The sequence below is a fragment of the uncultured Phyllobacterium sp. genome (genome assembly GCF_902479695.1).
Lineage (GTDB): Bacteria > Pseudomonadota > Alphaproteobacteria > Rhizobiales > Rhizobiaceae > Phyllobacterium > Phyllobacterium calauticae.
In genome coordinates, this window is sequence record NZ_CABSQF010000027.1 from 1 (window position 1) to 55,858 (window position 55,858).

General features: G+C 58.6%; 62 protein-coding genes and 1 riboswitch (1 of these 63 cut by a window edge). Of the genes, 26 read left to right on the forward strand and 36 right to left on the reverse strand.

Annotated features, from left to right (window positions below):
- From RDL77_RS16220 to mazG, 5 genes are all read left to right on the forward strand, one after another.
- A partial coding sequence (locus RDL77_RS16220) for a hypothetical protein (RefSeq protein ID WP_288193747.1) occupies nt 1-193 on the forward strand: 193 nt, incomplete at its 5' end.
- Nucleotides 194-706: 513 nt separating this feature from the next.
- Nucleotides 707-2,872, forward strand: coding sequence for a hypothetical protein (locus RDL77_RS16225; protein ID WP_288193748.1), 2,166 nt, complete (start codon nt 707-709; stop codon nt 2,870-2,872).
- A 164-nt stretch (nt 2,873-3,036) separates the two neighbouring features.
- Nucleotides 3,037-4,059, forward strand: a complete 1,023-nt coding sequence (locus RDL77_RS16230) for a hypothetical protein (protein ID WP_288193749.1) — start codon at nt 3,037-3,039, stop codon at nt 4,057-4,059.
- 110 nt (nt 4,060-4,169) lie between these two features.
- Nucleotides 4,170-4,406 (forward strand): hypothetical protein, encoded by a 237-nt coding sequence (locus RDL77_RS16235; protein WP_223614948.1) that lies wholly within the window; start codon nt 4,170-4,172, stop codon nt 4,404-4,406.
- A gap of 76 nt (nt 4,407-4,482) precedes the next feature.
- Nucleotides 4,483-5,304 (forward strand): nucleoside triphosphate pyrophosphohydrolase, encoded by an 822-nt coding sequence (mazG, locus tag RDL77_RS16240; protein ID WP_223614949.1) that lies wholly within the window; start codon nt 4,483-4,485, stop codon nt 5,302-5,304.
- Between the two features lie 6 nt (nt 5,305-5,310).
- Here mazG and hflX read toward each other — a convergent pair whose 3' ends face one another.
- The 9 genes from hflX to RDL77_RS16285 all read right to left on the reverse strand — a co-directional run bounded on the left by hflX (nt 5,311) and on the right by RDL77_RS16285 (nt 15,738).
- Entirely contained in the window at nt 5,311-6,723 is a 1,413-nt protein-coding gene (gene hflX / locus RDL77_RS16245) for a GTPase HflX (RefSeq protein WP_308526409.1), read from the reverse strand.
- A gap of 8 nt (nt 6,724-6,731) precedes the next feature.
- On the reverse strand, nt 6,732-6,977 hold the full coding sequence (hfq, locus tag RDL77_RS16250; protein WP_091885912.1) for an RNA chaperone Hfq: 246 nt from the start codon (nt 6,975-6,977) through the stop codon (nt 6,732-6,734).
- Between the two features lie 119 nt (nt 6,978-7,096).
- Nucleotides 7,097-7,963, reverse strand: coding sequence for a D-amino-acid transaminase (locus RDL77_RS16255; protein WP_288193751.1), 867 nt, complete (start codon nt 7,961-7,963; stop codon nt 7,097-7,099).
- Between the two features lie 11 nt (nt 7,964-7,974).
- A complete protein-coding gene (locus RDL77_RS16260) occupies nt 7,975-9,078 on the reverse strand; it encodes a lactonase family protein (protein WP_288193753.1) in 1,104 nt (367 codons plus the stop codon).
- Nucleotides 9,079-9,086: 8 nt separating this feature from the next.
- Nucleotides 9,087-9,311, reverse strand: coding sequence for a hypothetical protein (locus RDL77_RS16265; RefSeq protein ID WP_288193754.1), 225 nt, complete (start codon nt 9,309-9,311; stop codon nt 9,087-9,089).
- A 94-nt stretch (nt 9,312-9,405) separates the two neighbouring features.
- Nucleotides 9,406-10,782, reverse strand: coding sequence for a Trk system potassium transporter TrkA (gene trkA, locus RDL77_RS16270; protein ID WP_288193756.1), 1,377 nt, complete (start codon nt 10,780-10,782; stop codon nt 9,406-9,408).
- Nucleotides 10,783-11,009: 227 nt separating this feature from the next.
- A complete protein-coding gene (locus RDL77_RS16275) occupies nt 11,010-12,371 on the reverse strand; it encodes a sigma-54 dependent transcriptional regulator (RefSeq protein WP_223614954.1) in 1,362 nt (453 codons plus the stop codon).
- The gene (locus tag RDL77_RS16280) at nt 12,361-14,637 is read right to left on the reverse strand and encodes a PAS domain-containing sensor histidine kinase (protein WP_288193758.1); all 2,277 of its coding nucleotides are present in this window, start codon (nt 14,635-14,637) and stop codon (nt 12,361-12,363) included. Before RDL77_RS16280 ends, RDL77_RS16275 begins: the two co-directional genes overlap by 11 nt.
- A gap of 201 nt (nt 14,638-14,838) precedes the next feature.
- Nucleotides 14,839-15,738 carry a LysR family transcriptional regulator gene (locus tag RDL77_RS16285; protein ID WP_188346345.1) on the reverse strand — a complete coding sequence of 300 codons (900 nt, stop codon included), beginning with the start codon at nt 15,736-15,738 and terminating at the stop codon, nt 14,839-14,841.
- Between the two features lie 110 nt (nt 15,739-15,848).
- On the opposite strand from RDL77_RS16285, the gene RDL77_RS16290 reads away from it, so the two are divergent.
- The 4 genes from RDL77_RS16290 to RDL77_RS16305 are packed head-to-tail and all read left to right on the forward strand — an operon-like array spanning nt 15,849 to nt 19,582.
- Nucleotides 15,849-16,931 carry a 4-oxalomesaconate tautomerase gene (locus RDL77_RS16290; protein WP_288193759.1) on the forward strand — a complete coding sequence of 361 codons (1,083 nt, stop codon included), beginning with the start codon at nt 15,849-15,851 and terminating at the stop codon, nt 16,929-16,931.
- A 47-nt stretch (nt 16,932-16,978) separates the two neighbouring features.
- The gene (locus RDL77_RS16295; RefSeq protein WP_223614957.1) at nt 16,979-17,980 is read left to right on the forward strand and encodes an ABC transporter substrate-binding protein; all 1,002 of its coding nucleotides are present in this window, start codon (nt 16,979-16,981) and stop codon (nt 17,978-17,980) included.
- 11 nt (nt 17,981-17,991) lie between these two features.
- On the forward strand, nt 17,992-18,822 hold the full coding sequence (locus RDL77_RS16300; RefSeq protein WP_288193761.1) for an ABC transporter ATP-binding protein: 831 nt from the start codon (nt 17,992-17,994) through the stop codon (nt 18,820-18,822).
- Entirely contained in the window at nt 18,806-19,582 is a 777-nt protein-coding gene (locus RDL77_RS16305; RefSeq protein WP_288193762.1) for an ABC transporter permease, read from the forward strand. The genes RDL77_RS16300 and RDL77_RS16305 overlap by 17 nt, the downstream gene beginning before the upstream one ends.
- A 62-nt stretch (nt 19,583-19,644) precedes the next feature.
- Here RDL77_RS16305 and RDL77_RS16310 read toward each other — a convergent pair whose 3' ends face one another.
- Entirely contained in the window at nt 19,645-20,010 is a 366-nt protein-coding gene (locus RDL77_RS16310) for a nuclear transport factor 2 family protein (protein ID WP_288193763.1), read from the reverse strand.
- Nucleotides 20,011-20,214: 204 nt separating this feature from the next.
- On the opposite strand from RDL77_RS16310, the gene RDL77_RS16315 reads away from it, so the two are divergent.
- The gene (locus RDL77_RS16315) at nt 20,215-20,919 is read left to right on the forward strand and encodes a hypothetical protein (protein ID WP_374042735.1); all 705 of its coding nucleotides are present in this window, start codon (nt 20,215-20,217) and stop codon (nt 20,917-20,919) included.
- Nucleotides 20,920-20,939: 20 nt separating this feature from the next.
- The gene (locus tag RDL77_RS16320) at nt 20,940-21,413 is read left to right on the forward strand and encodes a DUF2127 domain-containing protein (protein WP_223614962.1); all 474 of its coding nucleotides are present in this window, start codon (nt 20,940-20,942) and stop codon (nt 21,411-21,413) included.
- A 36-nt stretch (nt 21,414-21,449) separates the two neighbouring features.
- Here the strand turns inward: RDL77_RS16320 and RDL77_RS16325 are convergent, their stop codons facing one another.
- From RDL77_RS16325 to RDL77_RS16350, 6 genes are all read right to left on the reverse strand, one after another.
- Nucleotides 21,450-21,803, reverse strand: coding sequence for a DUF1428 domain-containing protein (locus RDL77_RS16325; protein ID WP_288193766.1), 354 nt, complete (start codon nt 21,801-21,803; stop codon nt 21,450-21,452).
- A gap of 83 nt (nt 21,804-21,886) precedes the next feature.
- The gene (locus tag RDL77_RS16330; RefSeq protein WP_288193768.1) at nt 21,887-22,348 is read right to left on the reverse strand and encodes an SRPBCC family protein; all 462 of its coding nucleotides are present in this window, start codon (nt 22,346-22,348) and stop codon (nt 21,887-21,889) included.
- Complete coding sequence (locus tag RDL77_RS16335) at nt 22,341-22,658, reverse strand: helix-turn-helix transcriptional regulator (RefSeq protein WP_288193807.1); 318 nt, start codon at nt 22,656-22,658, stop codon at nt 22,341-22,343. The genes RDL77_RS16330 and RDL77_RS16335 overlap by 8 nt, the downstream gene beginning before the upstream one ends.
- Nucleotides 22,659-22,837: 179 nt before the next feature.
- Nucleotides 22,838-23,767 carry a substrate-binding domain-containing protein gene (locus RDL77_RS16340; RefSeq protein ID WP_223615208.1) on the reverse strand — a complete coding sequence of 310 codons (930 nt, stop codon included), beginning with the start codon at nt 23,765-23,767 and terminating at the stop codon, nt 22,838-22,840.
- A gap of 67 nt (nt 23,768-23,834) precedes the next feature.
- Nucleotides 23,835-25,160, reverse strand: coding sequence for an ABC transporter permease (locus RDL77_RS16345; protein ID WP_288193769.1), 1,326 nt, complete (start codon nt 25,158-25,160; stop codon nt 23,835-23,837).
- Nucleotides 25,157-26,713, reverse strand: a complete 1,557-nt coding sequence (locus RDL77_RS16350) for a sugar ABC transporter ATP-binding protein (protein WP_308526410.1) — start codon at nt 26,711-26,713, stop codon at nt 25,157-25,159. Before RDL77_RS16350 ends, RDL77_RS16345 begins: the two co-directional genes overlap by 4 nt.
- A gap of 136 nt (nt 26,714-26,849) precedes the next feature.
- On the opposite strand from RDL77_RS16350, the gene RDL77_RS16355 reads away from it, so the two are divergent.
- Nucleotides 26,850-27,554: a GntR family transcriptional regulator gene (locus RDL77_RS16355; protein ID WP_288193772.1), complete on the forward strand. Its 705-nt coding sequence runs from the start codon at nt 26,850-26,852 to the stop codon at nt 27,552-27,554.
- Nucleotides 27,555-27,575: 21 nt separating this feature from the next.
- Here the strand turns inward: RDL77_RS16355 and RDL77_RS16360 are convergent, their stop codons facing one another.
- Both RDL77_RS16360 and RDL77_RS16365 read right to left on the reverse strand, forming a co-directional pair.
- Entirely contained in the window at nt 27,576-28,151 is a 576-nt protein-coding gene (locus RDL77_RS16360; protein ID WP_288193773.1) for a DUF1349 domain-containing protein, read from the reverse strand.
- A 165-nt stretch (nt 28,152-28,316) separates the two neighbouring features.
- Nucleotides 28,317-28,610: a hypothetical protein gene (locus tag RDL77_RS16365; RefSeq protein WP_223614969.1), complete on the reverse strand. Its 294-nt coding sequence runs from the start codon at nt 28,608-28,610 to the stop codon at nt 28,317-28,319.
- A 285-nt stretch (nt 28,611-28,895) separates the two neighbouring features.
- Between RDL77_RS16365 and RDL77_RS16370 the strand changes: the two genes are divergently transcribed.
- The 4 genes from RDL77_RS16370 to RDL77_RS16385 all read left to right on the forward strand — a co-directional run bounded on the left by RDL77_RS16370 (nt 28,896) and on the right by RDL77_RS16385 (nt 33,318).
- Nucleotides 28,896-29,906, forward strand: coding sequence for an iron ABC transporter substrate-binding protein (locus RDL77_RS16370; RefSeq protein ID WP_288193775.1), 1,011 nt, complete (start codon nt 28,896-28,898; stop codon nt 29,904-29,906).
- A gap of 169 nt (nt 29,907-30,075) precedes the next feature.
- Nucleotides 30,076-31,659, forward strand: coding sequence for an iron ABC transporter permease (locus tag RDL77_RS16375; protein WP_288193776.1), 1,584 nt, complete (start codon nt 30,076-30,078; stop codon nt 31,657-31,659).
- A complete protein-coding gene (locus tag RDL77_RS16380) occupies nt 31,656-32,738 on the forward strand; it encodes an ABC transporter ATP-binding protein (RefSeq protein ID WP_223614972.1) in 1,083 nt (360 codons plus the stop codon). Before RDL77_RS16375 ends, RDL77_RS16380 begins: the two co-directional genes overlap by 4 nt.
- Before the next feature lie 67 nt (nt 32,739-32,805).
- Complete coding sequence (locus RDL77_RS16385; RefSeq protein WP_223614973.1) at nt 32,806-33,318, forward strand: DUF1993 family protein; 513 nt, start codon at nt 32,806-32,808, stop codon at nt 33,316-33,318.
- 11 nt (nt 33,319-33,329) lie between these two features.
- On the opposite strand, the gene RDL77_RS16390 is transcribed toward RDL77_RS16385, so the two are convergent.
- Entirely contained in the window at nt 33,330-33,692 is a 363-nt protein-coding gene (locus RDL77_RS16390) for a DUF6481 family protein (RefSeq protein ID WP_288193778.1), read from the reverse strand.
- 305 nt (nt 33,693-33,997) lie between these two features.
- On the opposite strand from RDL77_RS16390, the gene RDL77_RS16395 reads away from it, so the two are divergent.
- Complete coding sequence (locus RDL77_RS16395; RefSeq protein ID WP_288193780.1) at nt 33,998-34,324, forward strand: hypothetical protein; 327 nt, start codon at nt 33,998-34,000, stop codon at nt 34,322-34,324.
- 6 nt (nt 34,325-34,330) lie between these two features.
- Here RDL77_RS16395 and RDL77_RS16400 read toward each other — a convergent pair whose 3' ends face one another.
- The 9 genes from RDL77_RS16400 to RDL77_RS16440 all read right to left on the reverse strand — a co-directional run bounded on the left by RDL77_RS16400 (nt 34,331) and on the right by RDL77_RS16440 (nt 41,550).
- Complete coding sequence (locus RDL77_RS16400) at nt 34,331-35,269, reverse strand: helix-turn-helix domain-containing GNAT family N-acetyltransferase (RefSeq protein WP_288193781.1); 939 nt, start codon at nt 35,267-35,269, stop codon at nt 34,331-34,333.
- A 126-nt stretch (nt 35,270-35,395) separates the two neighbouring features.
- A complete protein-coding gene (locus tag RDL77_RS16405) occupies nt 35,396-35,602 on the reverse strand; it encodes a molybdopterin-binding protein (protein WP_223614977.1) in 207 nt (68 codons plus the stop codon).
- A gap of 109 nt (nt 35,603-35,711) precedes the next feature.
- Nucleotides 35,712-36,587 (reverse strand): aldo/keto reductase, encoded by an 876-nt coding sequence (locus RDL77_RS16410; RefSeq protein ID WP_288193782.1) that lies wholly within the window; start codon nt 36,585-36,587, stop codon nt 35,712-35,714.
- Between the two features lie 219 nt (nt 36,588-36,806).
- Entirely contained in the window at nt 36,807-38,060 is a 1,254-nt protein-coding gene (locus tag RDL77_RS16415; protein ID WP_288193784.1) for a hypothetical protein, read from the reverse strand.
- Between the two features lie 112 nt (nt 38,061-38,172).
- Nucleotides 38,173-38,670: a hypothetical protein gene (locus RDL77_RS16420; RefSeq protein ID WP_288193785.1), complete on the reverse strand. Its 498-nt coding sequence runs from the start codon at nt 38,668-38,670 to the stop codon at nt 38,173-38,175.
- A gap of 108 nt (nt 38,671-38,778) precedes the next feature.
- Entirely contained in the window at nt 38,779-39,519 is a 741-nt protein-coding gene (locus RDL77_RS16425) for an NAD(P)-dependent oxidoreductase (protein ID WP_288193786.1), read from the reverse strand.
- Nucleotides 39,520-39,611: 92 nt separating this feature from the next.
- Nucleotides 39,612-40,496 (reverse strand): copper homeostasis membrane protein CopD, encoded by an 885-nt coding sequence (gene copD / locus RDL77_RS16430; RefSeq protein WP_288193787.1) that lies wholly within the window; start codon nt 40,494-40,496, stop codon nt 39,612-39,614.
- Nucleotides 40,496-40,867 (reverse strand): copper homeostasis periplasmic binding protein CopC, encoded by a 372-nt coding sequence (gene copC / locus RDL77_RS16435; RefSeq protein WP_288193788.1) that lies wholly within the window; start codon nt 40,865-40,867, stop codon nt 40,496-40,498. The genes copD and copC overlap by 1 nt, the downstream gene beginning before the upstream one ends.
- Nucleotides 40,868-40,953: 86 nt before the next feature.
- Nucleotides 40,954-41,550, reverse strand: coding sequence for a histidine phosphatase family protein (locus tag RDL77_RS16440; protein WP_288193789.1), 597 nt, complete (start codon nt 41,548-41,550; stop codon nt 40,954-40,956).
- 47 nt (nt 41,551-41,597) lie between these two features.
- Nucleotides 41,598-41,749, forward strand: a riboswitch (cobalamin riboswitch).
- Between the two features lie 31 nt (nt 41,750-41,780).
- On the opposite strand from RDL77_RS16440, the gene RDL77_RS16445 reads away from it, so the two are divergent.
- From RDL77_RS16445 to RDL77_RS16460, 4 genes are all read left to right on the forward strand, one after another.
- Complete coding sequence (locus RDL77_RS16445; protein WP_130269314.1) at nt 41,781-41,990, forward strand: CbtB-domain containing protein; 210 nt, start codon at nt 41,781-41,783, stop codon at nt 41,988-41,990.
- Nucleotides 41,991-42,002: 12 nt separating this feature from the next.
- Entirely contained in the window at nt 42,003-42,743 is a 741-nt protein-coding gene (locus tag RDL77_RS16450) for a CbtA family protein (RefSeq protein ID WP_288193791.1), read from the forward strand.
- Nucleotides 42,744-42,807: 64 nt separating this feature from the next.
- Nucleotides 42,808-43,458 carry a hypothetical protein gene (locus RDL77_RS16455; protein ID WP_288193792.1) on the forward strand — a complete coding sequence of 217 codons (651 nt, stop codon included), beginning with the start codon at nt 42,808-42,810 and terminating at the stop codon, nt 43,456-43,458.
- Between the two features lie 163 nt (nt 43,459-43,621).
- Complete coding sequence (locus RDL77_RS16460) at nt 43,622-43,972, forward strand: DMT family protein (RefSeq protein WP_105733139.1); 351 nt, start codon at nt 43,622-43,624, stop codon at nt 43,970-43,972.
- A 2-nt stretch (nt 43,973-43,974) separates the two neighbouring features.
- Here RDL77_RS16460 and RDL77_RS16465 read toward each other — a convergent pair whose 3' ends face one another.
- A complete protein-coding gene (locus tag RDL77_RS16465; protein ID WP_288193793.1) occupies nt 43,975-44,937 on the reverse strand; it encodes a hypothetical protein in 963 nt (320 codons plus the stop codon).
- 228 nt (nt 44,938-45,165) lie between these two features.
- Nucleotides 45,166-46,179 carry a 1-aminocyclopropane-1-carboxylate deaminase gene (locus RDL77_RS16470; RefSeq protein ID WP_288193794.1) on the reverse strand — a complete coding sequence of 338 codons (1,014 nt, stop codon included), beginning with the start codon at nt 46,177-46,179 and terminating at the stop codon, nt 45,166-45,168.
- 159 nt (nt 46,180-46,338) lie between these two features.
- Between RDL77_RS16470 and RDL77_RS16475 the strand changes: the two genes are divergently transcribed.
- Nucleotides 46,339-46,803 carry an Lrp/AsnC family transcriptional regulator gene (locus RDL77_RS16475; protein WP_288193795.1) on the forward strand — a complete coding sequence of 155 codons (465 nt, stop codon included), beginning with the start codon at nt 46,339-46,341 and terminating at the stop codon, nt 46,801-46,803.
- A gap of 23 nt (nt 46,804-46,826) precedes the next feature.
- Here RDL77_RS16475 and ntrC read toward each other — a convergent pair whose 3' ends face one another.
- The 3 genes from ntrC to dusB are packed head-to-tail and all read right to left on the reverse strand — an operon-like array spanning nt 46,827 to nt 50,448.
- Nucleotides 46,827-48,293, reverse strand: a complete 1,467-nt coding sequence (gene ntrC / locus RDL77_RS16480; RefSeq protein ID WP_223614990.1) for a nitrogen regulation protein NR(I) — start codon at nt 48,291-48,293, stop codon at nt 46,827-46,829.
- Between the two features lie 2 nt (nt 48,294-48,295).
- Nucleotides 48,296-49,453 (reverse strand): nitrogen regulation protein NR(II), encoded by a 1,158-nt coding sequence (locus tag RDL77_RS16485; RefSeq protein WP_223614991.1) that lies wholly within the window; start codon nt 49,451-49,453, stop codon nt 48,296-48,298.
- Nucleotides 49,450-50,448: a tRNA dihydrouridine synthase DusB gene (dusB, locus tag RDL77_RS16490; protein WP_288193798.1), complete on the reverse strand. Its 999-nt coding sequence runs from the start codon at nt 50,446-50,448 to the stop codon at nt 49,450-49,452. Before dusB ends, RDL77_RS16485 begins: the two co-directional genes overlap by 4 nt.
- A 192-nt stretch (nt 50,449-50,640) precedes the next feature.
- On the opposite strand from dusB, the gene RDL77_RS16495 reads away from it, so the two are divergent.
- Nucleotides 50,641-51,834 carry a bifunctional 2-C-methyl-D-erythritol 4-phosphate cytidylyltransferase/2-C-methyl-D-erythritol 2,4-cyclodiphosphate synthase gene (locus RDL77_RS16495; protein WP_288193808.1) on the forward strand — a complete coding sequence of 398 codons (1,194 nt, stop codon included), beginning with the start codon at nt 50,641-50,643 and terminating at the stop codon, nt 51,832-51,834.
- A complete protein-coding gene (locus RDL77_RS16500; protein WP_288193799.1) occupies nt 51,831-52,322 on the forward strand; it encodes a CinA family protein in 492 nt (163 codons plus the stop codon). The genes RDL77_RS16495 and RDL77_RS16500 overlap by 4 nt, the downstream gene beginning before the upstream one ends.
- Nucleotides 52,323-52,324: 2 nt before the next feature.
- Here RDL77_RS16500 and RDL77_RS16505 read toward each other — a convergent pair whose 3' ends face one another.
- On the reverse strand, nt 52,325-52,753 hold the full coding sequence (locus RDL77_RS16505; RefSeq protein WP_223614994.1) for a GNAT family N-acetyltransferase: 429 nt from the start codon (nt 52,751-52,753) through the stop codon (nt 52,325-52,327).
- Nucleotides 52,754-53,052: 299 nt separating this feature from the next.
- Between RDL77_RS16505 and RDL77_RS16510 the strand changes: the two genes are divergently transcribed.
- Together RDL77_RS16510 and RDL77_RS16515 are read left to right on the forward strand one after the other, a co-directional pair.
- A complete protein-coding gene (locus RDL77_RS16510) occupies nt 53,053-53,781 on the forward strand; it encodes a bifunctional 2-polyprenyl-6-hydroxyphenol methylase/3-demethylubiquinol 3-O-methyltransferase UbiG (protein WP_288193800.1) in 729 nt (242 codons plus the stop codon).
- 355 nt (nt 53,782-54,136) lie between these two features.
- Nucleotides 54,137-54,766: a DUF1062 domain-containing protein gene (locus RDL77_RS16515; protein ID WP_288193802.1), complete on the forward strand. Its 630-nt coding sequence runs from the start codon at nt 54,137-54,139 to the stop codon at nt 54,764-54,766.
- A gap of 77 nt (nt 54,767-54,843) precedes the next feature.
- On the opposite strand, the gene RDL77_RS16520 is transcribed toward RDL77_RS16515, so the two are convergent.
- On the reverse strand, nt 54,844-55,302 hold the full coding sequence (locus tag RDL77_RS16520) for a type II toxin-antitoxin system RatA family toxin (protein ID WP_105732851.1): 459 nt from the start codon (nt 55,300-55,302) through the stop codon (nt 54,844-54,846).
- Nucleotides 55,303-55,306: 4 nt separating this feature from the next.
- Nucleotides 55,307-55,858: the 3' portion of a lipoyl synthase gene (lipA, locus tag RDL77_RS16525; RefSeq protein WP_130269307.1), read on the reverse strand. It continues 414 nt past the right edge of the window; only the last 552 of its 966 coding nucleotides appear in the window; its start codon lies off the right edge, out of view — the gene reads right to left on this strand; it ends in the stop codon at nt 55,307-55,309.

Below are 55,858 nucleotides of genomic sequence, written 5' to 3' on the forward strand. Positions count from 1 at the left end.
GACCAACAGCGAGGTCATCGCCTATCAAAAGCGCGCACGCAAACCGTCGCGGCGCAACAGCTGGGTCGAGGAACGAAGGGAACGCAGACTACGGGAGCAGGCTGCCACAGATCTATTCACTGTCGCCAGGCAGAGCTGCGATATCGAGGTCTCCGCCCTGCCCGGCGACACACCTCGGCATCTGTCAGGATGACATTTTAACTTTGCACAACAAGCGACATTTCAACCTTGCTGCCACATTGTATGTAGCCGGGTACATTCTATTTTCAACTGCAACAGGTACTAAACCCTCTTTGTTCTCAGGAGGATGCAATGCGCAGCAGTTTCCGTCAGTTGAACATGAATGAACGCCGTATCATAGCGCAGACGCTGCAAGCCAAATCAGGATGACTTCAACAATGATTTCTGCATATTTTTTGCGCTACTGCTGATAAGAGCACAATAATTAGGCTGTTTCTATTTTCGAAGGCGGTGGCGAGGTAGACTGGTCTCACGAGCAGATCCGCAGTTTACGGTTTGGATCGTCACAACATGGATGGTTATTCCCTATGTTATCTCGGATGTTGGCTAATCGCAGCCACGTCGGGATAATTGGCACAAAATTTGCGTATCGAACTGTGGCGAATGGTTTTTTATTTCGCCATTTAGTTAAGCCCGTAATTTCGGGATGAGAACGATATTTCAGCAATTTTTTGCGAGGCATAAAGTGAAAATCAATTTTGAACCGAGGCGCAATCTGCCTTTGCATGTCGATCAACCATCGCGGTTAAGGCGAGCTCTGTTGATGGGCTGCGCTTATTTACCTGCCACGTCTCTGCTAGCCGTATTGAGCGGATGTAACGAAGATAACGGTCTGGCATCTGATAGTGAGACTATCACGGCATCTCCTTCGACGTTTGACCTTCCTTCCGAAGCCGTTGTTGAGGCAGAAGTTCCCCCGTCTACACCATCTCTTTCCATACCGCTTCCCCCTTACGCGACGACAGATGTTCAGCCGTCGCTCCCCGCCCCGTCCACCGAACCGCCGCCAACGACCGTGCCTGTCACGCATATCCCGGAACGGCCCGAGCTCATCGCGCCGCCCGCTGAGTCCGCGCCGGACAAAGGTGTTTCTCCGGAAGCGGGCAAGTCTCAGTCAGCAGCATCCGAGCCTGTGAAACCGCTTGTGGTGCAATCCGCGCCACCGACTGCAGCAATGGCTGTAGCTTCGACCGGCGCCGTTTCACCAACTACCCAAGCAGTTGTGGGAAATACCGTCCTGACGAAAGCGCCTGCGCCCTCGCCAAGCTTATCTGAGCCGGTGAAGCCGCCAGCTCCTCCAGCAGTCAAGCGGACCAGAATGAATGTTGGAATCTACAATTTGGAATATAATTCATTCAAGCAAATTTCCACGCGCAGCAAAGCGATACTCACGACGAAGGGTACGACGACGACAGTAACAATCAACGATCCGAAAGATCCCCAAAAGACAATCACGTTCGAAAGCGCGGACAAATATCTCAAATACGCCTCTGACAACAAGATACCGTCAGCACTCACCCCTGATTCGGTTCGCACTCCCGATCCGAAAGACACGACCAAAACACTTGTCTACGAAGGAATTGAAACCTATCTGAAGCGCGCTTTGGACAACAGGTTTGCGCTCTTCTATCGGGCCATGGTGACGGCTTTCAAAAAGCACCGCCCGACGGAATTTGATGTGAGTTTCTTCACCGCACCAGAATTCTTCTGGAACGTGCCTTGGGGCGATTTTCTGAATGAAGCCGAATTGGTTGTATCGGGTAACTTGTATCTTGATGCCGTGACGCAGAATGCAAGAATACTGATATCGAAGTTTCCGGAAGACAAATATGGCAGGATTGTTCTGCTGCCGGGCACTGTCGCGACTCTGGCGCCGGAACCCAATGCGTTCTTGGCAAGTAACGGCGCATATGCTGGAGGAGTTGGAATCATATATGGCGCGCGCAATCATCTTGTTTGCACGCATAATCTGCCATTGGACGATCCACGTTACCCTCGCCCCGCTTATATGATCTGGCCCAAACGGCTGGTCTCCGCGATAGATTACAAAGATGTGACTGCACCTAATTGCAATAGTGTCATGAAAGATGATAAATCTGTATATGTTAACGGTGACGATCTTAAAGCAAATCCAAGCAATCCCAAGGCATACAATTATATTGAAAAATGCACACTCAGCAAAGATGGTGGCGTCAATATTTCCATTGCATCTGTAAGTTCATCCCTTGCGCAATCATTCGATGCGCAAGGAAAAGTAATTTCGAATAAGTTTCAAAACAACATTATCGAAGAGCTACCATTCGGGATTGATATTTGCCTAGATTACATGTCCGCAAATGTTCAAAGCGACAAATATCGCATGGCACAATTGGACCAGCGATATTTCAAACTGGACTTCGTGATTTCGGCGGGAACTTCTCTATCAACTGCAAATTATGCCGATACGCCATATATCCAGTATGCGATACATAATGAGGGTATTCTGCCGTCCAGTGAGAGCTACCATTATTGGGATTATACAACTGGAAACGCAGTAAAAAGGGATTTATACAGCTCCATATGGGGTATTGAATACGATAAACGAAACAATACCGTCAGCGGTGAACTTTTGACACCTCTCGATGCCAGATCTACATATGACGACATAAGGGGTGTCATTACCGTCGATAAGAGCGTTTCTTTCATTGCTCCTGCGGACGCAGATTCACAGGGGATTCCCAATATTCTTGATGCAATGAATCCCGCCAAAGTTCGCATCTGGTCTCTTGATGTCGATGTTTCCGATACGGTGAAAAACGCGGATGCAGTTGCTGCTGCCAATACCAAATCAGTAGTTCAGTTCATAAAATAATCCCAGGCGATCCTTGGTGAAGGCCTTGCCTTGAAGGCCAGATATACAAGCAGGGGCTGTACAGCCCCTGCTCACATCGCTCGCCAAACCATAACTCCACCGCTAAGCTCATCGTCGAGTCGCACACGTGCCCTGAACTTGTAGACACAAGAAGGATGACCGCCGTGGATTTGAAAACTGTACGCGCACTGAAGACTGAAATCGCAGAACAGATCATTCGACCGCTTGTCACTGAAATTCGCGCCGAACGCCGCATTGTCCGCTCCACCGCAATACGGCGTCTGACCGGCGTCGAAGGCGGTATCGCGCTTGGCATTGCCGCCGGCGATGGAAAGAACGATTACCGGCTCGCCGTCCGCGTCCAGCGCCGTGCGCTCGAAACAAATGCCTATCTGCGCCAGCAGATCGAGGAAGCAGCCCGCAACAAGGCCGACATCACCTATATCGGCACCGTGTTCAAAGGCGGCGCTCTGGCAGCGCCGGCGGTCTTGCCCTGGCATCAGCTGCGCCAGAGGCCGCTGCTGATCGGCGCGTCGGTCGGGCATTATTCGATTACGGCGGGCACGCTTGGCGGCTTTGCGCAGCACACGGCGAGCGGCAAGGCCGTCATTCTGAGCAACAATCATGTGCTGGCCAATGAAAACAAGGCGAAGATCGGCGATGCGATCCTGCAGCCCGCCGCCTATGACGGCGGCAGGAAAAGCAAGGACAAGGTCGGCGAACTGCTGGCTTTCGAGCCGGTTGTATCAGGCGCAAACAACCTGGTCGACGCTGCCATCGCCTCGATCGATGCGGATATCGACTTCGACGCGGTGACCCTGATGGGTGCGGGGAAATTGAAGGGCCTGCGCAAGACCCCGCTCCGTCCCGGCGACAAGGTGTTCAAGATCGGCAGGACAACCGGCGCGACGCAAGGTGTTGTTACGGCAATCGAAGTCGATGACGTGGTGGTCAGCTATGAATTCGGCGACATCGGTTTTGACAGCCAGATCGAGATCCAGACCACAGACAGCGGTCCTTTCAGCTCGGGCGGCGACAGCGGATCGGTGATCATGGACGAAAAGGGCTATGCCTGCGCCCTGCTGTTTGCCGGCAGCGACCAGGGTGGCACCAACGGCAAGGGTGTCACCTTTGCCAATGATCTTTCCATCGTGCTGGAGAAATTGGGGCTGACGATGCCGGTTTGACCCTAGTGGAACGAATTTGACATTCGCATTCCGTTTCACATCACGCGCACCAAGCGAATGTCGGAATCGGACCACTAGCGGGAGTGGTCGGGATGCACTAAATTAAAGCCATGACCACCTCCATCGAACAGGCGCGGCTTGCCAAGCCGAAAGCCAGGGAACTGGCCGGATCATGCGGCACCGTCATTGGTGTCGGCCTGATCCGTATCGGTGACTCCTACGCCATCAAGGTCAATCTGCGCGATCAGGTTCCCGAAACGACCGAGCTTCCGGAAACGGTGGATGGCGTCAGGGTGGTCTATGATGTGATCGGGCCCATATCGCTGCAGGCGGCCGGGAAACGCTGACCGATCCTGTGGACAAGCCACCGGCATTTCAGCTCGGTCATATCAGCCGCCCCGCTCCTGTCTTAGTATATTTCTTATGAAACCATCACGTGACATCACCCGCCTTCTTGAGATCATGCAGGCCCTGCGCACGCCGGTGACCGGCTGTCCGTGGGATCTTGAGCAGGATTTCAAGTCCATCGCCCCCTATACGCTCGAGGAAGCCTTCGAGGTGATCGATGCCATCGAGCGCGATGATATCGACGATCTGCGCGAAGAATTGGGCGATCTGCTCTTGCAGGTGGTGTTTCATGCGCGGATGGCGGAAGAAATGAAGGCATTCGATTTCGGTGACGTGGTCCAGGCGATCACGCACAAGATGATCCGCCGCCATCCCCATGTCTTCGGTGAAGAGGCCGCCCGCGGTGCCGGCATGGCCAAGGGCATGTGGGACAAGATCAAGGCCGAGGAAAAGGCGGAGCGGCGCGAGCGCCGTGCTGCGCTCAATCTGGGCGCCGTGGAGCCGACCGGCTTCCTCGACGACATTCCGCACGGCTTTCCGGCCCTGATGCGCGCACTCAAACTGCAGCAGAAGGCGGCCAAGGTTGGCTTTGACTGGTCGGAAGCCGCGCCCATTCTCGACAAGATCGAGGAAGAAATCGGCGAGTTGAAACAGGCCATTGCCAATGGCGACCGGGAAAATACGGAAGAAGAATATGGCGACCTGCTGTTTGCCATGGTCAATCTCGGCCGCCATTTGAAGCTTGAACCGGAAAGCGCCCTGCGTGGCACCAATGAAAAGTTCCGGTCACGCTTCCACTATATCGAGCGCAAGCTGAACGAGCAGAAACAGACGCTCGACGCGGCGACACTCGATGAAATGGAAGCACTTTGGCAGGAAGCCAAAACCGCGAAGTAACCCGTCTTAGCCGTTGGTCCGGCGCAGCAATTTCTCGTCGAGATTGGCGTGGGACGCGACGGTCATGTCCATGGTGAGGGATACCGACCCGTCGTCCAGATCCTTGCGTTTCACATTGCTGGAGTGCTGGTAGATCCAGTCCATCAGCCGCATCTGGTCCGGCCGCAGGGTGATTTTGACATGCTTCAGCTTGCCGGCAATGCGGTTCTCGATTTCCTTCAGCAGGGCGTCAACGCCCTCGCCCGTGATCGCCGACACCGGAATCGGATGTTCGTCGCCCTTCACCGCCGCACTGAGACGCTGTGCCGACTCGCGGCCCGCATCGTCAAGCCTGTCGATCTTGTTCCACACTTCGAGAATGCGCTTCGTATCGCCGCGCTCGATGCCGAGGCTGGTCATGATCGCATGGACGTCTTCCGACTGGGCTGCGGTATCCGGATCGGAGATATCGCGGATGTGCAGGATCAGATCGGCTTCAACCACCTCTTCCAGTGTCGCCCGGAAGGCGGCAACAAGATGCGTAGGCAGGTTGGAGATGAAACCCACCGTGTCGGAGAGGATGATCGTCTCGCCGTGCTCCAGCCGGATACGGCGCAAGGTCGGATCAAGCGTGGCAAAGAGCATGTCCTCGGCCACGACCCCTGCTCCGGTCAGCCGGTTGAACAGCGTTGATTTGCCCGCATTGGTATAGCCGACGAGCGCCACGACCGGATGCGGCACCTTCTTGCGCTTGCTGCGGTGCAGGGTGCGGGTGCGCACCACCGTTTCCAGTTCGCGCTTGATGCGCAGGATCTTTTCCTGCAGTGCGCGCCTGTCGGCCTCGATCTGCGTTTCACCGGGACCGCCGAGGAAGCCGCCGCCGCCACGCTGGCGTTCAAGGTGGGTCCAGCTGCGGACCAGCCGCCCCTTCTGATAGGTGAGGTGCGCAAGTTCCACCTGCAGGGCGCCCTCTTTCGTCTGGGCGCGCCGTCCGAAAATCTCAAGAATGAGCCCGGTCCTGTCGAGAACCTTGGCGTTCCATGCCTTTTCGAGATTGCGCTGCTGTACCGGTGTCAGGGAATGATCGACGATCACGAGCTCCGCATGGGAAGCCTCAATGAGCTCATGAATCGTTTCAACCTTGCCCGTCCCCAGCAAGGTCGCCGGACGCGGCGCCGAAACCTGCACGATATTGGAATGGACAATGTCCAGATCAATGGCGCGGGCCAAGCCTTCGGCCTCTTCCAGCCGCGCATCGTCGCTGCGCTGGAATTCGGGCTGGTGCTTCATGCGGCCGTGATCGTCGGCCTTGCCGCCATCGGAAAAGCGTGTCGGCAGAACCGGCACAATGACGATTGCGCGCGTGGCTTCTCTGGCGGTCTCACCATTATCGGTTGATCCGCCAGGGTTTTGCGCGTTACGCCTTGTTTCTTTGGTCAAATGTTATCTCAGTCGCTGTCTTCGGCCTCAGCTTCGAACATTTGCACAGGCTGGCTCGGCATGATGGTCGAGATGGCATGTTTGTAGACGAGCTGAGAATGGCCGTCGCGGCGCAACAGGACGCAGAAATTGTCGAACGAGGTGACAATACCGGTCAGTTTGACGCCATTGATGAGGAAAATTGTCAGAGAAATCTTCTGTTTTCTGACTGAATTCAGAAATAGGTCCTGAAGATTCTGCGATCGTTCAGCCATTGTTTTTGTCCTTTTATGCGATCAGCAAACGTGTCTCATACAAATTTCGGCAACGGGAGCAGAAAGCCTACTCCTGCAGGAGGTGAAAAATGGTTTCTGTTAGTCCCCTCATACTCCGGTTAACAGGATGGCGTTTTTTCCGCAATGTCAAAAAACGCTTCCCGTAACGAAAGTGCGATCGTTCCCGGGTGCCCATTTGCCACCGATTCGCCGTCAATCGCAACGATTGGCATCACAACAGTTGTGGCTGCGGTCATGAAAACTTCACGGGCGTGCTTGGCTTCCTCGACAGAAAAGCCGCGTTCCTCGATCGTCAATCCCAGCTTTTTGGCCACGTCGAAGATGGTTGTGCGGGTAATACCACGCAAAATGCCGGTTTCCGCCTGTCTGGTCACCAGAACGCCGTCCATGGTGACAATCCACGCATTTGTTGCCGCGCCTTCCCTAACGGTGCCATCCGGATCGATGAACCAGGCTTCCTGAGCGCCCTGCTCCTTGGCCAGCTGGCGCGCCATAACATTTGGTAAAAGGCCGATAGATTTGATGTCCACCCGCTCCCAGCGGTTTTCCAGCACCGTGATGACCTTCACACCCTTTGCCGCCCGGGCAGCGAACATGACGGGATCCGTGCGCTTGGCGGTGATGACGATGGAAGGCGGCGTATTGGCCGCGGGAAAGACGTGGTCGCGCTTGGCGACACCGCGCGTCACCTGCAGATAGACCATGCCATTGTACACACGGTTGCGCCGGACCACCTCGGCGATCACGCTCTGCAGCGCCTTCCGGTTCATCGGCCAGCCGATCCGCAGCTCCGAAAGCGAGCGGTCGAGCCGATTGAGATGGCGCGTCATGTCCATGATGTTGCCGCGGGCAACCTCGCAGACTTCATAAACGCCATCGGCAAACTGGTAGCCGCGGTCTTCAATGTGAACACCGGCATTGGCATGGGGAATGTACTGGCCGTTGACATAGGCGATGCGGGACATCGGCAAAACTCCTATTCGAACTGTCCGAAGACCATGCGCATGGGCGTTGGCAGGTCCACCCGCTTGCCGGTATCTTCCAGCGCACCCGTTTCGATATCGCGTTTGAACACGGCGATGCCCCCGCCTTTCTGATTGGCAACGAGCATGAACTTGCCTGTGGGATCGATGACGAAGTTGCGTGGGCCAAGGCCCTGCGACGGTGTCCAGCCGATCAGCGCAAGGCTGCCGTCGGCGGCAATGGCATAGCTGACGATGCTGTTGTGGCCACGGTTGGAGCCATAAAGGAACCGGCCGTCGGCACTGACGGCGATCTCTGCGCAGGTATTGGTCGCGGTGAAGTCCGCAGGGATGGATGGAAGCGTCTGGCCAAGCGCCAACTCGGCGGTTTCGGCATTGTAATGCAGAACTGAAACAGTGCTGTTCAATTCATTGATAACATAAGCAATCCTCCCATTCGGATGGAATGTCATATGGCGCGGTCCGGCACCATCGGGCAAGGTCGTGAAGGGCGATGCTGCCAGCTCCAGTTTGCCGCCCTTCGACGGCAGCTTATAGGCCATGATCCGGTCCAGGCCGAGATCGCAAACAAACACGGTCCGATTATCCGGGCTGACGACGGCGCAGTGACCATGCTGCCGCTTGTCCGTCGGCAGGATCGCATTCCTGCCCTCATGAATAGCAGCGGCAAAGGCCGGTTCCAGCCCGCCGTCGGCGCGGATGGCGAAAGCGGCCACGGCATTGCCGGGGCGTTCGCCCAGCGCGGCAACGGTATAATTGGAGGCAAAGATCGTCTCGCCGGACTGATCGAACCCGAGATGGCAGGTGGTGTTGCCAAGGGTCGGCTGCATGTTGATATAGGACAAGGCTCCCGAGGCCGGATCGATATCGAAGGCGACAGCCATCCCCTCGTTCCATTCGGGGATTTCCACTGCCGCGTAAAGACGCCGGCGCTTTTCGTCGATGGCGATATAACCGGGATTGTCGATTGCGAGGTATTCGCTGACGAACGTGAGATCACCGGTCTTGTCGTCAAAGCGGAAGATGCTGATCCCCTTTCCTGCATTGGGCAGAGCGTTGCGATTCAGGTTGCCGACAAAAGCATAGGTCTTTGGCATGGTTGGTCTCATGGGTTGGGGGCTGTGAGATGGAGGGTTTCTCCATCGGAAGGGATGATCAGCTTGTGGGAATCGATAGCCGCTGCCTGCGCATGGGCCTTCAGATCGTCGCGGGTGACTGTTGCATGGTCAAGGGCTTCCATATGCGTCGCGACGACTTTTGTCTTCAGGGGTGAAATGCGGCAGACCTCGACAGTTTGCTCCGCATCCATGACGATGAGAACACCGTCCAAATGGATCGATCAGGACGGTTGAACCGGCATAATCAAGTTTCAATGTAGCATTGCGGAGAAGTTGCAGTTTCATGGCGGTGCGTCTTTCTGCTGATCAGAAGAATTCGAGACTGACGCGGAACATCTGCTCGACCTGTTTGACCGCTTCGGCCGTGGCAAAGATGACCACCCGGTCCTGTGGTTTGATGCGGACCGAACCATCGGGGCGGATGACTTCGCCGTTGCGGTAGATCGCGCCGATCCGCAGTCCATCCGGCAGGTCGAGGTCGCGCAGCGGGGCGCCGACAAGCGGCGAGGTTTCAAGCGCCTCAGCCTCGATAATTTCCGCCCGGCCCTTCTGGACGCTGTGTACGGCCCGGATACGGCCCCGCCGCACATGCTGCAGCACACGCGAAATGGTGACGCTGCGCGGGCTGATATGGGCATCGATGCCGAGGGATTTGCTGAGGTCGAGATAGTCCGGGTTGTTGATGAGGACGAGACTGGATTTGCAGCCGAGGCGTTTGGCCATGACGCCGGCGAGCATGTTGACCTGGTCGTCATTCGTCAGTGCGACCAGAAGGTCCGCATCCTGGATTTCCGCTTCCAGCAGCAGTTTCTGATCCAGCGCACTGCCATGCAGCACCATGGAACGCCGAAGACCGTCTGCAATGGCATTGGCGCGGGTCAAATTGGGTTCGATCAGCTTGACCTTGGTCTTGGGCTGCTTGGCTTCAATTGTCTGGGCGACGTAGAGCCCGACATTGCCGCCGCCGGCAATGACGATGCGTGTTGCCTCGGGTTCCTCGTGACCGAACAGCGCCAATGTACGGCGCACCTGTGACTTGGTTGTCGCGACATAGGCGATGTCACCGGCCAAGAGGTGATCGGCAGAGCGCGGAATGAGCAACGTGTCATTGCGGATGATGGCCATCACGGTCGACGGCAGGTCAGGGAAGAGATTGCTCAATTGAATGAGCGGCGTGTTGATGACGGGACAGTCTTCCAGGCATTCGATCGCCATCACCACGATAGTCTCGTCGGCAAAGCGGACGACATCGCTCACGCCGGGCAAGGCGATGCGGCGCAGCACCATTTCCCCGACCTCAAGCTCGGGCGAAATGATGACGTCGATCGGCATGTGATCGCGGGAAAACAGGTCCTGGTAGTGCGGCTGCAGATAGGCCTGTGCGCGGATGCGGGCGATCTTGGTCGGCACATTGAACAGAGCATGCGCCACTTCACAGGCGACGATGTTCACTTCGTCATAAAGCGTTGCCGCAATGATCATGTCCGCCTGCTCGGCACCGGCGGCCGCCAGAACATCCGGGTGGGCGCCGTGACCGACAAAACCGCGCACATCCAGCGTATCGCGTATGACCTGAATGAGCTCGGCCGATGTGTCGATGACCGAAATATCATTGTCTTCGGCAGCCAGACGTTCGGCGATGCCATATCCAACCTGCCCTGCGCCGCAGATGATCACACGCATCAGCTGGCTTTGCCTTCGGCGATCACGGCCATTGCGTCCACGTCAATGAGACTGCTGGCCGGCGGGCCTTGCGGATTGACAGCACGAAACATTCCTCACTCCCATGATGAAGGGCCTATGCCGCAGGGCAAAGGCCGCCGACTTTCCCGTAAAAGCCGGAGAGTCGCAACCGAATACTGTCGGCTACCAACGTATTCCTCCGAAGTCCCTGAGATTGCGTGAAGCGGTTAGACCCCGAGCGATTTCAGCTTCCGGTGCAGAGCCGAACGCTCCATGCCGACAAACTCCGCCGTGCGGGAAATATTGCCGCCGAACCGGTTGATCTGCGCAATGAGATATTCCTTCTCGAAGCGCTCGCGTGCCTCGCGCAGCGGCAGGGCCATGATGTGCTGGTCGGATTCGGTTGGAGCCTTCGGCAGCGTGTCGCCGATTTCCGCAGGCAGCAGATCGGCGGTGATGACCGCTTCCGGATCATCGCCGCGCGCCAGGATAATCAGGCGCTCGATATTGTTGCGCAGCTGGCGGATATTGCCCGGCCAGGAATGGGACTGCAGCACGGCCATGGCATCCGGGCCGATCTTGCGCGGCTTGATACCCGCCTGTTCGGCAATCTGCGTCATGAAGAATTCGACAAGCGCAGGAATGTCGTCGCGCCGGTCCGCCAAGGGCGGAACAATCACGGGAACCACCGCCAGCCGGTGGAACAGGTCTTCGCGGAACCGGCCCTCGGCAATCATCGCTTCGAGATTTTGCGCGGTCGAGGAGATGATCCGTACGTCCACCTTGATGCGCTTGGTGCCGCCTACCCGTTCAAACTGCTGATCGACGAGCACACGCAGGATCTTGTTCTGCGTTTCGCGCGGCATATCGGCAATTTCATTGAGATAGAGAATGCCGCCATGGGCTTCCTCCAGCGCGCCCACCTTGCGCTCGCCGCCATCGGATTCCGTGCCGAAAAGCTCGACTTCCATGCGCTCCGGCGTGATCGTCGCCGCGTTCAGGTTGACGAATGGTCCCTTGGAACGGGTCGACAAGGCGTGGATGGCCCGTGCCGTGAGTTCCTTGCCTGCACCGGACGGGCCGGTGATCATGATGCGGCTGTTGGTCGGCGCGACACGTTCGATGGTCTGGCGCAGGTGGTTCATCGACAGCGACGTGCCGAGCAGTTCGGAGCTTTCCGTCGAGCGCTTGCGCAGGTCGGAAACTTCGCGCCGCAGCTTGGATGTTTCGAGCGCCCGTTCGGCGATCAGAATCAGACGGTCAGCCTTGAACGGCTTCTCGATGAAATCATAGGCGCCGCGCCGGATGGCGGAAACCGCGGTTTCGATGTTGCCGTGACCGGAAATCATGACCACGGGAATATCGGGATGGCGGCTCTTGATCTCGTCCAAAAGGGCAAGACCGTCGAGGCGGCTGCCTTGCATCCAGATGTCCAGAAAGATCAGGCGGGGAATGCGATCATCGATCGCCGCCAATGCGCTGTCCGCGTCCGAGGCTACACGGGTTTCGTGCCCCTCGTCGCTCAATATTCCTGCAACAAGCTCGCGGATGTCGACTTCATCGTCGACGACAAGAATGTCAGATGCCATTTGAATTCACCTGTTTCGCCGATGGATCGGAATTGTCGGCTGTCTGTGTATTGGTATGGGTCGTGGGAAAAACCATGCGGATCATTGCACCCCGCCCGCCGTGGAAGTCCGCGGGGGCATCGTGCAGTTCAATTTGACCGTCATGTTCTTCAACGATCTTTTTGACAATTGCGAGGCCAAGGCCCGTGCCTTTCTCGCGCGTCGTCATGTAGGGTTCAAGCAAACGCTGCCGGTGTTCACGCGGCAAACCTTTGCCATTGTCGGAAATTTCGACAATCAGAGCATCTCCCTCCTGCCTCGACCGGATACGGATATGTCCGTCACCCAGTCCATCTTTCACAACGGATTCAATTGCTTCTGCAGCATTTTTGATAACGTTTCCGAACGCCTGCCCGATAAGCCGGCCGTCGAATTGCCCGATGAGCGGCACATTGCCGAAATCCCGCTCGAAGCGGATATCGCTGCGGCTGACTTCGACCAGGAACGAGGCTTCGCGCAAGGCTTCGCGCAAATCCATCGCCTTGATTTCGGGTTTCGGCATGCGCGCGAAGGATGAAAACTCGTCGACCATGCGCCCGATATCACCCACCTGCCGGATGATGGTTTCCGTGCACTGGTCGAAAACTTCACGATCTTCGGTAATCACCTTGCCATAGCGCCGGCGGATGCGTTCCGCCGACAACTGAATGGGCGTGAGCGGATTTTTGATTTCGTGGGCGATGCGCCGCGCGACGTCGGCCCAGGCGGATGAACGCTGCGCCTCCACCAGATCGGTGATGTCATCGACGGTGACCACATAGGAGTGGTCAGCGGATTCCGCGTCTTCGACAGTAATCTGGACATTGAACGTCCGGGCGCTGCCGCGCCGCGACATCGATACCTGTTCGCGGTAAACCGACCGGCCCGTGGCATGGGCAACCTCGAACACCAGTCCGATTTCCGGGACGAGCGCCGTCAGATTCTTGCCGACGGTCGTGACGGGGTCCAGATCGAACATCGCTTCGGCGGAACGGTTCATGATGCCGATTGCCCCATCGGCATCCACGCTGATGACGCCTGCCGTCACGCCGGCGAGCACCGCTTCGGAAAAACGGCGGCGTTCATCGATCTGGTCCTTGGCGGCAACAAGGTCGCGGCGCTGCGTTCCCAGCTGGCGCACCATGGTGTTGAATGTCTGGGACAGCGACCCGACATCGCCGTCGGAACGGCGCACCGGCACCGCAACATCCAGATTGCCGGTTGCAACATCATCCGCTGCACCGATCAGCAGCCGGATGGGGCGCACCAGCCGGTCCGCCACCGCAATGCCGGTCCAGATGGCCGACAGAAGCAAAGTGAGGGTCAGGCCGAAGTAGAGCAGAGCAAACAGAATCTGCGTGTCCACACCATTGGCAACCGGTTTGCCCGCATCGAGATTGTTGCCCTCGATGGCGCGCATGGAGTTGAGAATGTCCCCATCGACCGGGCGGACCGTGTAGAGGAACATATCCGGTATCTGCTGGAGTTTCACGACGGCACTGAGCAGATTGGTCCGTTCCGGCGGGATGAGCACCGGCTTGCCGTCCTGTGCCGTGTTGAGAATGGATTTTGCGACCGGCGGAATTGAAAAATTCGTGCGAATGTCGGCGCGAACGGAGGTGTCACCGTTGGAGCGGATGATGAATGCGCCGATCAGGCCGCGGCCGAGCGCCTGCTGGGTCAGGAAGCGCGTAAAACTGGTGCGGTCCAGATTGTACAGCGAGCGTTGTGCGTCGACATCGCTGACCATTTCAAGCGTCGTGCCCTGCAGGTTGCGCGCACTTTCCTGAATGTAGGAATTGGCAAGGCTGATCGACGAGTTGACGATCGTCGTGGTCCGCATTTCGAACCAGCGATCAAGCCCGAGATCGAGCGTGACCGATGCAACGATGGCCACCAGCATGGCCGGTACCGCAGCGACAAGTGAAAACAGCACGACGAGGCGCACATGCAGGCGGGATGCAGCCTTCCCCCGGTTCCTGGCCTGGCTGATACGATAGACTTCGCGGCCAATGAGCACGATCAAGGCGAGAATCAGCAGCGCATTGAGACCGGTCAGGATAAAAGTGAGGTTGCTCTCGGGCTGAACCGGGGTCATTCCCGTGAGGATGAAAAACGTTACGCCCGTCGTCAAAAGCGCCAGAACTACCGTGACAACGCCGATACGCGAGTAAAAACGCTGCGTGTTGCCGCCAGCGGCAGCCGTGAGCGAGTTTCCCAACTGATTGACCGAATTTGATAAGAGCATTGCTTACGTCATCCCAACCAAGTTGCACTCATGCAACACATTGTGGCGGAAATGCAACGCCCTCTCGTCGAAACCTGTGCAGAATTGGTTCAACACCGCACGTTTGGCACGGCTGATCCCTTCGGGTTGACCAGGTCAATAGGCTGCATATTGCAGATCACAGCTTCCCTTGAAGAAGCAGTTTTCGCAGCGGGCACCGCCCTAACCTTCCGACCAAGTGCCAATCAGCATGTTGAGAAATCGCTCGGCAGCGGGTGACAATGTTCCTCCCCGTCGCCGTACGACACCGATCGTTCGTGAAATTTCCGGATTGCGGATCGGCCGGGTGACAAGAAACGGATGCTCCTCCTGCGGCGTTGCCAGCTTGGGCAGCACGGAAATCCCCAGTCCGGCCTCGACGAGGCCGAGCGACGTCGACAGGTGCGTCACCTCGTAGAACCAGCGCAATTTCAGGTTGGATTTTGCCAGTGCCGCGTCGAGCAGTGTCCGGTTGCCGCTGGAGCGGTGCACGGTGATCAGCGGATAGGGCGTCAGGTCTTCCCATCCGAGTTCGCTTTTGGCGGCAAGCGGGTGATCCTTGCGCGCCGCAAGCACGAACGGGTCCTCGATCAGCCGGTCGAAAATCAGATCGGGGTCGGCGGCACCCATGATGTTGATGCCGAATTCCACCTCGCCGCGGGCAACAGCCAAAAGCCCGTCGGTGGCGGGAAGGTCCAGGATGCGAAAGCGGATGTGCGGGTATTCGGCATTGAACTGCTTGATCACCGTCGGCAGGAAATAGAAGGCGGCGGTGGGCAGGCACGCGATGGTGACGAGCCCGCTGCGCTGGGCGCCGATATCCCGCACGGCAAAGAGCGAGCCGTCAAACTCCTCCAGCATGCGCTGAACGAGCGGGATGAGTTCGCTTCCCACAGCCGTGGCCGAGACATGGCGCGTGGTCCGCTCCAGAAGCGGCGCTCCGATGGTTGCCTCCAGCTTCTGGATGCGCCGGCTCAACGCCGGTTGCGAGAGATTCAAGGCTTCCGCCGCCCGGTGAAAACTTTCCAGCTCCACCACCGAGAGAAAAGCCCGCAGATCCAGTATTTCACAATTAATGCTCATATCACATCAATCCTCGCAAACTTTGCATTTCACATATCAATCACCTTACCGCAAAATGCAAGAAACCGACAGATTGTTCTGTTGAACGCATGAATAAAGAGCACTGCGCCATGAATGACCTCCTTCGCATACCTTGCGTCCTCATGAGAGGCGGTACGTCCAAGGGACCGTTTTTTCTGGCATCGGACCTTCCCTCCGATCCACGCCAACGCGACCAGATCCTGTTGTCGGTGATGGGGTCCGGTCATCCCCTGCAGATCGACGGTATCGGCGGCGGCAACCCGGTCACCAGCAAGGTTGCCATCGTTGGCCCGTCGACGGTAACAGGTGCCGACGTCGACTATCTCTTTGCCCAGGTGCGGATCGATCAGCAGATGGTCGACACATCACCCAATTGCGGCAACATGCTTGCTGCCGTTGGCCCGTTTGCCATCGAAGCCGGTTTGATCAGAACGACAGGACCGGTAACGCGGGTGCGGATACACAATGTCAACACCGGCAAGCTGATTGAGGCGGAGGTCCCGACGCCGGATGGCCGTGTGGCCTATCTCGGCGATGCATCGATTGACGGGGTGCCGGGGCACGCTGCGCCGATTGCCCTGACATTCATGGACGCCGCCGGCGCACGGACCGGCAGGCTGTTTCCAACGGGCCATCCACGCGAGATCATCGACGGTATCGACGTCACCTGCATCGATTGCGCCATGCCGATGATGATACTTGAGGCCGCAGCCATCGGGGCAACGGGCTATGAGAGCGCTGCCGAACTCAACGCCGACCATGCCCTCCTCGAGCGGCTGGAAAGGCTGCGGCTGCAGGCGGGCCAGCGCATGGGCATGGGCGACGTGCGGACCCAGGTCACGCCCAAACCCGTCCTTATCTCGACGCCGAAAGCCGGCGGTGATCTGAACGTGCGCTATTTCATGCCGCACCAGTGCCATCCCTCCCTCGCCACGACGGGAGCCGTCGGCATCGCCACGGCATGCATCAGCGATGCCACGGTCGCATCACGCCTGATCGGAGGACGCAAGCTTCCGGTCAATCTTGTTCTCGAACATCCGAGCGGCCGTCTGGAAGTCAAGCTGGAATCCCGCAATGGCACAACGGTCGCCGGCATACTGCGGACCGCCCGTCGTCTGTTCGAGGGGCAAGTCTTTGCCAAACCTGTAGCGCAAATGGTTTGCGCAGCATAATTGAACGCGGTTGCCGGGAGGGCATCGCACATCTGGGAGGAAATACCATGCATAAACTCATGCTCGCTCTGGCGGCGACGGTTGCATTCGCAGGATCGGCGTTTGCCGAACCTGTCCGCATCAGCGTCGGCTCCTACAATCTCAACAACCTGCCGTTTCCGGTCGCCTCGGGTCTGGGCCTTTATGAAAAGGAAGGGCTTGATGTCACCGTCGAGAATTTTGCCTCGGGCGGTTCGAAGACGCTGCAGGCGCTCGTCGCCGGCTCGACCGACATAGCCGTCGGCTTCTACGATCACACGATCCAGATGCAGGCGCAAAAGAAGAACGTTGTTGGCATTGTGCTGCTGGCGCGCAATTCGGGGCTGGTGCTTGCAGGCGGCAAGAACAGCACATTCGATCCGGCAAAGCCCGAAACCATCAAGGGCGCCAAGATCGGCATTACCGCCCCCGGCTCCTCGTCGGATTTCTTCGTTCGCTACTATCTGCAGCGCCACCAGCTTTCGGCGGATGACGTTTCGCTCATCGGCGTCGGTTCCGGCTCGGCAGCCGTCGCCGCTCTCGAACAGGGAAAGGTCGACCTCCTGGTGAACTACGATCCGGCGGCGACCTTCATTGAAGCCAAGGGCGTCGGCAAAATCCTGATCGACGCGCGCAGCGACGACGGCGCCAAGGAGATCTACGGCGGCATCTATCCGACCTCGGTTCTCTACGCCACGCAGTCCTACATCGACAAGAATCCGGAGACGATCCAGAAGGTCGTCAATGCAACGGTCAAGGCCCTGGAGTGGATGAACAAGAGCGCTCCCGAGGAAATCGTTCAAAAACTTCCTGAGGCCTTCATTTCCGGAGACAAGGAAACCTACATAAAGGCCGTGGCAAACGCCAAGCCCATCTTCTCCATCGACGGTCGCTTCAACGAGGCCGAAGTCGAAACGCCGCTGGCAGTCCTGAAAAGCTTCAATGACAAGGTGGCGGCAACGGATATCGACCTAAAGAAGACCTACACCAACAATTTCGTCGACAAAGCGCCGCACGAAGGCACGAACTGAGGGAGAGAACCATGGCCTTGGCAATGGTAAAACCGGTTGCGGCTGCAGCCGTTGAACAAACGCGAAAAGCGATGGTGTCCATCGATTCGGTAACGATGTCATTCGGCACATTCGTTGCGGTGGAGAACGTCGATCTGACGGTGGCCGATGGGGAGTTTCTTGCCATCGTCGGTCCCACCGGATGCGGCAAGAGCACGATATTGAACGCCATTGCCGGACTGCTCAAGCCGTCCGGCGGCCGTGTCTCGATTGATGGCAATCCGGTATCGGGCATCCAGAACGATATCGGTTACCTGTTCCAGCAGGACGCCCTGCTGCCCTGGAAAACCGCAATCGAGAATGTTGAACTCGGGCTGCTGTTCAAAGGCGTGGCAACGGCGGAACGCCGCGAGCGGTCGATGATGTGGCTGGCCAAGGTGGGCTTGAAGGGTTTTGAGCAGCGATATCCGCACCAGCTGTCCGGCGGCCAGCGCAAGCGTGTGCAGATGGCGCAGGCGCTGATTACCGGCCCGAAAGTCATTCTGATGGACGAGCCGTTTTCGGCGCTTGATATCCATACCCGGCATCTGATGCAGAATGAGCTCCTGCGCCTGTGGCAGGAGGAGCGCCGCGCCGTGGTGATGATCACCCATGACCTGGAGGAAGCGATAGCGCTCGGCGACCGGGTGGCGGTGCTTGCCGCGGGGCCGCGCAGCCGGGTTATCGACAGCTTCGACGTGGACCTTGCGAGACCGCGCGACGTCGCTGAAATCAAACTGGATCCACGTTTTATGGATCTGTACCGCAATATCTGGGCGTCGCTGCGCGGCGAAGTGGAGAAGAGCTATGAACGTCGCGACTGAACGACTTATCCAACTGGGGTTGCTTGTGGCCATTCTCGGCGGCTGGCAGCTTGGCGTATCGACCGGTGTCATCGACGTGTTCTTTTTTCCGGCACCCGTCGACATTTTCAACCAGATCGTCAACTGGGTCATCGATCCCAGTTTTTATCGCCACGTCACGATCACGCTGACGGAAACCGTTCTGGGCTATGTCATCGGAACGGGACTTGGTGTTGCCGCCGGCGTCTGGCTCGGTCTCAGCCGCAGTGCCGCGCGCATTCTCGATCCGTTCATCAAGGGCCTCAATGCCATTCCGCGCGTGGTGCTTGCGCCGATCTTCGTGCTGTGGCTCGGGCTTGGGTTGTGGTCGAAGGTGGCGCTCGCCGTCACACTGGTGTTCTTCATCACGTTCTTCAACGCCATGCAGGGCGTGCGCGAAGTCAATCCGGTGGTTCTGGCCAATGCCCGTATTCTCGGTGCAAAGCGTTCGGAACTCCTGCGCCATGTTTACTTTCCCGCTGCCGCCAGCTGGATTCTGTCCTCCCTGCGCACCTCCGTCGGCTTCGCAGTCGTTGGCGCCATCATCGGTGAATACCTTGGCGCGTCGGCAGGCCTTGGCTATCTGATCGCGCAGGCGGAAGGCAATTTCGATGCAGTCGGCGTTTTTGCCGGTATCATCATCCTGGCCGTCTTTGTTCTCGTCATCGACCGCGTGCTCGACGTGGTGGAGAACCGGCTGATCAAATGGCGACCGAACACGGCTGAAGAGAAGACAGCCTGATCCGGTCAGGCTGCCTGGTGACAGCCATAAATGCGGTTTGCCGCGGTGCTTTCCGGGACTTCTCAGGAGGCATCGCGGTCTTGAACCGTCACGCGCAGAATTTTCCCGGCTGCATCGAACAGAATGACTTCCTCGCCGGAACGCCGGGACACTTCACCCGTCTGGCGGTGCGTTGCGACCAGACGCCAAACCGATCTGGCCGATTGGGGCGACAGCTCTTCGATCAGATCGTCCTCGGCAACCTGATCGGGATAGCTTGCAAAATAGACCTTGAATGCGTCCAGGATAGCCTCCTGCCCGGCAATCTCGCCGATACCGCTCGATTCATAGACGGCATCGATTGCGAAAAAGCCGGCAAGTGCCTCAAAGTCGAGGGCATTGATGGCAGCGTGGTAAAGGCGGGTTGTTTCAACGGGACTGAACGGCATGAGAGGGGCTTACTCCGGTTTGAGCCTGTGGACAGTGCACTATCCCTCGCATTTGTTCCAGAACGCCCGTGCCCGAAATCGCAGGCGTTTGACAGCCGCCGCCGCTTCAAGGACATAATTGTCCGTGCACTGTTTCGGTGCAGCAGTGGATGCAGCGGTCTTTCAGCAACGGGGTGAAAACAAGTGCAGACAGCACACACGGATATCCGTCAGAAGCATATGGCGGTGCGGACCCATGCACTGGACTTCTGGATGGCGCGCGCCGCCGTCCTCGTCGTTGCCGGATTGCAGTTCCTGCTGGTGAATGATTTTTCGTGGGGGCCGCGCTGGCTCGCGCCGGTGATCGAGCTTTTGCTGCTGGCGCCGCTTTCCATGGCAACCGCATGGGTGCAGACGCGGGCAAGGCAGGCAACGACGGACGAGCATTTTCATCTGGTCGGGCGTTCGCGGCGCCTGATCCGCCGCGCCGCCCTCGGCCTGACAATCCTGATCACGTTCATGAACTTTGTCGCGCTGTATTTTCTTGTAAGAGCCCTTCTCGGCGGTCACGCCGGATCGGCGCAGACACTGCTGATCGATGCGGTCAACATATGGGTGACGAACGTCATCGCCTTCACGCTTTGGTACTGGAGCATCGACCGCGGCGGCCCGGCCAGCCGCGGGCTGACATCAAAAACCTATGGTGATTTCCAATTCCCGCAAATGGTCATTCAGGATGAACGGCTGAAAGACTGGTCACCCGGCTTCATCGATTACCTCTTTCTGTCATTCACCAACGCGACGGCTTTCTCGCCGACCGACACGATGCCCCTGTCACCACGGGCAAAACTGCTCATGATGGCGGAAGCGTCGCTCTCCCTCCTGACCATCGCCCTTGTCGCAGCACGCGCCGTCAATATCCTGGCGTAGCGGCGGAACCGGAAGCCCTGATGAACGAGAAGCGCATTCACCGGATTTTCGAGATCAGCATCCTGTTGAAGGGCGCCCATGCGCTCATCGAGTGTATCGGCGGTCTGATCCTGGTTTTTGTCAACACGGCCTCTATCCGGTTGATGGTGAACACGTTCACACAGACGAGACTCCTGGACGATCCCGATGATTATATCGCCACGCACCTTGCAAGGCTTGCCAGCGATTTCTCCGTCAGCAGCCAGCATTTCTATGCCTTTTATCTGCTGAGCCATGGCCTCATCAAAGCCCTGCTTGTCATTGCGCTGCTGCGCAACAAGCTGTGGGCCTATCCGCTGTCCCTCGTGGTTCTGGGGCTGTTCATCGCCTATCAGCTTTATCGCTACTCCTACACGCAGAGTCCGGCGCTCATCGTGCTGACGGTTTTCGACCTGTTTGTCATGCTGCTCATCTGGCACGAGTATCGACTGGTTCAAAAGCACGTCGCGCGGTAGGTCACCCCGATTGCGCTGAAATCCCTTTTATGGTTGTCAGAGTTCCATAAAGGACTCGAACCCGCCATAGATCATGCGCTTGCCATCGAAGGGCATCTCCCATTTATCGCTGGCAAGTCGGGGATCCGCTATGGCTTTCTTGTTGGTTTCGTCCCGCTGCTTTCGTGACGCATGAACAATCCACGAAAAGACGACGACTTCATCGTCCTTCGCCTGCACGGCGCGCGGAAACGAGGTGAGTTCGCCATAGGGAACGTCATCGCCAAGGCATTCTACATAGGCCAGCGCGCCATGTTCCTTCCAGACGTCGCCAGCCACGCGCGCCATGGCCTTGTAGGCGTCGATCTTGTCCTTCGGCACAGCAAGCACAAATCCATCAACATAGGTCATCATACCCTCCTCATTCGGTTCAACGGCCCTAGGACGATTGAACGGGCCAACATTCTACATCGTTCCCGTTTTTATTCGGGCGCTTACATACCTTTCGGCCAATGGCGTGTCGCTTCAAGCGATTCACCCGTCTCAAGCAGGCTCTTGAGGCTCGAGAGAAGGCTGGGCCATCCCGTGGAAACCTTTTCGATCAGCTTGGATTCCGGCCGGTCCATCTCATGGACTACAGTCAGTTTCACCATATCGCCCATCGGATCAAGCTCATAGGTGAGGCGCGAAAATCCCTCCTGCTTCAATTCCGGCATGAATTCGTTGCGCCAGGACAGAACGAGGCGTTTGGGCGGATCGATTTCAATAACCTCTCCGGCATCGCCGACCCGCCCGTCCGGAATCATGAGCTTCCACGAGGAACCGGGCTGCCAATCGCAATCCTGCCAGGTTCCCGCCCAATACTGCCGGGTAAATTCCGGATCGATCAGGGCGTGCCAGAGCTTTTCCGGCGTTGTGCGGATATAGGTCACGTACACAAATCGGGGTTTAGTCATGGCCGTCTTCCTCCAGGGTTTTCTTGAGTTCATCGAGGGTGCGCAGCGGACCCTGTTCATACTTGTGGATCCAGCGCGTGGAAATTTCATGGATCGGCACCGGGTTGAGGTAGTGCAGCTTTTCCCTGCCCCGCCAGACCGTCGCGATGAGATTGGCCTCTTCCAATATTGCAAGATGCTTGGTTACGGCCTGACGCGTCATGTCGATGCCCTCGCAGAGTTCGCCCAGCGTCTGGCCGTTCCTGGCAAAGAGATTGTCGAGCAATTGGCGCCGGCTCACATCGGCAAGGGCCCGGAATGTCGCGTCTATGGTCATATCTACATTATGCAACCTTTTAGTTGCATGTCAAACCATTACGCGATGCCGCTGGGTTACACACCCTGTGCAACAGCCATGCATCAAAACTTGAAAAATGAAATACTGACGAAATAACAATGGAGTAACCGCTCTTTCTAAAGCGGTTACTCGCACTCTTTTGCTCTGAATGGTCAAAGACCGTTCTTTTTGAGAATCTCCGGCGCATTCGCCTTGGTGATGGTTTCAGTACCGAGAACGATCTTCTTTTCCACCTTTTCGCCCGCCAGAACTTTCAGCGCCTGGCGCAATCCCTCCGCTCCGGGTGTCGGGTAGAGGAATGTTGCGGCGAGCTCGCCCTTGTTGACCCACTGGACGCCTTCATTCGGCAGTCCGTCGACACCAAGGAACAGGATATCCTTCTCGCGCCCCGCATCCTTGGCGGCGAGATAGGCACCATAGGCCATCGGATCATTGTGGCCGTAGACCAGCTTGATGTCCTCATGGTTGCGCAGGGCGGTTGCCATGATGTTGTAGGCCTGATCCTGCTTCCAGTCGCCGGACTGCTTGTCCAGGAGATAGGTGATGCCCTTCTCCGCGTCGGTGTATTTGTGGAAACCGTTGCTGCGGTCATGGCTTGCCTGCGTGCCGAGGCCACCCCAGATTTCGACGACGGTGCCCTTGGCCTTGCCCTTGCCGCCGAGGAGTTCCACGGCATGTTGTCCCGCCGCTTCGCCGATCACCACATTGTCGCCGCCGATCCACTGGGTGAACTTGTCGGTATCGACGTTGCGGTCAAGCACGATCACCGGAATGCCGGCATCCATCGCCTTTTCCACGACACCGGTCAGGCCTGCGGATTCCTTGGGTGAAATCAGGATTGCGTCCACCTCCTGCCGGATGAAATTTTCAACGTCGGCCACCTGCTTTTCCGTCTTGTCCTGGCCATCGGCGACAAGCAGCTCAACATTCGGATGGTTTTTGGCTTCGGCAACCAGATCCTTGTTGAACTGGACGCGCCAGGGCTCGACGGTCGTGGTCTGGCTGAAGCCGATGACATACTTATCCTTGGCCCATGCGCCCGGCATGTGCAGCGCCAGCGGCGCGATGAAGGCGGTTGCCATTGCCAATCTGGCAAAATGTCTGCGTGTCAGATTCATCATATCCTCCCTGATATTGCTTGTTGTCAGTTCATTCCCCCTGCCCTTGCCGGTTTTCTGGCTTGCCGGGCACGGATTTCTTGGACGGCGTGGCTGTCATGAGCTGGTGGAGAAAAAACAGCCATCCGCTGGAGCGCCGCTCCTGCAGCAGCACCGCCACGATGATGATGATGCCCTTGAGCACCAATTGCGTGTTGCTGTCGATATTGTTGAGCTGCAGGATATTGCTGAGAAAGCCGAAGATGAGGACGCCGACAAGGGTGCCGATCATCGAGCCGCGGCCGCCCATCAAGCTGGTGCCGCCGATCACCACGGCGGCAATGGCGTCGAGTTCAAGCCCCATGCCCGCATCGGGCTTTCCCTGCCTGTATTGCGCGACATAGAGAATGCCCGCCAGCGCGGCGAGATATCCCGATATGGCATAGACGCTGATCTTTACCCGCCAGACCGGCACACCGGCGAGCCGCGCCGCCTCTTCATTGCCGCCGATGGCATAGATGTACCGTCCGAACTTGGTGTATTTCAGGATCACCCAGAACAGGAGAATGATGCCGGCGAAAATCAGACCCGGCACCGGAATCAGCCCGAAAATGAGCGCGCGCAGGAATTCGAAATTCGCCGTCGCGTTGCTGCCGGTATAGACCGGCCAGACCGCCGTATTCTGGCCCGCCGTCAGGCGGGCAATGCCCAGTCCCGCCACCATCATGGCAAGTGTCACGATGAAGGGCTGCAGGCGACCGCCGACGATGACGAGGCCGTTGACCATGCCGAGCATGAAACCGACGGCAGGAACCACCACGAGTACCAGCAGCACGCCGGCCTTTGCATCTGCGCCGGAGGCGACCCACCAGGCAACAGCGGCCGCGGCGACCACAGCCACAAGGGCGATGATGCGGTTCAGTTGCGTCCGGTCATTTTCGGGCTCGCCAAACGAGCGGCCGGGCACCTTGGCAAGGAACAGCCCTGCCCCCAGCACAACAAGGAATGCCAGCACGAAAATGGCGGGAACGCCGATGGAATAGGCGGCCGACCAGCCCTCATTGGTCAGAAGCATGGCGCAGACGACGGAACCCAGCGCAAGCACGGACCCGACCGAGAGGTCAATTCCGGCAATGAGGATCACCAGCGTCATGCCCACGGCGGTAATGCCGGTAACCGAAATCTGCCGGAAAACATCGGACAGGTTGCCGTAGGATAGGAAAATATTGTGCCCCTTGGACGAGATCGGCGATGAGAAAATGCCGACCAGAAACAGCAGCACCAATCCCCAGTAGAGCTTGGTTGCATTCAGCAGGCGCTTGATCCGGCCAAGATTGCCTTGGGATGACTGCATGGTCTGCTCGCTCGTTCGTGTCATGCCGCGTCCCTTGTCAGAGCCGTGCCCAGGGGGGTCGCCAGTTCCATCACCTGTTCTTCGGAAAACGCTGTGCTCTCAAGAATGCCCGCCGCCCTGCCCTCGCACATCACGAGGATGCGGCTGGAGAGCGCAAGGAGTTCCGGCAATTCGGAACTCACCATGATCACCGCAACGCCGGACAGGGCGAGCTTTTTCAGGAGCTCGTAGATTTCATCCTTGGCGCCGACGTCGATCCCCCGGGTCGGTTCATCCAAGAGGACGACGCTGGGCCGGGTTTCCAGCCATTTGCCCAGCACGATCTTTTGCTGGTTGCCGCCGCTCAGCTGATCGATCTTCTGGTCCGGGCCATCGCAGCGCACGTGCATCGCTTTGATGATCCGGCCCGCTACGGGGTCCTCGCGCCGGCGGCTGATCCAGCCAAACGGCGCGAGCCACGGCAAGGACGGCAGCACGGCATTGGCCCGGATGTCCGCATCCATGAGAAGACCCGTTCCCTTGCGGTCCTCGGTGAGGAAGGCAATGCCCTTCGCCACCGACCGGCGCGGGGTCAGGGAAGCGGCGGCAAGGCTGGCGCCGTTGCGGGTGATCGTGCCGGAGCGTTCTCCAGTCGCCGCGCCAAAAATCAGTTCGAGCACTTCAGTGCGCCCGGAACCGAGCAGCCCGCCGATCCCGAGAATTTCACCGGCGTGGAGATCGAAGCTCACATCGTCAACGACATTGTGCATGCTGCCGCGCGAATTCGGGCGGCGCAGGCCGAGATGGCGCGCTTCAAGCACAATCGGCCTGCCCGATCTATCCGCCTTGGGTTCCGGTGCAGCCAGATCGCGCCCAACCATCATGCGGATGAGATCGCGCTCGCTTACATCCTGCGCCCGGCGCGTGGCGATGAAGCTGCCGTCGCGCAACACGGTGATCTTGTCGGCAAGCGAGAATATTTCATTCATCCGGTGGGAAATGTAGATAATGGCAACGCCGTTGCGGGCCAGTTCCCGCACAAAACTTGCCAGTCTCTGGGCTTCGGCCTCCGACAGCGCCGAGGTCGGCTCGTCCAGAACCAGCACGTCGGCATTCAGGGACAATGCGCGGGCAATCTCGACAAGCTGCTGCTCGCCGACGCGCAAATTCTCCACATCGGCACGCGGATCGATATCGATGCCGAAGCGGTCGAGCAGTTGCGCGCTCCTCGTCTCGATGCTCTTGCGATCAATGAACAGGCCGCCGATCAACGGCTCGCGCCCGAGAAAAATATTCTCGGACACGCTGAGGCTTGGAATGAGATTGAGTTCCTGGTGGATGATGGCGATGCCGTTATGCTCGGCTTCGCGCGGCGAAGCGAAGTCGACCGCCCGCCCCCGGACAAGCATGTCACCGCCGCTGCGGCGATGCACGCCGCTGAGGATTTTCACCAGCGTCGACTTGCCCGCACCGTTCTCCCCCATGATGGCATGAATCTCGCCCGGATAGATGTCGAGATCGATACTTCGCAGGGCAACAATATGAGCGAATGACTTGCTGATGCCGCGCATCGAGACGATCGGCAGCTGACTATCCAAAATGTTCCTCCCAAAACATTCTTTCAAGTTAATATGTAACATGTTAGATGTTATTAGGCAGGAGTCAAATGCTTCATTCGGAGAAATGGAATTCAGCCTCCCGCCATGCAACAGGGCCTACCGGGGAGCTTTGGACGTGCAATTGGGGTCAGGCGGCAAGAGTTTCAGGGAACAGAAGGTCGTCGCGGTCACACGCAAGGACCAGGTTTATTCCATCCTGCGGCAGGCCATCATTTCATCGCAGCTTGCGCCCGGCGAAGCCATCCGCAAGGAACTGGTGGCGCTGCAGCTCGGCGTATCGCGCACGCCGGTCAGCGATGCCATCAACCGCCTCGCCGACGAAGGCCTGGTGGAGATTTACCCGCAAACCGGCACTTTCGTTGCCCGGCTGCGCCTCGACAAGATCGAGACCGCCCAGTTCGTGCGCATTGCCCTGGAAACGGCGGCCATCCGGCGGGCGGCGGAGCGCAGCACGGCTGACATCGTGCAGCGCCTGCGCGACAATCTTGACCGGCAGCGCAAGGCGGCGGACTCCAGGGATTTCGAAGGGTTTTACGCGCTCGACGAGGAATTGCACGATATGATCTGCGATGCGGCGGGTTTGGTCGGATTGCGCGAAATTGCCGCCAAGGAGCGCAGCCAGATCGACCGCGTGCGGCGGCTGCTCCTGCACTACGAAACGCGTATGGTCGAAACGCTGAAAGAGCACCAGGCTATTGTTGATGCCATTGCCGACAACAGCGTCGAGCGCGCGGCGGCGGCGATGGAAGAGCATATTTCCAAGATGGGCAAAATGCTGCTGCAGCTGCAGACCAAACGGCCGGAGCTGTTTGCCGATTAGCAAACCGCCGCTTGCCGCGGCCTAGTCCGCATGCAGGTCACGCGGAATTGCCGGGCCGACCTCGAGTTCGCGGAATTCCGCCGCAAAGCCGCCCCGCTGCGGCGAACAGGCCATGATACCGACCGACGCATCGTCTTTGGGAAACGGCGCGAGCCTCGCCAGCCGCCATGGCGCATCATTGATGGCATATTGGACCCGCACCGCGTCATCATGGCGGGTGAGCCGGATGTGCACCGCGTCGTCGACACGGGCGCTTTGCAGGGGAATGACGGACCAATCGGATATGCGGTTGGTCACGACAACGCTGAAATGCATGAGTCCGTCGGTATATTCGATGCCGGTCTTGATCCAGGTCCGGGCGTCGATCCGCAGCATCAGACCGGCCTGATCATAGAGTTCCCGGTAATCGCCGCGCACCGTCACGCGGGCGCTGAAATCACCGCTGACCGGCGCCAGATAGGCATGGCCGTTGTCGCGCTCGAAACCATAGAAGGTGTGCTGCCAGAAATCGGTGTTCTCAGCCGTCGCAAGCGAGAGCAGACGCGCATCGCCGTGATGGGACGGCGGCGCATTGAGCCAGTTGAACGCATCAGTCATCACTCTCTCCGCACGCGAATCCGGCCTCAAACGGCAAATGCGGTGTAGCAGATTGCGGCTGGCGCTGAAACGCGCCGATTTCTGATCTTGCGGTCGCTGAAAGTCGGGATGCGCGATGGCTTTCGTGATTCACGCATATTCATGTCGGATTAACGGAGCAAAGTCTCACGAATGCAGTGTTTGCGGGCGTTCATCGGCTGGCGTGAAGCGGAACGGCTTTTGAAAATGCCCTCTCTCCGCCAAGACGTTCAGTTCGCGATTTGCCGCCATGACGGCCAGCTCATCCACATCGCGCACACCGCTTTCATAGATCGCAATGACAATCCGGGCGAGCTGGTTGCAGCGAGCGTGGGTTTTCGGGCAGCGATCGAGCATTTTTGAAGCCCGGTCATGGGCCTGCTGCATGATGTCCCAATCCGTCGTGGAGTGAATGCGTTGGTCCCTGCTTGAAAAAGGCATGACACACTCCCTGGATATGACTGAAAGTTTTGCAATGCCGCACTGCCGTGCCTGAGGCACGCCAAAATCGCGGACAAAACGAGTAGATTCCTCTTTGCGCCGGAACGCAAATCACACCCGACAAAGCTGGTGATAACTATTTTGTGATAGGCATTTTGGGTTATAAACGCCAACCATTTTTTGTTGACCAGACCGCTCATGTTTTGTATGGCTCACTTGTTCCGGGGTCCATTGCTGGCGCAACCGAAATTTGCTTTGCAAGCCATACAAATCAAAGAGGTTTTCATGAAAATCAACTTTCCGACTTTTGCAAGTGCCGCGGCGCTCGCTGTTGCCTTGATCGCCGCGCCGGCGATGGCGCAGAACGCCGATGGCATCGTTGTCTACAATGCGCAGCATGAAAGCCTCACCAAGGCGTGGGCCGACGGTTTCACCAAGGAAACCGGCATCAAGGTGACGATCCGCAACGGCAAGGACATGGAACTGGCCAACCAGATCGTGCAGGAAGGCGCTGCTTCCCCGGCTGACGCATTCCTGACGGAAAATTCCCCGGGAGTGGTTCTGGTCGACAATGCCAAGCTGTTCGCACCGCTCGACAAGGCAGTGCTCGATCAGGTGCCGGCCAATTACCGCCCGGAACATGGCCGCTGGACCGGCGTTGCCGCCCGTTCCACCGTGTTCGCCTATGACAAGAACAAGCTGACGGAAGACAAGCTGCCGAAGTCGCTGCTCGACCTTGCCGATGCAAGCTGGAAGGGCCGCTGGGGCGCCGCACCGGCTGGCGCGGATTTCCAGGCAATCGTCAGCGCGCTTCTGGAACTCAAGGGTGAGGAAGCCACAGCCAAGTGGTTGAAGGCACTCAAGGAAAATGCGACCGCCTACAAGGGCAACAGCGTCGCCATGAAGGCCGTCAATGCCGGAGAAATCGAAGGCGCGGTGATTTATCACTATTACTATTTCGGCGATAAGGCCAAAACCGGCGAAAACACCAAGAACGTGTCCCTGCACTACTTCAAGCATGAGGATCCGGGCGCATTCGTCAGCATTTCCGGCGGCGGTGTTCTGGCTTCGAGCAAGCACAAGGAAGATGCCCAGGCGTTCCTGAAGTGGGTCACCGGCAAGGCTGGCCAGGCAGTATTGAAGGACGGGGATTCCTTCGAATATGCCGTTGGCAAGGATGCGGCATCCAATGCCGCTCTGGTGCCTCTGGCCGATCTGCAGGCGCCGAAGGTCGAACCTTCGAAGCTGAACAGCAAGAAGGTGACGGACCTGATGACGGCAGCGGGCCTGCTGTAACCACAATGCCGGTTAGCCGGCAATGAAATAACTCTGGACACCTCCTGCACAGACATTTGATCTTGCAGGGGGTGTTGTTCGATTCCCCTTCGGGTATGAAGGCCAATCTTGGCCGCCGGCGGGTGTTCGTGCATATGAAAGCAAATGTGAATTGTTGTCTACCGGATCAATGAACGGCCAACGTCCCGATGCAGCTGCTGCGCAGCTGGCCTTGGTCCCGCATCATGCCGTGCGTCGCCTGCCGTTTTTATCCGTGTTCGGCCTTGCCGGGCTTGTTGCCCTGCTTAGTCTTCTGCCACTCGGTTTCGTCATCTGGGTTACCATCCAGACCGGCTGGGATACGGTGGTCACCCTGGTGTTCCGCGCCCGCGTCGGCGAACTCCTGATCAATACGGTGCTGCTGGAAGTCTGGACAATCCCGCTTTCCATCGTTCTGGCGGTCAGCCTTGCCTGGCTGACCGAGCGCACCGACCTGCCTGGCGCCCGCCTGTGGGCATGGCTCGCGGTTGCGCCGCTTGCCGTCCCGGCCTTCGTCCACAGCTATGCCTGGATCAGCATGGCCCCCAGCCTGCACGGCCTGTTCGGCGGCGTGCTGGTTTCCGTTCTGGCTTATTTCCCGTTTCTCTATCTTCCGGTCGCGGCGCAGATGCGGCGCGTCGATCCGGCCATGGAAGATGTCGGCGCATCGCTTGGCCTCGGGCCATGGCGGGTCTTCTTCCGGGTGCTCCTGCCGCAGTTGCGTTTTGCCATTTGCGGCGGCTCCCTGCTGATCGGCCTGCATCTTCTGGCGGAATACGGCCTTTTCGTCATGATCCGCTTCGATACCTTTGCGACAGCCATCGTCGACCAGTTCCAGTCGACCTTCAACGGTCCTGCCGCCAACATGCTGGCCGGTGTTCTGGTGCTGTGCTGCGCCGGTTTGCTGGCTCTGGAAGCGTTGATCCGCGGCAATGAACGCTATGCCCGTGTCGGCTCGGGATCGGCCCGCCCGATCACAAAGTACCGGCTGGGCTGGCTCGCCCTGCCTTGCCTGCTCATTCCGCTGGCAACCACGGCGCTGGCGCTGGGCGTTCCATTCGTCACCCTTGGCCGCTGGCTGATCGCCGGCGGCGCATCGGTGTGGAAGCTGAACGAAATCGGCACTGCCTTCGGGACAACACTGCTGCTGGCCGTTGCCGGGGCCTTGCTGGCCACCGTCGCAGCGACGCCCATGGCTTGGCTTTCCGTGCGGGCTCCCGGCCGCATGCAGCGAGCCCTCGAGGCCTGCCATTATTATGTCGGCTCCCTGCCCGGTGTCGTTGTCGCGCTGGCGCTTGTGACCATCACAGTGCGTGTTGTCCTGCCGCTCTATCAGACGGCGGCGACATTGCTGCTCGCCTACGGGCTGCTCTTCCTGCCGCGCGCCCTCGTCGGACTGCGGGCCAGCATCGCGCAGGCGCCTGTCGAACTGGAGCGGGCAGCCATGGCGCTCGGGCGCACGCCGGTGCAGGCGGTCACGCGCATTACCATGCGGCTGGCCGCGCCCGGCGCCGCCGCCAGCGTAGCATTGGTGGCACTCGGCATTACCAACGAATTGACGGCCACGCTGATGCTTGCGCCCAATGGCACGCGTACATTGGCGACGGAATTCTGGTCGTTGACCAGCGAGATTGATTACGCGGCGGCCGCGCCCTATGCACTGATGATGGTGGTGCTGTCCCTGCCCCTCACGCTCCTGCTGCATGCCCAATCGAAACGGATTATTGGACGATGACCTTTCTCGACATTCGCGGTGTAACAAAACGATACGGTGTCACCACCGCCGTCGATGACGTCACGCTGTCAGTCCCGGCGGGCAGCCGCACGGCGGTTGTCGGTCCATCGGGATCGGGCAAGACCACCCTGCTACGGCTCATCGGCGGGTTCGAAGCCCCGGACAGCGGCCAGGTGACACTGAATGGCGACGTATTGGCCGAGGGCGCGACGATCGTTCCGGCGCATCGCCGCAGTGTCGGGTTCGTGACGCAGGATGGCTCGCTTTTCCCGCACCTGACCGTCGCCGACAATATCGGCTTTGGCCTGGACAAGCGCAGTCCCGACCGCAGCCAGCGCATCCTTGCCCTCATGGATATGGTCGAGCTCGATCCCATCATGCTGAACCGCCGGCCGCATCAGCTTTCCGGCGGACAGCAGCAACGGGTCTCGCTTGCCCGTGCCCTCGCACGCCAGCCCAAGCTGATGCTGCTGGACGAGCCGTTTTCCGCGCTCGACACCGGTCTGCGCGAAAACATGCGCAAGGCTGTTGCGGCGGTTCTGAAAAAAGCCGGCATTACCACCATTCTGGTCACCCACGATCAGGCGGAGGCCCTGTCCTTTGCCGATCAGGTCGCCGTGATGCGGCAGGGCAAACTGGTTCAGGCCGGACCGCCGCGCTCGCTCTATCTGAACCCGTCGGACCGCACGACGGCCTCGTTTCTCGGCGATGCAATTCTGCTGCCGGCGCAGATCGGCAACGGCTGGATCGATTGCGCCTTTGGCCGGTTGAAGGCGCGGACAGCAGAACGGCTGGGCACAGCGGAAATCATGCTGCGCCCCGAACAGCTGAAACTTGTCTCCGTCACCGAGAGCGACGCCGTGGCCGCCCCTGACGGGAATGCCGGTTATGGCAAGGTCGTTGACATCGAATTCGGCGGCGCGGTGTGCACGGTGACGCTTGCCATCATGGGAGACCACGGTTCTTGCAATGGCCAGAGGGCCGCGCCGGTGCAGATAAAATGTTCCGCAGTCAATCTTCCTGCAACCGGGGATCACGTGCGCATTGAAGTCCTTGGCGAGCCGCATATATTTGGCTGATGCGGTTGCTGTTCCGGAATCGGAAAGCGCAACTGCTTAAACAAGCATGCTCCCGGAAGGAACACCCATGCCGCTCTCCATGTACCAGATTTCAGTCCCGGTCTTTATCCGCGGGTTTTCGATCGTCTCGGCGCTGATTGCCAAGGCCGAATCCTATGCGCAGGAAAAGAAGATCGACCCTTCCGTGCTTGTCAGCGCGCGCCTGGCCCCCGACATGCTGCCGTTTTCGGGACAGATCCAACGGGCCAGTGACACATCCAAGGCGACCATTGCCCGCCTGACCGATGTCAAAGTGCCAAGCTTCCCCGACGATGAAGTGAGCTTTGCCGATCTGAAGGCGCGGATAGACAAGACCGTGGCCTTTCTGGAAGGCCTGGACACATCAGTGCTCGATGACAGCGAAGGCCGCGAGGTTACCCTGAGCTTTGGTCCGCACAAGGCGCATCTGGGCGGCCATGACTACATGCTGCAGTTCGCGTTGCCGAACTTCTTTTTCCACGTCGCCACCGCCCATGACATCCTGCGGCACAATGGGGTTCCCATCGGCAAGCTGGATTATCTGGGCGCCTACAGCAACTAAAAGAGAAGCCGTTAGCGCTGTCTTGCCTTGCGGGCAGCGTAGCGGCGATCGCGTTCCGCCTTGCGCTCGGCCTCATCGGCGATGACGCGGGCGATCCGGTTGCTTGACTCGGCCTGCTGCGCCTTTGCGGCGGCTTCTGCTGCTTCTGCCACGGCTGCGGCTTCCGCAAGCTTGCGGTCCCGTTCTTCCTGCCTTGCGCGCTCGCGCTCTGCCTGCCGTGCCGCACGTGCCGCCGCAATGGCTTCCCGTTCTGCGCGTTTTGCCTGCACCTCAGGGTCGGTCGGCTTTGGTGCTTTTTCGAACTTTTTGAGAAGCAGTTGCTTGGCCTCGGCCGCCGCTTTGCGGCGATCAGCGAATTCATTGAGATGTTTCAAACCGGGGTAGTCCTTGTATGGGTCGTTTTGGATCTGCCGGAGGCGCGCCCGGCACCTGCCGTTTACGCTACAACGCACCGCATCACGCAGCGCCGCAGATAGAGTTCCTGTAACCTACCCGGCTCGCCGTGACAATGAAAGCCCCGTCTAAAGACCAATTGAATTATCAAGATTTCCGGCTCATTGTAATATCTGGTGTCGATTGGCAAAAAGAACGTGAAAACCTTCGGGTCACGCACCATATCTCTGGAAACGATCAGGCGTCACAATCTGGCACCACGGACGGACGCCCATGGGAGAGCAACATGGCTCACTTTGAATATCAATTGCATGCCTTTGATCTTGATAGCAAATTTGGTTTTGCTGACGGCAATATGTTTGGCGCGCTGCTGCGCGAAAAACTCGGCAAGCTGGCACCCAACAAGCGCGAGGTGCTGGTCGAATGCGTCAAACGCTTCCTGTTGCCGGCCATTCCGCGCCGGGTACAGACAATGATTGTTGCCAAGGGCCATAACCCGATCCGGCTGGTTGCCGGCGAAACCATCGACGATGTCGAAGATGTCACGGTCGGCATCCGGGAAAAGGACGTGTTGCAGATTGCCCGCGAGCTTCTGCGCCGCGTCAAGTCCTAGACGGGTTCACTCCGGTCGCAGATCAAGTGTCCACGTCTGTCCAACAAGGTCGTGGCCGAAAGAGTGGTGCCGTTCTTCCTCCATGAGCTCGAATCCGGCTTCCTGATAAATGCGCCGGGCCGAAAGCAGAAAGTCATTTGTCCAGAGGGTCAGCTTGCGATAGCCGACCGCCCGCGCCCGCTCGATGCAGGCGGCAACAAGCGCCGAGCCGATGCCCAATCCCCGCGCTGACGGTTCCACATAGAGCATGCGCAATTTGCCGACCTGCGGGTCGTCCGTGCGCATGAGAAAGACCGACCCGGCAATTTCACCATTCCGGTCGGCAATCCACGCCTGTTCCCGCGCCGGATCGAAGTTTGCGATGAACCCGGACATGATGCCGGCAATCAGACCTTCAAACGTCCAATCCAGATTGTATTCCTTGTTGTAAAGATAGGCCTGCCTGTGAACGACCAGGCCAAGATCGCCTGCCCTGGGAGCCCGCAAGGTGTAGGCCGGAGCCGGGCTGACGGTTTCGGATCGATTGCCCAGTATGGAGCGGATCTCGCGCATGGATTGGGTCAAGCGGCTGACACGGGCTGTATCGAGCGGCGCAAGCACCGCATTGGCCCTCTCGATAGCGCTTCGGTCCAGCGCTGCGAAGGCAGCCTGCCCCTCCGGCGTCAGCGAGAGGATACGCAGCTTGGCGTGATCGGTGCTGACCGTGCTGCTGACAAGCTGGCGCGCTTTGAACCGTGCCAGTATCCGGCTGATCTGCGCGGTGTCCATGTCGAGTATCCGCGAGAGGTCGGCAGCCGTTTTGACGGTGTCATTATTGGCAAGTTCATAGAGAATGCGCGCTTCGGGAAGCGAAAACGGACTGTCGGTCAGATGCTCATCCAGCAGGCCGATAATGTGGGTGTAGAAGCGATTGAACGTGCGTATTTCTGCGACCGGTTCCGACATCGGCCCATTCCTTTGCTGTTGACTGGCTTGAGTATTGACTCAGTCAACATTAAAAGGCAAGCGGTTGTCGGCACAAACGGAAAGTGCCCGCGAACGGGCACCTTCATTGCCGACGTGACTGGTCAATCAGTCAACGGCGACCATGACGTCGGAAGCCTTGACGACGGCATAGGCACTGTCGCCAACCTTCAGCTGCAACTCGTCAACGGCTTCGTTGGTGATTGATGCCGTGACGATTGAACCGCCGACATCGATGCGGACATGGGCCGTCGTTGCTCCCTTGGTCACTTCGACAACTGTCCCTTTCAGCCGATTGCGTGCACTGATCTTCATGGCGTTTCTCCTGTGGTTTGCCGCACTTTAGACGGGCGAATGCTGTTTACAAGAAGCAAAAGAAAAAGGCCCGGAAAACCGGGCCCTTTCTGCGTTCTCCCAAGGAAATTTATCCTCCGGCGAGTGCCTTGCCTTCCCGGTCAAGCGCGCTGAATTCCTCATCGGAGAGGCTGATCCTTGCGGCATCGACGTTTTCCTCAAGGTGCTTGACCTTGGATGTTCCCGGTATGGGCAAAATGACCGGGCTGCGCTTGAGCACCCATGCCAGGGCGATCTGGCCCGGCGTCGCCTTGTGATGGGCAGCGATGGTGTCCAGCAACGAGCCTGGCTTTGCCAGATCACCGGCAGCCAGCGGGAACCAGGGTATGAAGCCGATTCCGTTCTGCGTGCAGTAATCCACGACATCCTCGCTTGCGCGATCAACGAGATTGTAGCGGTTCTGCACCGTCGCCACTTTGAAGAATTTCGAAGCGGCCTTGATCTCTTCAACGGACACCTCGCTCAGTCCGGCGTGGCGGATCACACCCGCGTCCAGCAGCGATTTCACAGCGCCGAACTGTTCGTCACGCGGTACTTTCGAGTCGATCCGGTGCAATTGCCAGAGACCGATCTGATCAACACCAAGCTGGCGAAGGCTCTTATGCGCCTCGTCGATCAGGTATTTCGGATCGCCCTTCGGCGTCCAACGATCCGGTCCCTCGCGCGTAAGGCCAGCCTTCGTGGCGACGAGAATGTCGCCATAGGGATGAAGGGCTTCCCTGATCAGAAGCTCCGAAACATCCGGACCATAGGAATTTGCCGTATCGATGAAGTTCACGCCAAGTTCCGGCAGGCGCTGCAAGGTGCGGATGGCTTCCGGCTTGTCGGCGGGTTCCCCCCAGATACCACGGCCAGTGATGCGCATGGCACCAAAGCCAAGACGATTGATTTCGATATCGCCGCCAATTCTGAATGTACCGGATTGGGATGCAATGGATTGGGACATTGTCACAGTTCTTTCGTTTGAATTGGAGTATTCGATGAAAGTCGGGAACGTCTGTTGCGCACGCAATGCGCGCAAGATCGTGAACGCACGCCATGGTGCGTCCTTGATACATATAGACCGCAACGGCAAAAGTTTAAGGCTTGAAGACGCGCCCGCCCTCGTTACTCGTCACGAGATCGGCCAACGATTGCCATTGGCCGACACCCGAACGGCTGTATTCTAATTGAAATAAAAGGCGTAAGAGGCGAAATTTCCTTCGAAGATCGCCGTGATCTGGTTCCATTCGCCGCTGCTCATCGCCGGGCCGTCCTGAAGATACGGCACGGCAGCCGGACCGGTGAGCCAGAGGATGAAATCAAACGGCCTTGGATCGTCGAAAACCTTGGCCAGATTGATGCCTTTGTCAAAGCGCCAATGGGGAACGAGGATCTTGCCATCCAGGGCCGCCTCGAATTGCGACAACACCGCGAGCCAGGCCTGGATGCGCTCCTGCGTGACATTGAAGGATGGCAGCACACCGCTCTTCTGCTTCGTGCCGGGCAGCCATTCATGGTCGTCGTCGGTTTCCTTGTCGATGAGGGCCCAGGTTTCCCGGTTGAGTGCAATGACCTTCTTCAGGTGAACGCGCACATCGCTCCACATCGCCGTGTCGGCAACCGGCCAGCGAATGGTGTGAATGAGGGTTATGAAATCAGCGATGTCATCGGCCTGTGCCTTGTTCACCCCGAACATTGTATATTCGTCCGCGCCCCTGCCGTTGACTGCCGACATGGTCGAGACAGCACGGGGAAACACCACGCTGAAGCTGCTGTTCCAGCTTTCGGAAAAATCATGGGAAAGCCATGCCTTGGCGACGGCCATCAGCAGATTGTCGTAACCTTGCAGCCATTTCGCATCGGCGGTGTCGAAGCCGACAATGAAAGGCAGGGGATCGCCGTTTTCATTGGTATCCGAAATGGCACGGCCGATATGGTCTTCCGGCCCAACCTTGCCGTCGCCGTTCCAGTCAAACCGGGCAACGGAAAGATCGACCTTCAGCTTTGCCGGTTTGTCGCCAACGGCGGCAAGTGCCTTGTCGGCAGAATCGAGATCGGCAATGAACGTTGCGAGAATACCGCGGAATTGCTCATAGGTGATGGGTTCCGGATTGCCGTTTCTGGCGATTTGGCTGGCGCCCAGCCCCAGATACAATTCATAGCCATCCGATTTCGAACCAAATCCATGTTTGAAAAGCGATTGCGCCAGCTTTTCGAACGCGCGGGCGGTGCGCACAAGGCCCAGCCCCAGCTGCGCATCGGCATTGTTCGTCGCTTTCGCTGCCAAGGCCAGCAGTTGCTCATCGGCCTCGCCGATACGGCCATTGGCAAGATATTTCTGGAACAGCTCGGTCGCGGCATTGTCCGCCCGCGCAGCTGCTGAAAAAGCGAAGCAGGCAAAACTTGCCGCCATGATCAGGGAAATGAGTTTTTTCACGCAGATTTTCCGTTGTTGATGACATCGAACAGCGGATTGATAGGCCGGCGGAAAGCAAAAGTCTGTAAAATACAATCTTGTGGTGTGCTTATTCACCTATAGATTGCAACTATCAGCGTGGCTGATCGTCATCCCTGGCAAAAAATGCCGTCTTTTCTGCCTCTGATTGCAGTACTTCCTGAGCCCGGTCAAGCGCGCGCATGGCGGCAAAAAGCACCTCCCGATCATGCTGGTGCGCCTCGAACAGCGCAACAAAGGCCGGGTTGGTGATTTCATGCGGTTTTGGTGCAGCTTTGGCCCGGTTCAAACTGTCATCAGCGGTGCGCCTGGCCTTCTCCACGTGATGTCTGGCCGCATCAACATCCGACAAGCTCTTGAAATACTGGCTCATTGTGCGCTTTACCGCTTTCGATGAACGCCCGGCTGCGCTGGAGAGCAAAGCCTGCCTGCTCTGCTCTTCCAACGTATTCTTGCCGGCGCGGCCGGCAGATTTGCTGTTCAGGTCGGACACGTTTTTCATGGGCCATTCTTTGACGATTGGCCACAGCATAGGGCATGGCATCCCATGCTGAAACGAAAGCACGGTTAAAACTCCCGTCAAAACGGGCACCGGATTCCGGTTCTGCCACCTGTGCTAGAACGAGATTGCGCTTTGCCCCTCTCCCAACTCTGTGGGAGGCCGTCTGTCGATTCGCCTCGCGCCGGTCATCGCGAGGGTCTATGGACGGCCGTCAATGCGGAATGCGGCGTCCCAGCCAAGTGCATGGCGGGCTTTCCCGCTGTTGGCGACAACGTCCGTCTCGGTAACATTGTAGGCGCCGCTTGCACCGCGCTCGATAGCCTTGAGTGCTGCGCTGGCGGCCGCATCGACATGGACGCGTAAATCCGGATTGGCCGGCATATCGACACCGGTCCCCGGCCCGTAGAAAAAGCCGTAGCGCAGGACAATGCCCTCCATGCCCGGCTCGCTCAACACGGCCCGTTCCATGGCCGCGACACCGGCAACGGTCGTCGCGCGGGGTTCTTCCGCGTGCAGATCAAGCGGATCCGTCTCGATGAACACACCGGCTTTCGGCGCGTAGGCCCAGGCGATGCTCTGCGCGATGATGCGCCCGACACCCGCGATTTTTGCCGCCTGCACAAGATTGGCGGTTCCCTCGCTGCGGATGCGCGCATTGCGGCTGATGAAATCCTTCATCGCCGCTGGACTGACACCATGCGGCAAATCCGTGAGCTGATGTATGATCACGTCGGGCGCGGCCTCAGCCACAACGGATTTGAGTTTTTCGGCATCGAAGACATCGACAATGGCCGGCTCAACCCCGATCCGGCGCAAGGAAGCGGCCTTCTCGGCGCTGCGCGTGGTGCCGGTCACCACATATCCGACCTCCACCAACAGCGGTGCAAGCCGCCTGCCAACCGCGCCGCTGGCGCCTGCGAGAAAGATATTCCTGATCATGTGCCTGTCTCCTGTCATTGCCTGCAATTGGTCTTGCGCCACCAAGACGAGACAGCCCAATCGAACGTGACATGGCCCTCACGTTTTTCGACCTAGACAGGTTCGAGCATGCCAAACCAGGCAACCAGCCCGAGCACGACAATGCCCAGCGCGATCTCCGTCAGGGTTCCGAGCCGAATGGCGCGTACGGAACCTGCCTCGCTGGTGCGCATGCGCGGAACGAAAACATACCGGTTGATCAGGGCCAGTCCGGTCAACACCACAACCAGAATGATCTTCAGCGCCAGCAAGGCCTGATAGGGGGATGTCCAATCGGCCGGCAGACGTCGAAGGACGAGCGTGGTATTGACCAAGCCGGACGCAATCACCAGTGCGACGGCCGCATGACCGGCCGACGAAAACCGCATGAGCGCCGTTTGCGCAGCCACACGCCATTCCGCCTGGCGCAACCGGCCAAGAATCAGCACAACCGGTATCAGCGCTCCAATCCACGCGCCGCCTGAGAGCACATGCACCATATCGTTGAAACGGTGGGCTGCGCCGATCCAGCCCTCCCGCATTGTGGCATGGCCGGAAAATGCCAGGCTTGCCAGAAGCAGTCCCGACGCCATGGCAAGAGCGACGCGCGCGCGGCGTGGCGACAGAGCCAATGCGGGCAACAAAAGCAGGGCGGCCGCGACCTGTATCGCCCAGCCGCGGCCGACACTGGTCTCAAGCAGCACGTCCCGGATGGTTCCGAGATCGACGGCATCGCTCCAGCCCTGCCCGATCATTCCAGCCTGCAGCGGCAGCGCGGCAAAGATCGTTCCGATAGCCAGAAAGACCGCGATCCCACTCGCTGGACGCAGGCGCTCCCCGATTTCCAGCGCCAGGGGTTTGGGCACAAGCAGTGCGAGATAGGCGAACGCGCCCCACATGAACATCGTGGACGTATTGTGCACGAACCTGCACAGAACAAGCGTGGTCTCCAACCCCATCAGGGTTTGACGGTGAATGTATAGCTGCCCTTGGTCTTGTGACCGTCGGTGGAAAGTGCGGTCCAGTTCACGGTATATTCCCCCGACGCGAGGGGTGCCGACAGCGGAATGACCAGTGTCTTGTGGTCGTTGATCGACAGTTTGGCCTGTCCCGTCGATACGGTCGCCTTGCCCGGGCCGGTGATCGTTGCGCCTGAAAATTTCAGGTTCAAACCCTCGGAAAACCTCAGATCGATCTCGACGGGCGAGACCTTCACAATGGCGTTTTCGGCCGGAACTGCCGATTCAAGATGGGCGTGCGCCAATACCTGCCCCAACAGGCCGGCATTGAGGACGGTTGCGACAGCAAAAATACGAATGAGCCGTGACATGAGAACTCCTGTGAGCGGGCGGATTTGAGGGGTCCGGAGAAAGGGTGCGACCGCGCGGCGAAAGCTAAGCCTGATTTTTGCCGGGATCATGGCAGTAACCCTGTGGGACGCGGCGGCACGCAGGCGGCAGCGCGAAGCATCCATCGGCGGCCGTCGCTGCTCATTTCCGTACAGCTGCGCGGCTCGACATCGATGCGCCAAAATGCGGAATCCGGTGCCTGCAAGACGCTCAGAACAGCGGCGCGAATGACGGAAGCGTGCGTCACCACGATTGTGTGACCGCCATCATGCATATGCGCGCTCATCCAATCTGCAATCCTGACGAGAAAATCATGGATGGATTCGCCGCCATGCGGGGCCGAAGCGGGATTGTTCATCCAGTCCGTCACATCGTCCGGGTGGGCTTGGTGGACAGCGGCAAGCGTCCTCCCCGCCCATTTCCCGTAGTCGATATCCGCCAACGCCGCATCGACAACGGATTCCAAACCCAGGGCATCGGCGGTTTGCCGGGCGCGCAGCGCCGGACTGGTCAAAACATGGTGCGCACGGCGCAAATGCCCGGCAATGGCCTGCAGGTTTTGGGCTTCCCCGGGTTCAAGCGCTTCGTCGGCGGGGAAAGCACCTGTGCGGACCGCCGGTGTGGCGCCATGGCAAACAAGGGTCAACCGCGTGGCTCTGGCCAAAATATCCCTCAAAACCCTCAGGAAAAAACCGGAAACAGCCCGCAGACCGTTCATTGACAGTCTGTGGCGCGCACAGATATAACCGTGCTGTTGCGAGTTTGGAAGCCGGTGAAATTCCGGAGCGGTCGCGCCACTGTAATTAATCAGTCCTTTTTCACTGATTGAAAGCCAGACCCTGGCCGCAACATCATTTATTCCGTTAGTGAACGCGTCATTCTGGGAGAAAATTCATGTCCGATATCGCTCTTACGCCGTCAGCAGGCGTCACGCCCATTCCTCTTGGCGAAGTCTTGCCCTGGGCCATTTTCGGCGGGCTGATCATGCTGCTCGCAATCTATTTCATTGGTGCGGAAGAAGGTGCGATGTCACTCTTCTCGGGCATGTATGTGCACGAATTCGTTCATGACGGCCGCCATCTCCTCGGTTTTCCCTGCCACTGAGGAAACGAAACAATGACAAGAGATCTTTTGATCCGCGGCATGATCGTAGGGGTCATCGCCGGGTTGTTGGCGTTCGGGTTTGCCCGGGTGTTCGGCGAACCGCAGGTTGATCATGCCATTGCCTTCGAGGAAAAGATGAGCCAGGCGGCCGGCGCAGCGGCTGAACCGGAGCTTGTCACGCGGGCGACACAGGCCGGCATCGGCCTGTTTACCGGCATTGTCGTCTACAGTGCCGCGCTTGGCGGGTTGTTCTCCCTGGTCTTTGCCTTTGTGCATGGCCGGGTCAGTTCCCTCAGCCCGCGCAGTACGGCGGCCCTGCTGGCGCTCGCGGGTTTTGTGGCAATTGTTCTCGTTCCCTGCATCAAGTACCCGATGAATCCGCCTGCGGTTGGCAGCCCGGATACCATCGGGGCCAGAACGGAACTGTTCTTCGTCATGCTGGTGGTTTCGCTCGGTGCCCTTGCGGCGGCTGTGGGTCTGGCAAAGCGCCTTTATGCCCAGCACGGCGCATGGAACGCGACATTGATGGCCGGTGCCGCCTATGTCGTGTTCATTGCGCTGGTGCAATACTCGCTGCCCGCCATCAACGAAGTTCCCGAACAGTTCTCACCGACCGTTCTCTGGAACTTCCGCGTCGCATCGCTGGGGATCCATGTCATCGTCTGGACCACGCTTGGTCTGCTCTTCGGCGCTTTGGCTGAACGGGTTCTGGCCGGACAGCGTCCGCGCTATCGCCTGCATGCGGCACGCTGAGCGCAGTCGCGCCATTCCTGAACGCCCTGCGGGCGTTCAGGCTTCCGCTGCCGATGGGACTGTCATGAGACCGCAACGCTTCGATATCCCCATGGGATGCCCGGCAGGCTGGTTCCTGGCTCTGGTCGCATGCCTGTTCATGCTGCAAACCGCAAGCGGATGGGCGCACCGCAGCAGCGCCGGCACCGATACATCGGGCATTTCCATTCCAAGCCTGTCCCATGGTGAAATGGCGGTTATAGCCGACTACCGCAAGCCGATCCTCGATCTGGCGGCCCGCATGACCCGCACCGATGAAAAATTCCGGCGGCTGCTGAACTACACCAATATCCAATACAGCTATTGTCTCTGGGGCATTGTCCCCGGCAGCATTGCGGATGAGCAAAGCCCGTTCAATGCCTGTTCGCACGCTTATCTTGCTGCGACGAAGGCTGTGCTTGTGTATATGCGCGACATGCCTGAACACCGGGACGCCGTCAGTACCCTCGTCTCCGATCTCGATGCCACACTTGTGCGCAACGGCGGCTCTTTCGTCATGTGCCAGTATAGCGGTGATCCCTACAACACGGCTGATATCATCAGGCCGCGCTGGAGCGATGTGCCTGGACACCTGACCAGCCTGTTTTCCTTCCTGGGATTCGCGATGCTGCTTGTTTCAGCGGTTTTTGCCGTCATCCATCTGACACGCCCGCTACGACAGCCCGTCAACGCCTGATCAAGGCTATGGCCTTTAGGTCACACCGCGCATGTCTTGTCGCCAAACCCCAGATCACCCTTTCCGCTGCGCGCGACTTGACGTAAGCCTGCTGTCCGGATCGCTTTGACCGTTTGAACCTTATGCATTCCCTGCCCCAAGACGCTTAGCGCAAGGACACTTCATGCCCTCCTTTGATTATATCCGCCCCATCCTCCTGCTGCTTGGCTCAAATGTTTTCATGACATTTGCCTGGTATGGCCACCTTAAATTCGCGGACCGGCCGCTCTTTCTGGTCATCCTCATCAGCTGGATGATTGCCTTTGCCGAATACTGCCTTGCGGTACCGGCGAACCGCTACGGTCACGAGATCTATTCGGCCGCCCAGTTGAAGACCATCCAGGAAGTGATCACGCTTCTGGTCTTTGCCGGGTTTTCAGTGATGTATCTTGGTGAAAAAATCACGATCAACCACCTCGTCGGCTTCGCGATGATCTGCGGCGGCGCATTCTTCGTGTTCAAGGGTCCGCTTTAGGATCAAACCGCAGCGAGACCGCCCAGCGCCTTGTCCTTCAGGTCGCGAAAGGCCTGGGAGGTCCGGCTTAACCGCTCCTCCCATTCCGGGTCGATGGCTTGTCCCTCGATGGTCGTGAAATAGACCGTCATCAGGGCAGCGATGGCAAAGGGCTCGAGCAAGGCCATTTTCACCGCCCATGCCAGAGCAATGGCGACGAAAACCGCGTAACCGGCGCTTGGTCCCGGTATCCAGTAAAGCATGGCTGCGGCGGGCGTCAGCGTCAGCACGAAAATACCAGCGGTCATGATCCAGACGATGAATGACAGCCAGATGGCATTTTTCACCATGATCCTGCTGTTCTGCGCGTAGAGCACGATGCCGCGCATGCCGTTGTCGAACGGCGCGGCTCCCGCCATACGGATATTGTAACCGAGAATGATTTCATCGACGTAGGTGATGGACATGCGGAGGAAGCTGTTGAGCAGATTGGCCGCAGCCAACACCCCCGGGACAGGGACAAGCGATGCGATCCCGGCCGTCAGCACACTGATGGATTGCAGGACCGCCTTGATGAGCTGATCAAAGACAAAAAACACATTCGCTTCGATGAACCGTTCGGTGACGACCGTCCGGGCATAGGTCAATTGCCCCTGCCCGCCCGGCACCGCCTTGCCTGCAATGAGATGCACGAGCACCGCGATGTGGCCCGCCTTGAGAATGTAGAGAAGGTACTCACGCAGATCGCAGACCAGTGCCGTCGCAGCCACGAGACCAATAAGCCCGCCGTTTCCGGCGCAGCGTGCGGGTGCTTCCGGGTCTGACAGGATAAAAATGTGACCAATGCCATAACCGGCGCCGGCACCGCAGGCAACAATGACACAATAGGCAGCAGGTATCGCGGTATAGACGATCATGCGCAGCAGGATGAACGGCCACGTCCGCACCATGACGATCAGGGTCCAGAAGATACTGAAGTTCCACATATTGCCAATGCCTCGATTCCAACGGCAGTCCCGCGGAATTGATTGCATTATTTCAATTTAAAACACAATATTTGAATCGAGCGACACTGAGAAGCGGCTGAAGATTGCAACCTTATAAGCATCGGATCCGACGAGAGAGAGTAATCATTAGTCGGATAATATATTAACAGAACCGCGGAAAGGAGCCATAACTCCCCTCTCGCGGCACTTGAATCGCCTGTAGAACGGCTAGCCGTTGCGGAACGTATAGGCATAGCCGTTCAGCGCCGGAGCACCGCCAAGATGCGCATAGAGCACCTTCGATCCATCGGGGAAAAATCCCCTGCCAACGAGATCGATCATGCCCTGCATGGATTTTCCCTCGTAGACAGGATCGGTGATCATCCCTTCCAGCCGGGCACAGAGGCGGATGGCCTGCTTGGTTTCCTCCGAGGGGACACCATAGACCGGATAAGCATAGTCTTCGTTGAGGATGACATCCGCCGCAGTCAGGTCTTTGCCAAGCTCGACCAGATCCGCGGTACGGCGGGCGATCTCCAGCACCTGTGCCCTGGTCTGCGCCGGGGTGGCCGAGGCATCAATGCCGATGACGTTGCGTTCGCGCCCGTCTTTGGCAAAACCGACGAGCATGCCGGCATGGGTCGAACCGGTCACCGTGCAGACAATGACATAGTCGAATGTGAAGCCGAGCGCGGCTTCCTGCGCCCGCACCTCTTCGGCAAAGCCGACATAGCCCAGGCCGCCATACTTGTGCACCGAAGCTCCCGCCGGGATCGGATAGGGTTTGCCGCCCTTGGCTTTCACATCCTCGATGGCGTTTTCCCAGCTTTCGCGAATACCGATGTCAAAGCCTTCATCCACCATTTCCACATCCGCGCCCATGATCCGGCTGAGCAGGATATTGCCGACGCGATCATAGACGGCGTCCTCGTGCGGCACCCAGCTTTCCTGTACCAAACGGCATTTGAAGCCGATCTTTGCCGCCGTTGTCGCAACCATCCGCGTGTGGTTCGACTGCACGCCGCCAATCGATACGAGCGTATCTGCGCCCGAAGCGATGGCATCCGGTATGATATATTCGAGCTTTCGCAGCTTGTTGCCGCCGAAGGCCAGCCCCGAGTTGCAATCGTCGCGCTTGGCATAAAGCTCGACCCGGCCGCCGAGATGTGCGGACAGGCGGCTCAGTTTTTCAATAGGCGTCGGCCCGAATGTAAGCGGATAGCGTTCGAATTTTTCCAGCATTGTTTTCCCTTTCGAAGTGGTTTTCGTAGGCAAAACGCTATCACCCTTCCAAAGAAAGGTGCTCTCATAGTTCAGCGCTGAAATTGATGAATAATGATTTCACTACGCCAATTCTGCGCTATGCTTCTGCACTAACGTTTATTTTCGGAAGATTCTTTCATGCCGGGTGAACTGGACCGCATCGATATGAAGATGCTGCGGCTGTTGCAGAAGAACGGGCGCTTGACCAATGCCGAGCTGGCAACCCTTGTGGATGTGAGCCCGGCGACCTGCCATCGGCGCACGCAGCGCCTGTTCGACGATGGTTTTATCAAGACCGTGCGGGCCATGGCGCAACCACAAATGGTGGACCGGGGTGCACTTGTCATGGTCGGCGTGGTGCTGGATCGTTCGACGCCGGAAAGCTTTGCGCAGTTCGAACAGGCGGTGACGAAACTGAGTTTTGTTCTCGACTGCAATCTTGTCGCCGGTGATTTCGACTATTTCCTGAAAATCCGCGTCAAGGACATGGCCGATTTCAACCGGATTCATGGCAGCCAGCTGATCGCCCTGCCCGGCGTGCGCCAGACCCGGACGTTCTTTGTCATGAAGGAAGTCATCGACAACGCACCGCTGGATTTTTGATCGAAGCGGTCGGAATCTGTATCCTATCGCCCCAAATCGTTCTTGGTGTTCTTGTAGATATTCACGCCAAGCTCGCGGATTTTCTTGCGCAGCGTGTTGCGGTTGAGCCCGAGCAGTTCGGCTGCTTTGATCTGGTTGCCATGGGTAGCGGTCAGGCATGAGAGGATGAGCGGGTATTCCACTTCCTCCAGCACGCGCTGGTAAAGCCCGACCGGTGGCAGGTCATCGCCATAGGACAGGAAGTAGCGCTGCATGTTGAGTTCGACTGCCTGGGCGATGGTGATGTCCTCGTTGGACATCGACGTCGAGGATGGCTCCGCCGGCCGCAGGTCGGCCTTGAGCTCCGCCTCGATCACATCCGCATTGATTTCTTCCTGCGGATAAAGCGCGGCGAGACGGCGCACCAGGTTTTCCAGTTCGCGCACATTGCCGGCCCAGGGATAGCGGCGCATCAGGTCGAGACCATCGGCGGTGATGCGTTTTTCCGGCAGGCCGTCCTTTGCCGCCATCTTGAAGAAATGCCGGACAAGGTCGGGAATATCCTCGCCGCGCTCGCGCAGCGGCGGCAGGCGCAGCGGCACCACGTTCAGGCGGTAATAGAGATCCTCACGGAACATGCCCTGATTGATCAGCGTCCGCAGGTCCTTGTTTGTCGCGGCCACGATCCGCACATCGGTCTTGATCGGCGTGCGCCCGCCCACGGTCATATATTCGCCCTGCTGCAGTACGCGCAGCAGGCGTGTCTGTGCTTCCATCGGCATATCGCCGATTTCATCGAGGAACAGCGTGCCGCCATCCGCCTGCTCGAACCGGCCGCTCGACCGGTTCTGCGCACCGGTAAAAGCACCCCGTTCATGGCCGAACAGTTCGGATTCGATCAGGTCGCGCGGAATGGCAGCCATGTTGATGGCGACGAACGGCCCCTTGCGGCGACGGCCATATTCATGCAGCGCCCGCGCCACCAACTCCTTGCCCGTGCCGGATTCACCTGAAATCATCACGGTCAGGTCGGTCTGCATCATGCGGGCAAGAACGCGGTAGATATCCTGCATGGCGGGCGAGCGGCCCACCAGAGGCATGGTATCCGGTTGTTCTTCATTGGCCCATTTTTCCGGCTTTTTCTTTGGTTCCGCCAAGGCACGGCCGACAATGCTGACAAGTTCGGTCAGATCGAATGGTTTTGGCAGATATTCATAGGCCCCAGCCTCCGAAGCGCGGATTGCCGTCATGAAGGTGTTCTGCGCGCTCATGACGATAACTGGCAGATCGGGGCGCGATTTCTTGATGCGTGGCAGAAGGTCGAAAGCGTTTTCATCGGGCATCACCACATCGGTGATGACAAGATCGCCGTCACCGGCGGAAATCCAGCGCCACAGGGTGGCTGCATTGGAGGTGATGCGCACATCGTAACCGGCACGCGACAGCGCCTGATTGAGGACTGTTCTGATTGCTGCGTCGTCATCCGCAACGAGAATGCTGCCCAAGCTCATGATCAGAATCCTGCCTTTTTCGATATAATCATTTCATCCGCATGGTCGTCGTCCGACGGATCGCTCTGCCATGCGGGCATCAGAATGCGGAATGTCGTCTTGCGCGGCACGGAGTCGCACTCGATGACACCGCCATGATCGCCAACGATTTTTGCAACGAGCGCCAGGCCGAGGCCCGAGCCGTTCGGCTTTGTCGTGATGAACGGATCGAACAGATGCGGCATGATATCCGGTGAAACGCCTGAACCGGTATCCTGCACGCAGAATTCGAGTGGCAGGGATACCCGGTTGCGGATGCCCGGAATCGACAGGCGGATACCGGGGCGGAAGGCGGTCGACAGCGTGATCTCGCCCGGCTCGCTCGTGCCGATGGATTCCGCCGCATTCTTCACCAGATTCAGGAACACCTGTACGAGCTGATCACGATTGGCAAAAACATAAGGCAGCGACGGGTCATAATCTTCGTGGAACTTGATGTGGCTGGCAAAGCCGTTCTTGGCGATGGCTTTGACGTGATCCAGCACGACGTGGATATTCACCGCCTCCCGCTCGATCGGGCGCTCGTCGGAAAACACTTCCATGCGGTCGACAAGCGAGACAATCCGGTCGGTCTCGTCGGTGATCAGCCGCGTCAGCGCGCGGTCATCATCGTTGAGACCGGTTTCCAGCAGCTGCGCCGCACCGCGAATACCCGACAGCGGGTTCTTGATTTCGTGCGCCAGCATGGACGCAAGGCCGGTCACCGAGCGGGCAGCGCCGCGATGGGTCATCTGCCGGTCGAGCTTTTCCGCCATTGACCGCTCCTTGAACAGGATGACGATCGATCCCGGCGCTTCACTGACCGGCGTGACGTAGAGATCGACAATGCGGTCCTGTCCGAGGCGCGGCGACGAAACATCGACGCGATATTCATTGACGGGCGACGGGCTTTCCCGCACCTGCTTGACCAGAGCCAGCAACGGGCTGCCGAACGGAAGCAGCATTTCCAGCGTGTTGCGGCTCAATATGCTGGCGCTGGAGCGGAAAAACGCTTCCGCATCGGAATTGGCATAGGAAATATGCCCGCTTTCATCGAGCATGATCACCGGATGGCGGATCGCATTGAGAACGATCCCGGCCAGTTTGTCATCCATCGCAACATTGTCTGCCGATGTCATCATGCAACCTTCTTCATGTCATGTTCGTCCGGCCGCGCGAGTGCGGCATGCAGGCGCCCGGCAACCAGACGCGGATTGGTTTCGGTCATGATCGCGGCGCGTTCAGCCGCGCTGATATCGACACCGTGCTTTTCCAGATACCAGCCGAGATGCTTGCGCGAATGCCGAATGCCGGTCGGCTCGCCGTAATGGGCCAGCATCGCTTCGTAATGGGCGACCGCATAATCGGCGATCAGGCCTGTGTCCTGCCCGTTCTGCACGCCATGAACGATCGTCCCGGGCAGCCAGGGCTGCCCATAGGAGCCACGTCCGACCATGACCGCGTCGGCTCCCGACGCCTCGAGAATGCCTATGGCATCGTCGCGGTTCAATACATCGCCATTGGCAACAAGCGGAATCGAAACAGCCGCCTTGACGGCACGGATGGCGTGCCAGTCCGCCTTGCCTTCATAGAACTGGCAGCGCGTGCGTCCGTGCACCGTCACCATCTGCACACCAGCCTGTTCGGCACGGGCGGCAAGTTCCGGCGCATTGATGGTGTCGTCGTCCCACCCCAGGCGCATTTTGAGTGTCACGGGAATTTTGACCGCCGCAATGGTCGCCTCGATCAGCGTCAGGGCATGATCGAGATCGCGCATCAGCGCTGAACCGGAAAAGCCGCCCGTCACCTTCTTGGCCGGGCAGCCCATATTGATATCGATGATGTGCGCGCCCTCACCTTCGGCAATGCGCGCGGCTTCCGCCATCCACTTTGTTTCGCGTCCGGCGATCTGCACCACATGGGTGCCGAGACCGTCTCCGCGCAGCCGCAGCAGGTTGCCGCGCTCGCGCGTGCACAACTCGGCGCTGGCAACCATTTCGGACACGACCATGCCTGCGCCGGCCTTCCACGCCAGCTGGCGGAACGGCAGGTCGGACACACCGGACATCGGCGCAAGGAACACCCGATTACGCAGCTGCACGCCGCCTATCTCGAGTGGTTGATTCAGATCGATCACGTCACTATTGCCTGTTTCGTATGCAATTTTCCAATCGCCTATCCTTTAGACAGGAACACCGGACTAGGCAAGGCAAAGAGCACCTCGAATGGACGAGATTTCGTTTAAACCTCTGGTCTTTCGCCTCGGCAAGAGGTAACGCAGTCTGGAGTTACGGAGAGAAGTGTGGCGGCAGGTACAAACGACAAGCAGATGCGGGTGGCAGCCGTCATTGTGGCGGCTGGTCGCGGGGAACGCGCGGGCCAAAGCGTTGAAGGACCGAAGCAATACCGCAAGATCGGCGGTGAAGCGGTTTTGGCGCATACGCTGCGGGCCTTTCTCGGCTGCCCGTTCATCGACGATGTCGTCGTTGTCATCCACAAGGAAGACGAATCCCTCTTCGCCCAGGCGGCAGGAGACTATGCGGCACGGGTCACATGCGTGACCGGCGGGCCGACGCGGCAGGAATCAACCCGGCTTGGCTTGCTCGCCCTGAAGGGCCAGGCGCCGGACCACGTGCTCATCCATGACGGTGTGCGGCCGTTCATCTCCGCCGACCTGCTCGAGCGGGTTATTTTCAACCTGACGCCGCATATCGGTGTCCTGCCGGTGCTTGCCGTCTCCGATACGCTGAAAGCAGCGGGCCATGATGCCATGGTCAGCGCCACGGTGCCGCGTGCCGGGCTTTATGCGGCACAGACGCCGCAGGCCTTCCCCTATGCGCCGATCATGGCGGCGCATGATGCCGCGTTTGCCATCGGCCGTTCCGATTTCACCGATGATTCTGCCATTGCCGAGTGGCAGGGCCTGCCGGTGCGGATTGTCGAGGGATCGGCTGACAATACCAAACTCACCTGGGCAAAGGATATCGATATGGCTGATGACCGTCTGTCGCAAAGGCATGCCGCCTTCCCGGATGTGCGCACGGGCAACGGCTATGATGTGCATTCTTTCGAGCCCGGCAATGGCGTGACGCTCGCCGGCGTCTTCATCGAACATGACCGCAAGCTCAATGGCCACTCCGATGCGGATGTCGCCTTGCATGCACTGACCGATGCTTTGCTGGCCACGCGCGGCGCGGGCGATATCGGCACGCATTTCCCGCCGTCCGACCCGCAATGGAAGGGTGCCGCCTCGCATATTTTTGTCGAGCATGCCGTGAAAATCGTCAAGGCGGCGGGCGGGCGCATCGCCAATGCCGATATCACCCTGATCTGCGAGGAACCGAAAGTCGGCCCGCACCGCGAGGCGATGACCGCGGCCCTGTCGAAAATGCTCGGGATTACGCCCGATCGTGTATCGGTCAAGGCGACGACCAATGAAAAAATGGGCTTTATCGGCCGCAAGGAAGGCATCGCCGCCATCGCCACGGCATCGGTGATCTATCCGGGTGGATTGCCGGAATGAGCGGACTGATTGCAGAGGCAAAAGCCATCGCGGTTCTGGAAGCCTGCCGCGCCAGAGGCATCCTGCTGGCCACGGCGGAATCCTGCACCGGCGGGCTGATTGTGGCATCGCTCACCGACATCGGCGGGTCATCCGATGTGGTGGATCGCGGCTTCATCACCTATTCCAACGAAGCCAAGCACGCGATGCTCGGCATTCCCATGGAAGTGATCGCTGCCCATGGCGCCGTATCGGAGGAAGTGGCGCTGGCCATGGCAGCGGGCGCATTGCAACACTCGCGCGCCGGCATTGCCGTGGCGGTGACGGGTGTTGCAGGTCCGGGCGGCGGATCGGCGGAAAAGCCGGTTGGTCTCGTCTGGTTCGGTGTCGCTCTCAAGGGGCAGGCGCCGCAGGCTGTGCGGCATGTTTTTCCCGATCACGGGCGCGCGAGCATCCGGCAAAACGCCGTCGAAACGGCGCTCGATCTGGTGTTGAAGACGCTCGCCTGACCTCAGGTGCGTGACACCCGGAACGCCATGCCGATGGAATCCGGCGTCACCGGCTCGAAGCCGAATTTTGCGTAGAGATGTTTGGCCGGGCCATCGGCGATGAGGCTGACATAGGCGCCATCAGGCGCTTCCGCCGCCACATAGTCCATCAGCGCAGCCATGATCTTCTTGCCAAGCCCGCGCGCCTGATGGGCGGGATCAACCGCAATGTCCACCACCTGATAGAAACAGCCGCGATCCCCGACGATGCGGCCCATGCCGACTGCCTTGCCGTCCAGTGTCACCGTCACGCCGCAGACCGTGTTGGGAAGGCCGATGAGAGCCGCCTCACGGCTCTTCGGACTCAAACCGGAAATCACCCGCAACCGGCAATAGTCGTCAACGGATGGTGCTTCCCCGTGAAGCGTGTAATCGTGCTCAACGCCGCTCATCATTCTCTCCCAAGCTGGTTGCGCCGCAGTTCTAGCTGAATCGTCCCGCTGCGATCAATCATCCGATGCGCGGAAACTTGCCATTCTTGACATCATCACCGCCAGCATGGGATATCGGTTCCATGATCGAGAATGACGTTTTGATTGTTGCGCGGGTTGCCGGCATCCCAACAGGCGGGATGCAGGGACTTCGTGCACGCTGATCGAAAAGCGCAACGCGTCACCAGCAAACCCCGCCGGCAACGGACGGGGCTTTTTTATAGTGTGCGCCGTCCATCGGCATCAAGATGGAGAACACGATGACACAGAATATTTATGATACGCCGGCCTTCTTCGAAGGCTACAGCCAGTTGGGCCGCTCGGTGGGCGGTCTTGCCAGTGCAGCGGAATGGCCTGCCCTGCAGGCGCTGATGCCAGACCTTCACGGCCTGCGCGCCGTGGATCTCGGTTGCGGTTTTGGCTGGTTTGCCCGCTGGGCGCGCGAGAACGGTGCCGCAGAGGTACTGGGCCTCGATGTTTCGGAAAACATGCTGGCGCGCGCACGATCGATGTCGACAGATGCGGCCATTCGTTATGACAGAGCCGATCTGGAGGTGCTTGACTTGCCCGAGGCAGCGTTTGATCTCGCCTATAGCTCACTCACCCTGCATTACATCGACAATCTGGCCGGGCTGTTCCGGACCGTTCACAAGGCACTCGTTCCCGGCGCGAAATTCATCTTCTCGATGGAACATCCCATCTTTATGGCACCATCCCGTCCCGGCTGGTCGATTGATGCGGAAGGCCGCAAATCCTGGCCCGTCAACGGCTATCTGGTCGAGGGACCGCGGGTGACCGACTGGCTGGCCAAAGGCGTCATCAAACAGCACCGGACAATCGGCACCATTCTTAATCTGCTGATGACAGCGGGTTTCGCCATCGCCCACGTGGAAGAATGGAAGCCGACGAAAGAACAGATCATCGCGAGGCCCGAGCTTGCCGAGGAACTGGAGCGGCCGATGTTCCTGCTGGTTGCCGCACAGCGCTAAAAGCCGCAAGACGCCGTTTGATCGGGAGAAATCCGGGGGCTTCCAATGGCGCCCGGATTTTGATACGGCTCAGCGCGGAAGAGTTTTTGACCCTCCTGGAGTCTCATTTTGCCATCGTAAAGACCGGTCTCGCCTGTATTACCCCGTGCTGCTGACAACGCGTGTTGCGTTCCGGCAGTGCTGACACATGTTCAGCGGGTGGCAGAGTTAGAGGCCGGTTGGCAATTCAAGCGTGCGCCTTCCGCAAACGCATCGGCCCAAAACTCTTCCCATCCCCGAACACGCCACACCGCGCTCAGTCCATGACTGTCTGACAGCCTTCTTGCTGAACTTCCAAAAGGAAGATCAAGACGGCATGTCCAATACTCTCTGCGTCCAATGGACCATTGTTCCACGAACGGCTCCCCAGCCTCGCATCGCCTGCAGCCATTGCCGCTGCGTGCGGCCCTTCCAATCCAGCGGCAAGGCCCGGCTCAACGCCAATGGCCGCAAACTCGATGCCTGGCTCATCTACAAATGCACGGTCTGCGACAACACGTGGAACCGCACGATTTTCGAGCGCAGGCATGTCCGGGATATCGACCTGCAAACCCTTGCAGCGCTTCAGACCAACGATCCGGAATGGCTCAAGCGTCTGGCATTCAATCCAATGGGATTGAAGGCAATGGAGGTCACGGAGTTCTCAGATGTTACCGTCAGGAAGAAGCTTCTCTCTCACGCGCTGGATGTAACGTATCTGTCGATTGAACTCAGACTGCCACTGACAACGACCGTGCGCCTCGACCGGCTTCTGGCTTCGGAACTGGCTTTATCCCGCAGCCGGATACAGACACTCGAAAGCGACGGCCTGCTGTCCACGGTGCCATCGGGTCGCAACATTCTGCGAAAAAGCGTTGGAGATGGTCTGGTCGTTCTCCTGGATATTTCCGACGAACCAGGGCGCGGCAGGATTATCGATGCGGCAAGCAGACAGGTGAACGGCTGAAACAGAACACCCCACGGCGGCGATTCCTGCGCTGTGGGGTATTTTAGTTATCCGGCAAATTAAAAGATGGTTTTGCGTTATGAATCGCGTCCGTAAATCTGGTCGGCGCGCTTTTCAAATGCTTCGGTGAATTTCCGGAAGGCAATATCGAACATCGATCCCATCAAAAAACCGAGCGTGCGGCTTTTGAATTCATAGTCGATGTAGAATTTGACCTCGGAATGTTCCGGGTTCGCGGAGGGCACGAACTGCCATTTGTTGTCGAGATAGCGGAACGGCCCGTCGACATATTTGGTCTCGATCACCTTCTCGTCCGGCTTGAGCAGAACCTGGCTGGTAAACGTCTCGCGGATCAGCTTGTAGCCTACGGTCATATCGGCAATGAGCAGCGTCTTGCCGTCGCGCTCCTTACGTGAGCGCACCTTCAGGCTTTCGCACATCGGCAGGAACTGCGGATAGCTTTCCACATCCGCCACCAGATCGAACATCTGCTCGGCCCGATGCACCACGGGGCGTGTCGTATCGAATTTCGGCATTCAGTCAGCTTCTGTTGGCGTGCAGCGCCTCGCGTGCAGCCTTCAGCTTGGCGAAATCATCACCCGCATGGTGCGACGAGCGTGTCAGCGGGCTCGATGCAACCACCAGGAAGCCCTTGGTCTTGGCGATGGTCGCATAGGACTTGAATTCGTCCGGCGTGACATAGTTGAGAACCGGATGATGCTTGCGCGTGGGCTGCAGGTACTGGCCGATGGTCATGAAGTCGACATTGGCCGAACGCAGGTCGTCCATCAGCTGCAGCACTTCGTTGCGCTCTTCGCCGAGGCCGACCATGATGCCGGATTTGGTGAAGATGGTCGGATCGAGTTCCTTCACCCGCTGCAGCAGGCGGATGGAATGGAAATAACGGGCGCCCGGACGCACCTTGAGATAGTTGGAAGGCACCGTTTCCAGATTGTGGTTGAACACGTCGGGGCGCGCGGCAACGACGATCTCAAGCGCACCGTCCTTGCGCAGGAAATCCGGCGTGAGGATTTCAACCGTCGTGCCGGGAGAAATCGCACGGATCGCGTTGATGACGTCGGCAAAATGCTG

Coding starts and splice junctions, on each gene's coding strand:
- RDL77_RS16320 (WP_223614962.1), top strand. CDS start 20,940: ATGAACGAGAAGCGCATTCACCGGATTTTCGAGATCAGCATCCTGTTG.
- RDL77_RS16295 (WP_223614957.1), top strand. CDS start 16,979: ATGCATAAACTCATGCTCGCTCTGGCGGCGACGGTTGCATTCGCAGGA.
- RDL77_RS16330 (WP_288193768.1), bottom strand. CDS start 22,348: ATGACTAAACCCCGATTTGTGTACGTGACCTATATCCGCACAACGCCG.
- RDL77_RS16360 (WP_288193773.1), bottom strand. CDS start 28,151: ATGACTGATGCGTTCAACTGGCTCAATGCGCCGCCGTCCCATCACGGC.
- RDL77_RS16375 (WP_288193776.1), top strand. CDS start 30,076: ATGAACGGCCAACGTCCCGATGCAGCTGCTGCGCAGCTGGCCTTGGTC.
- RDL77_RS16290 (WP_288193759.1), top strand. CDS start 15,849: ATGAATGACCTCCTTCGCATACCTTGCGTCCTCATGAGAGGCGGTACG.
- RDL77_RS16450 (WP_288193791.1), top strand. CDS start 42,003: ATGACAAGAGATCTTTTGATCCGCGGCATGATCGTAGGGGTCATCGCC.
- RDL77_RS16400 (WP_288193781.1), bottom strand. CDS start 35,269: ATGTCGGAACCGGTCGCAGAAATACGCACGTTCAATCGCTTCTACACC.
- hfq (WP_091885912.1), bottom strand. CDS start 6,977: ATGGCTGAACGATCGCAGAATCTTCAGGACCTATTTCTGAATTCAGTC.
- RDL77_RS16235 (WP_223614948.1), top strand. CDS start 4,170: ATGACCACCTCCATCGAACAGGCGCGGCTTGCCAAGCCGAAAGCCAGG.
- RDL77_RS16505 (WP_223614994.1), bottom strand. CDS start 52,753: ATGAGCGGCGTTGAGCACGATTACACGCTTCACGGGGAAGCACCATCC.
- RDL77_RS16465 (WP_288193793.1), bottom strand. CDS start 44,937: ATGTGGAACTTCAGTATCTTCTGGACCCTGATCGTCATGGTGCGGACG.
- RDL77_RS16275 (WP_223614954.1), bottom strand. CDS start 12,371: ATGGCATCTGACATTCTTGTCGTCGACGATGAAGTCGACATCCGCGAG.
- RDL77_RS16300 (WP_288193761.1), top strand. CDS start 17,992: ATGGCCTTGGCAATGGTAAAACCGGTTGCGGCTGCAGCCGTTGAACAA.
- trkA (WP_288193756.1), bottom strand. CDS start 10,782: ATGCGTGTGATCATCTGCGGCGCAGGGCAGGTTGGATATGGCATCGCC.
- RDL77_RS16485 (WP_223614991.1), bottom strand. CDS start 49,453: ATGATGACATCGGCAGACAATGTTGCGATGGATGACAAACTGGCCGGG.
- RDL77_RS16325 (WP_288193766.1), bottom strand. CDS start 21,803: ATGACCTATGTTGATGGATTTGTGCTTGCTGTGCCGAAGGACAAGATC.
- RDL77_RS16445 (WP_130269314.1), top strand. CDS start 41,781: ATGTCCGATATCGCTCTTACGCCGTCAGCAGGCGTCACGCCCATTCCT.
- RDL77_RS16410 (WP_288193782.1), bottom strand. CDS start 36,587: ATGTCCCAATCCATTGCATCCCAATCCGGTACATTCAGAATTGGCGGC.
- RDL77_RS16500 (WP_288193799.1), top strand. CDS start 51,831: ATGAGCGGACTGATTGCAGAGGCAAAAGCCATCGCGGTTCTGGAAGCC.
- copD (WP_288193787.1), bottom strand. CDS start 40,496: ATGGGGTTGGAGACCACGCTTGTTCTGTGCAGGTTCGTGCACAATACG.
- copC (WP_288193788.1), bottom strand. CDS start 40,867: ATGTCACGGCTCATTCGTATTTTTGCTGTCGCAACCGTCCTCAATGCC.
- RDL77_RS16255 (WP_288193751.1), bottom strand. CDS start 7,963: ATGTCCCGCATCGCCTATGTCAACGGCCAGTACATTCCCCATGCCAAT.
- RDL77_RS16395 (WP_288193780.1), top strand. CDS start 33,998: ATGGCTCACTTTGAATATCAATTGCATGCCTTTGATCTTGATAGCAAA.
- RDL77_RS16310 (WP_288193763.1), bottom strand. CDS start 20,010: ATGCCGTTCAGTCCCGTTGAAACAACCCGCCTTTACCACGCTGCCATC.
- RDL77_RS16520 (WP_105732851.1), bottom strand. CDS start 55,302: ATGCCGAAATTCGATACGACACGCCCCGTGGTGCATCGGGCCGAGCAG.
- RDL77_RS16370 (WP_288193775.1), top strand. CDS start 28,896: ATGAAAATCAACTTTCCGACTTTTGCAAGTGCCGCGGCGCTCGCTGTT.
- RDL77_RS16455 (WP_288193792.1), top strand. CDS start 42,808: ATGAGACCGCAACGCTTCGATATCCCCATGGGATGCCCGGCAGGCTGG.
- RDL77_RS16515 (WP_288193802.1), top strand. CDS start 54,137: ATGTCCAATACTCTCTGCGTCCAATGGACCATTGTTCCACGAACGGCT.
- RDL77_RS16425 (WP_288193786.1), bottom strand. CDS start 39,519: ATGATCAGGAATATCTTTCTCGCAGGCGCCAGCGGCGCGGTTGGCAGG.
- mazG (WP_223614949.1), top strand. CDS start 4,483: ATGAAACCATCACGTGACATCACCCGCCTTCTTGAGATCATGCAGGCC.
- RDL77_RS16495 (WP_288193808.1), top strand. CDS start 50,641: ATGCGGGTGGCAGCCGTCATTGTGGCGGCTGGTCGCGGGGAACGCGCG.
- RDL77_RS16260 (WP_288193753.1), bottom strand. CDS start 9,078: ATGCCAAAGACCTATGCTTTTGTCGGCAACCTGAATCGCAACGCTCTG.
- RDL77_RS16305 (WP_288193762.1), top strand. CDS start 18,806: ATGAACGTCGCGACTGAACGACTTATCCAACTGGGGTTGCTTGTGGCC.
- RDL77_RS16385 (WP_223614973.1), top strand. CDS start 32,806: ATGCCGCTCTCCATGTACCAGATTTCAGTCCCGGTCTTTATCCGCGGG.
- RDL77_RS16365 (WP_223614969.1), bottom strand. CDS start 28,610: ATGCCTTTTTCAAGCAGGGACCAACGCATTCACTCCACGACGGATTGG.
- RDL77_RS16380 (WP_223614972.1), top strand. CDS start 31,656: ATGACCTTTCTCGACATTCGCGGTGTAACAAAACGATACGGTGTCACC.
- RDL77_RS16460 (WP_105733139.1), top strand. CDS start 43,622: ATGCCCTCCTTTGATTATATCCGCCCCATCCTCCTGCTGCTTGGCTCA.
- ntrC (WP_223614990.1), bottom strand. CDS start 48,293: ATGAGCTTGGGCAGCATTCTCGTTGCGGATGACGACGCAGCAATCAGA.
- RDL77_RS16470 (WP_288193794.1), bottom strand. CDS start 46,179: ATGCTGGAAAAATTCGAACGCTATCCGCTTACATTCGGGCCGACGCCT.
- RDL77_RS16475 (WP_288193795.1), top strand. CDS start 46,339: ATGCCGGGTGAACTGGACCGCATCGATATGAAGATGCTGCGGCTGTTG.
- RDL77_RS16345 (WP_288193769.1), bottom strand. CDS start 25,160: ATGACACGAACGAGCGAGCAGACCATGCAGTCATCCCAAGGCAATCTT.
- RDL77_RS16405 (WP_223614977.1), bottom strand. CDS start 35,602: ATGAAGATCAGTGCACGCAATCGGCTGAAAGGGACAGTTGTCGAAGTG.
- RDL77_RS16510 (WP_288193800.1), top strand. CDS start 53,053: ATGACACAGAATATTTATGATACGCCGGCCTTCTTCGAAGGCTACAGC.
- RDL77_RS16280 (WP_288193758.1), bottom strand. CDS start 14,637: ATGCTCTTATCAAATTCGGTCAATCAGTTGGGAAACTCGCTCACGGCT.
- RDL77_RS16285 (WP_188346345.1), bottom strand. CDS start 15,738: ATGAGCATTAATTGTGAAATACTGGATCTGCGGGCTTTTCTCTCGGTG.
- RDL77_RS16340 (WP_223615208.1), bottom strand. CDS start 23,767: ATGGCAACCGCCTTCATCGCGCCGCTGGCGCTGCACATGCCGGGCGCA.